Annotated in this window: 58 protein-coding genes and 1 tRNA gene (1 of these 59 only partly in view); 27 read left to right on the plus strand and 32 right to left on the minus strand. The window is 51.8% G+C overall.

Annotation, left to right across the window (positions count from 1 at the left end; genetic code table 11):
* Positions 1-694, minus strand: a 694-nt coding sequence (locus tag ACTG3X_RS12020; protein ID WP_439111518.1) for a cytochrome c biogenesis CcdA family protein, incomplete at its 3' end; no start/stop codon positions are given.
* Between the two features lie 93 nt (positions 695-787).
* Here ACTG3X_RS12020 and ACTG3X_RS12025 point away from each other — a divergent pair.
* On the plus strand, positions 788-1,012 hold the full coding sequence (locus ACTG3X_RS12025) for a sulfurtransferase TusA family protein (RefSeq protein ID WP_439111519.1): 225 nt from the start codon (positions 788-790) through the stop codon (positions 1,010-1,012).
* Between the two features lie 36 nt (positions 1,013-1,048).
* Here the strand turns inward: ACTG3X_RS12025 and ACTG3X_RS12030 are convergent, their stop codons facing one another.
* From ACTG3X_RS12030 to purC, 7 genes are all read right to left on the minus strand, one after another.
* On the minus strand, positions 1,049-3,760 hold the full coding sequence (locus tag ACTG3X_RS12030; protein ID WP_439111520.1) for an Rne/Rng family ribonuclease: 2,712 nt from the start codon (positions 3,758-3,760) through the stop codon (positions 1,049-1,051).
* A gap of 463 nt (positions 3,761-4,223) precedes the next feature.
* Positions 4,224-5,561 (minus strand): sigma-54-dependent transcriptional regulator, encoded by a 1,338-nt coding sequence (locus ACTG3X_RS12035; protein ID WP_439111521.1) that lies wholly within the window; start codon positions 5,559-5,561, stop codon positions 4,224-4,226.
* Positions 5,562-5,579: 18 nt separating this feature from the next.
* The gene (locus tag ACTG3X_RS12040; RefSeq protein WP_439111522.1) at positions 5,580-7,343 is read right to left on the minus strand and encodes a sensor histidine kinase; all 1,764 of its coding nucleotides are present in this window, start codon (positions 7,341-7,343) and stop codon (positions 5,580-5,582) included.
* 46 nt (positions 7,344-7,389) lie between these two features.
* Positions 7,390-8,058, minus strand: a complete 669-nt coding sequence (gene purQ, locus ACTG3X_RS12045; RefSeq protein WP_439111523.1) for a phosphoribosylformylglycinamidine synthase subunit PurQ — start codon at positions 8,056-8,058, stop codon at positions 7,390-7,392.
* Between the two features lie 18 nt (positions 8,059-8,076).
* Complete coding sequence (locus ACTG3X_RS12050) at positions 8,077-9,120, minus strand: zinc-dependent alcohol dehydrogenase family protein (RefSeq protein ID WP_439111524.1); 1,044 nt, start codon at positions 9,118-9,120, stop codon at positions 8,077-8,079.
* A complete protein-coding gene (purS, locus tag ACTG3X_RS12055) occupies positions 9,120-9,350 on the minus strand; it encodes a phosphoribosylformylglycinamidine synthase subunit PurS (RefSeq protein WP_439111525.1) in 231 nt (76 codons plus the stop codon). Before purS ends, ACTG3X_RS12050 begins: the two co-directional genes overlap by 1 nt.
* A gap of 61 nt (positions 9,351-9,411) precedes the next feature.
* The gene (gene purC, locus ACTG3X_RS12060) at positions 9,412-10,170 is read right to left on the minus strand and encodes a phosphoribosylaminoimidazolesuccinocarboxamide synthase (RefSeq protein ID WP_439111526.1); all 759 of its coding nucleotides are present in this window, start codon (positions 10,168-10,170) and stop codon (positions 9,412-9,414) included.
* Between the two features lie 156 nt (positions 10,171-10,326).
* On the opposite strand from purC, the gene ACTG3X_RS12065 reads away from it, so the two are divergent.
* From ACTG3X_RS12065 to ACTG3X_RS12080, 4 genes are all read left to right on the plus strand, one after another.
* Complete coding sequence (locus ACTG3X_RS12065; protein WP_439111527.1) at positions 10,327-10,644, plus strand: DUF1476 domain-containing protein; 318 nt, start codon at positions 10,327-10,329, stop codon at positions 10,642-10,644.
* Positions 10,645-10,894: 250 nt separating this feature from the next.
* A complete protein-coding gene (gene bmt / locus ACTG3X_RS12070) occupies positions 10,895-11,908 on the plus strand; it encodes a betaine--homocysteine S-methyltransferase (RefSeq protein WP_439111528.1) in 1,014 nt (337 codons plus the stop codon).
* 173 nt (positions 11,909-12,081) lie between these two features.
* Positions 12,082-12,786 carry a corrinoid protein gene (locus ACTG3X_RS12075; protein ID WP_439111529.1) on the plus strand — a complete coding sequence of 235 codons (705 nt, stop codon included), beginning with the start codon at positions 12,082-12,084 and terminating at the stop codon, positions 12,784-12,786.
* A 72-nt stretch (positions 12,787-12,858) separates the two neighbouring features.
* Complete coding sequence (locus ACTG3X_RS12080) at positions 12,859-13,497, plus strand: DUF1638 domain-containing protein (RefSeq protein ID WP_439111530.1); 639 nt, start codon at positions 12,859-12,861, stop codon at positions 13,495-13,497.
* A 13-nt stretch (positions 13,498-13,510) separates the two neighbouring features.
* Here ACTG3X_RS12080 and ACTG3X_RS12085 read toward each other — a convergent pair whose 3' ends face one another.
* On the minus strand, positions 13,511-13,927 hold the full coding sequence (locus ACTG3X_RS12085) for a SufE family protein (protein WP_439111531.1): 417 nt from the start codon (positions 13,925-13,927) through the stop codon (positions 13,511-13,513).
* 123 nt (positions 13,928-14,050) lie between these two features.
* On the opposite strand from ACTG3X_RS12085, the gene ACTG3X_RS12090 reads away from it, so the two are divergent.
* Entirely contained in the window at positions 14,051-14,563 is a 513-nt protein-coding gene (locus ACTG3X_RS12090; RefSeq protein ID WP_439111532.1) for a hypothetical protein, read from the plus strand.
* 9 nt (positions 14,564-14,572) lie between these two features.
* Here the strand turns inward: ACTG3X_RS12090 and rnd are convergent, their stop codons facing one another.
* The 3 genes from rnd to purM all read right to left on the minus strand — a co-directional run bounded on the left by rnd (position 14,573) and on the right by purM (position 17,428).
* Positions 14,573-15,730 (minus strand): ribonuclease D, encoded by a 1,158-nt coding sequence (rnd, locus tag ACTG3X_RS12095; RefSeq protein WP_439111533.1) that lies wholly within the window; start codon positions 15,728-15,730, stop codon positions 14,573-14,575.
* Positions 15,731-15,794: 64 nt separating this feature from the next.
* A complete protein-coding gene (gene purN / locus ACTG3X_RS12100) occupies positions 15,795-16,385 on the minus strand; it encodes a phosphoribosylglycinamide formyltransferase (RefSeq protein WP_439111534.1) in 591 nt (196 codons plus the stop codon).
* Positions 16,382-17,428, minus strand: coding sequence for a phosphoribosylformylglycinamidine cyclo-ligase (gene purM / locus ACTG3X_RS12105; protein ID WP_439111572.1), 1,047 nt, complete (start codon positions 17,426-17,428; stop codon positions 16,382-16,384). Before purM ends, purN begins: the two co-directional genes overlap by 4 nt.
* Positions 17,429-17,534: 106 nt before the next feature.
* Here purM and ACTG3X_RS12110 point away from each other — a divergent pair.
* A tRNA-Ile gene (locus ACTG3X_RS12110) sits at positions 17,535-17,611 on the plus strand.
* Positions 17,612-18,072: 461 nt separating this feature from the next.
* On the opposite strand, the gene ACTG3X_RS12115 is transcribed toward ACTG3X_RS12110, so the two are convergent.
* Positions 18,073-18,786: an RlmE family RNA methyltransferase gene (locus ACTG3X_RS12115; protein ID WP_439111535.1), complete on the minus strand. Its 714-nt coding sequence runs from the start codon at positions 18,784-18,786 to the stop codon at positions 18,073-18,075.
* A gap of 14 nt (positions 18,787-18,800) precedes the next feature.
* A complete protein-coding gene (locus ACTG3X_RS12120) occupies positions 18,801-19,913 on the minus strand; it encodes a Ppx/GppA phosphatase family protein (RefSeq protein WP_439111536.1) in 1,113 nt (370 codons plus the stop codon).
* Between the two features lie 1,195 nt (positions 19,914-21,108).
* On the opposite strand from ACTG3X_RS12120, the gene ACTG3X_RS12125 reads away from it, so the two are divergent.
* Genes ACTG3X_RS12125 through ACTG3X_RS12135 form a run of 3 tightly spaced genes read left to right on the plus strand, consistent with a single transcriptional unit; the run spans position 21,109 to position 23,472 of the window.
* On the plus strand, positions 21,109-21,405 hold the full coding sequence (locus tag ACTG3X_RS12125; protein ID WP_439111537.1) for a virulence factor: 297 nt from the start codon (positions 21,109-21,111) through the stop codon (positions 21,403-21,405).
* Between the two features lie 27 nt (positions 21,406-21,432).
* Complete coding sequence (locus ACTG3X_RS12130) at positions 21,433-22,380, plus strand: methylenetetrahydrofolate reductase (protein WP_439111573.1); 948 nt, start codon at positions 21,433-21,435, stop codon at positions 22,378-22,380.
* Positions 22,381-22,392: 12 nt separating this feature from the next.
* Positions 22,393-23,472 (plus strand): methyltetrahydrofolate cobalamin methyltransferase, encoded by a 1,080-nt coding sequence (locus tag ACTG3X_RS12135; protein WP_439111538.1) that lies wholly within the window; start codon positions 22,393-22,395, stop codon positions 23,470-23,472.
* 99 nt (positions 23,473-23,571) lie between these two features.
* Here the strand turns inward: ACTG3X_RS12135 and ACTG3X_RS12140 are convergent, their stop codons facing one another.
* From ACTG3X_RS12140 to pdxH, 3 genes are all read right to left on the minus strand, one after another.
* Positions 23,572-24,027 (minus strand): DUF192 domain-containing protein, encoded by a 456-nt coding sequence (locus tag ACTG3X_RS12140; RefSeq protein WP_439111539.1) that lies wholly within the window; start codon positions 24,025-24,027, stop codon positions 23,572-23,574.
* Positions 24,028-24,035: 8 nt separating this feature from the next.
* Positions 24,036-24,539 carry a cold-shock protein gene (locus ACTG3X_RS12145; protein WP_439111574.1) on the minus strand — a complete coding sequence of 168 codons (504 nt, stop codon included), beginning with the start codon at positions 24,537-24,539 and terminating at the stop codon, positions 24,036-24,038.
* 172 nt (positions 24,540-24,711) lie between these two features.
* On the minus strand, positions 24,712-25,317 hold the full coding sequence (gene pdxH, locus ACTG3X_RS12150; RefSeq protein WP_439111540.1) for a pyridoxamine 5'-phosphate oxidase: 606 nt from the start codon (positions 25,315-25,317) through the stop codon (positions 24,712-24,714).
* A 103-nt stretch (positions 25,318-25,420) separates the two neighbouring features.
* Here pdxH and fabI point away from each other — a divergent pair, with 103 nt between their 5' ends.
* From fabI to ACTG3X_RS12185, 7 genes are all read left to right on the plus strand, one after another.
* Positions 25,421-26,242, plus strand: a complete 822-nt coding sequence (gene fabI / locus ACTG3X_RS12155) for an enoyl-ACP reductase FabI (RefSeq protein WP_439111541.1) — start codon at positions 25,421-25,423, stop codon at positions 26,240-26,242.
* A gap of 4 nt (positions 26,243-26,246) precedes the next feature.
* Complete coding sequence (locus tag ACTG3X_RS12160) at positions 26,247-26,858, plus strand: LysE family translocator (protein ID WP_439111542.1); 612 nt, start codon at positions 26,247-26,249, stop codon at positions 26,856-26,858.
* Positions 26,859-26,877: 19 nt separating this feature from the next.
* Positions 26,878-27,396 carry a xanthine phosphoribosyltransferase gene (gene gpt, locus ACTG3X_RS12165; RefSeq protein ID WP_439111543.1) on the plus strand — a complete coding sequence of 173 codons (519 nt, stop codon included), beginning with the start codon at positions 26,878-26,880 and terminating at the stop codon, positions 27,394-27,396.
* A gap of 35 nt (positions 27,397-27,431) precedes the next feature.
* Positions 27,432-28,607, plus strand: a complete 1,176-nt coding sequence (locus tag ACTG3X_RS12170) for an aminotransferase (RefSeq protein ID WP_439111544.1) — start codon at positions 27,432-27,434, stop codon at positions 28,605-28,607.
* 75 nt (positions 28,608-28,682) lie between these two features.
* Positions 28,683-30,527 carry a SurA N-terminal domain-containing protein gene (locus ACTG3X_RS12175; protein WP_439111545.1) on the plus strand — a complete coding sequence of 615 codons (1,845 nt, stop codon included), beginning with the start codon at positions 28,683-28,685 and terminating at the stop codon, positions 30,525-30,527.
* Between the two features lie 16 nt (positions 30,528-30,543).
* Positions 30,544-32,055: an anthranilate synthase component I gene (trpE, locus tag ACTG3X_RS12180; protein ID WP_439111546.1), complete on the plus strand. Its 1,512-nt coding sequence runs from the start codon at positions 30,544-30,546 to the stop codon at positions 32,053-32,055.
* A 48-nt stretch (positions 32,056-32,103) separates the two neighbouring features.
* A complete protein-coding gene (locus ACTG3X_RS12185) occupies positions 32,104-32,658 on the plus strand; it encodes a pseudouridine synthase (protein WP_439111547.1) in 555 nt (184 codons plus the stop codon).
* 2 nt (positions 32,659-32,660) lie between these two features.
* Here ACTG3X_RS12185 and ACTG3X_RS12190 read toward each other — a convergent pair whose 3' ends face one another.
* Positions 32,661-33,965: a divergent polysaccharide deacetylase family protein gene (locus ACTG3X_RS12190; RefSeq protein ID WP_439111548.1), complete on the minus strand. Its 1,305-nt coding sequence runs from the start codon at positions 33,963-33,965 to the stop codon at positions 32,661-32,663.
* A gap of 124 nt (positions 33,966-34,089) precedes the next feature.
* Here ACTG3X_RS12190 and ACTG3X_RS12195 point away from each other — a divergent pair, with 124 nt between their 5' ends.
* The 5 genes from ACTG3X_RS12195 to ACTG3X_RS12215 are packed head-to-tail and all read left to right on the plus strand — an operon-like array spanning position 34,090 to position 38,148.
* Positions 34,090-34,671: an anthranilate synthase component II gene (locus ACTG3X_RS12195; RefSeq protein ID WP_439111549.1), complete on the plus strand. Its 582-nt coding sequence runs from the start codon at positions 34,090-34,092 to the stop codon at positions 34,669-34,671.
* Positions 34,668-35,690 (plus strand): anthranilate phosphoribosyltransferase, encoded by a 1,023-nt coding sequence (gene trpD / locus ACTG3X_RS12200; RefSeq protein ID WP_439111550.1) that lies wholly within the window; start codon positions 34,668-34,670, stop codon positions 35,688-35,690. The genes ACTG3X_RS12195 and trpD overlap by 4 nt, the downstream gene beginning before the upstream one ends.
* Positions 35,687-36,499 carry an indole-3-glycerol phosphate synthase TrpC gene (gene trpC / locus ACTG3X_RS12205; RefSeq protein ID WP_439111551.1) on the plus strand — a complete coding sequence of 271 codons (813 nt, stop codon included), beginning with the start codon at positions 35,687-35,689 and terminating at the stop codon, positions 36,497-36,499. Before trpD ends, trpC begins: the two co-directional genes overlap by 4 nt.
* Positions 36,500-36,976, plus strand: coding sequence for a cyclic pyranopterin monophosphate synthase MoaC (gene moaC, locus ACTG3X_RS12210; RefSeq protein ID WP_439111552.1), 477 nt, complete (start codon positions 36,500-36,502; stop codon positions 36,974-36,976).
* A complete protein-coding gene (locus tag ACTG3X_RS12215) occupies positions 36,973-38,148 on the plus strand; it encodes a molybdopterin molybdotransferase MoeA (RefSeq protein ID WP_439111553.1) in 1,176 nt (391 codons plus the stop codon). The genes moaC and ACTG3X_RS12215 overlap by 4 nt, the downstream gene beginning before the upstream one ends.
* On the opposite strand, the gene lpxB is transcribed toward ACTG3X_RS12215, so the two are convergent.
* The 14 genes from lpxB to ACTG3X_RS12285 all read right to left on the minus strand — a co-directional run bounded on the left by lpxB (position 38,137) and on the right by ACTG3X_RS12285 (position 51,155).
* Positions 38,137-39,282 (minus strand): lipid-A-disaccharide synthase, encoded by a 1,146-nt coding sequence (gene lpxB / locus ACTG3X_RS12220; RefSeq protein ID WP_439111554.1) that lies wholly within the window; start codon positions 39,280-39,282, stop codon positions 38,137-38,139. The genes ACTG3X_RS12215 and lpxB overlap by 12 nt on opposite strands.
* Positions 39,270-40,157 carry an LpxI family protein gene (locus ACTG3X_RS12225; protein ID WP_439111555.1) on the minus strand — a complete coding sequence of 296 codons (888 nt, stop codon included), beginning with the start codon at positions 40,155-40,157 and terminating at the stop codon, positions 39,270-39,272. The genes lpxB and ACTG3X_RS12225 overlap by 13 nt, the downstream gene beginning before the upstream one ends.
* Positions 40,158-40,159: 2 nt before the next feature.
* Entirely contained in the window at positions 40,160-40,948 is a 789-nt protein-coding gene (lpxA, locus tag ACTG3X_RS12230; RefSeq protein ID WP_439111556.1) for an acyl-ACP--UDP-N-acetylglucosamine O-acyltransferase, read from the minus strand.
* Entirely contained in the window at positions 40,945-41,418 is a 474-nt protein-coding gene (gene fabZ / locus ACTG3X_RS12235; protein ID WP_439111557.1) for a 3-hydroxyacyl-ACP dehydratase FabZ, read from the minus strand. Before fabZ ends, lpxA begins: the two co-directional genes overlap by 4 nt.
* 68 nt (positions 41,419-41,486) lie before the next feature.
* Positions 41,487-42,044 carry an OmpH family outer membrane protein gene (locus ACTG3X_RS12240; RefSeq protein WP_439111558.1) on the minus strand — a complete coding sequence of 186 codons (558 nt, stop codon included), beginning with the start codon at positions 42,042-42,044 and terminating at the stop codon, positions 41,487-41,489.
* A gap of 16 nt (positions 42,045-42,060) precedes the next feature.
* Complete coding sequence (gene bamA / locus ACTG3X_RS12245; protein ID WP_439111559.1) at positions 42,061-44,415, minus strand: outer membrane protein assembly factor BamA; 2,355 nt, start codon at positions 44,413-44,415, stop codon at positions 42,061-42,063.
* Positions 44,416-44,562: 147 nt separating this feature from the next.
* On the minus strand, positions 44,563-44,694 hold the full coding sequence (locus tag ACTG3X_RS12250) for a hypothetical protein (protein WP_439111560.1): 132 nt from the start codon (positions 44,692-44,694) through the stop codon (positions 44,563-44,565).
* A 90-nt stretch (positions 44,695-44,784) separates the two neighbouring features.
* Complete coding sequence (gene rseP, locus ACTG3X_RS12255; RefSeq protein ID WP_439111561.1) at positions 44,785-46,107, minus strand: RIP metalloprotease RseP; 1,323 nt, start codon at positions 46,105-46,107, stop codon at positions 44,785-44,787.
* Between the two features lie 31 nt (positions 46,108-46,138).
* Positions 46,139-47,320: a 1-deoxy-D-xylulose-5-phosphate reductoisomerase gene (dxr, locus tag ACTG3X_RS12260; protein ID WP_439111562.1), complete on the minus strand. Its 1,182-nt coding sequence runs from the start codon at positions 47,318-47,320 to the stop codon at positions 46,139-46,141.
* On the minus strand, positions 47,317-48,123 hold the full coding sequence (locus ACTG3X_RS12265; RefSeq protein WP_439111563.1) for a phosphatidate cytidylyltransferase: 807 nt from the start codon (positions 48,121-48,123) through the stop codon (positions 47,317-47,319). Before ACTG3X_RS12265 ends, dxr begins: the two co-directional genes overlap by 4 nt.
* Positions 48,120-48,845: an isoprenyl transferase gene (locus ACTG3X_RS12270; protein ID WP_439111564.1), complete on the minus strand. Its 726-nt coding sequence runs from the start codon at positions 48,843-48,845 to the stop codon at positions 48,120-48,122. The genes ACTG3X_RS12265 and ACTG3X_RS12270 overlap by 4 nt, the downstream gene beginning before the upstream one ends.
* A 27-nt stretch (positions 48,846-48,872) precedes the next feature.
* Complete coding sequence (gene frr / locus ACTG3X_RS12275; protein ID WP_439111565.1) at positions 48,873-49,436, minus strand: ribosome recycling factor; 564 nt, start codon at positions 49,434-49,436, stop codon at positions 48,873-48,875.
* 107 nt (positions 49,437-49,543) lie between these two features.
* The gene (gene pyrH / locus ACTG3X_RS12280; protein ID WP_439111566.1) at positions 49,544-50,275 is read right to left on the minus strand and encodes a UMP kinase; all 732 of its coding nucleotides are present in this window, start codon (positions 50,273-50,275) and stop codon (positions 49,544-49,546) included.
* A 232-nt stretch (positions 50,276-50,507) separates the two neighbouring features.
* Positions 50,508-51,155, minus strand: a complete 648-nt coding sequence (locus ACTG3X_RS12285; protein ID WP_439111575.1) for a GntR family transcriptional regulator — start codon at positions 51,153-51,155, stop codon at positions 50,508-50,510.
* Between the two features lie 140 nt (positions 51,156-51,295).
* Between ACTG3X_RS12285 and dctP the strand changes: the two genes are divergently transcribed.
* From dctP to ACTG3X_RS12310, 5 genes are all read left to right on the plus strand, one after another.
* Positions 51,296-52,282, plus strand: a complete 987-nt coding sequence (gene dctP, locus ACTG3X_RS12290) for a TRAP transporter substrate-binding protein DctP (RefSeq protein ID WP_439111567.1) — start codon at positions 51,296-51,298, stop codon at positions 52,280-52,282.
* Positions 52,283-52,367: 85 nt separating this feature from the next.
* A complete protein-coding gene (locus tag ACTG3X_RS12295) occupies positions 52,368-52,916 on the plus strand; it encodes a TRAP transporter small permease (protein WP_439111568.1) in 549 nt (182 codons plus the stop codon).
* On the plus strand, positions 52,916-54,232 hold the full coding sequence (locus ACTG3X_RS12300) for a TRAP transporter large permease (RefSeq protein ID WP_439111569.1): 1,317 nt from the start codon (positions 52,916-52,918) through the stop codon (positions 54,230-54,232). The genes ACTG3X_RS12295 and ACTG3X_RS12300 overlap by 1 nt, the downstream gene beginning before the upstream one ends.
* Positions 54,229-55,482 (plus strand): malonyl-CoA decarboxylase, encoded by a 1,254-nt coding sequence (locus ACTG3X_RS12305; RefSeq protein WP_439111570.1) that lies wholly within the window; start codon positions 54,229-54,231, stop codon positions 55,480-55,482. Before ACTG3X_RS12300 ends, ACTG3X_RS12305 begins: the two co-directional genes overlap by 4 nt.
* Positions 55,479-56,577 carry the 5' portion of a malonate--CoA ligase gene (locus ACTG3X_RS12310; protein WP_439111571.1) on the plus strand. The gene runs 419 nt beyond the window's last position, so the window shows 1,099 of its 1,518 coding nt (coding positions 1-1,099); it begins with the start codon at positions 55,479-55,481; its stop codon lies off the right edge, out of view. The genes ACTG3X_RS12305 and ACTG3X_RS12310 overlap by 4 nt, the downstream gene beginning before the upstream one ends.

Genomic DNA, 56,577 nt, shown 5'->3' on the forward strand with positions numbered 1-56,577 from the left:
AAAAACCTCCAGTGAGCATAAGTAAGCCAACAGTCCAAAGCAAAAGCCCCATAATACGCTCAATCTGGCTCATATGGGCCTTCATCCAGCCCATTACACCACCGAGTTTTGGAAGGTAGAGAGCGACAAGAATAAACGGAATCCCTAAGCCAATGGCGTAGGTTCCTAGTAGCACCAACCCCTTGGCGACACTCGCTTCGCTTGCAGCGATCGATAGAATTGCGCCGAGTTGTGGTCCGATACACGGTGTCCATCCAAATGCGAAAGCCACTCCAAGGACATACGCCCCCACAGAGCTACCGCCTTGATCTCCAACATCCAATCGTGCTTCACGATCCAAGATCCCTATTCTGTAAACTCCAACAAAGTGAGCTCCAAAGATCATCACGACAATGCCGGATACCGTTGAAAAAACATCACTGTAACTCAAGAGAACCTTACCAAGTGCTGAAGCGGCAAAACCCAGCAGTAAAAATACAGTAGAAAGCCCCATCACAAAGAACACCGAGGGCATGAAGGCGCTGCGAGGTCCTGTGTCGCGGTTAAGTTCACTCACGGTGACGCCTGACATGTAAGCCAAATAGGGTGGCACAATAGGTAAAACACAGGGGCTCAGAAAGGAGATAACTCCAGCAGCCAGAGCAACGAATAAGGCAGGCAACAGGCCTGCATCTATGATCTCGATTCCAAACATCTGATACCCTTATCTTATCCTAACCTCACAGTCATCGGCACATTCTGTCACAAGGTTGTGGACAGTTTGAAATATAAGCCATAGATGCAGTTTATGAACGAAACTATCGACGCTAAAGGACTTCTCTGTCCCCTCCCGGTATTGCGATTGCGCAAAAGAATTCGCCTGCTTGCCACAGGCGACGTTATAGTTCTCATTTCTGATGATCCCGCAGCGGTCATAGATGTGCCACACTTCTGCTCCGAAGCCGGGCACACTCTCATAAGTATTTGCGAAGAAAGCGGGGCAAAGCACTTTCTTGTTCGTAAAGGTGCTTGAGGAAAAAGCCGCGCCCTTAAGCGCGGCTTTTCTATTTTAGCCTCCGAGCGACCACCAGCCTTTTTTCTTAGGCTTCGAAGCTTTGTCCTCTTGCTGCTCAGGCGCTGGCTCAGACACTGTCTCTGCTTGCTCTACCGGATCAGCCACCTTTACTGCCACAGGCACTTCAACAACAATTTCGGAAGTATCTGTAACTTCAGCATTTGACGCTTCCGCCTCTACAGGCTTCTTTCTTGCGCGAGACCGTCTAGCCTTTGGCTTTGGCTCCTCTACAGCATCAACTGCTTCTGTAGTTTCATCCACCTTTGCCTTTTTAACACGCGTAGAAGGTTTACGAGTTACCTTTTTTGGCTTTTCTTCTGCCTCAGCCTCAGCAGGAACTGCGGCTACTGAGTCATCACCCGATGAGGTTGAATCATCTTTTTTCTTACGAGAACGTGTCACAGTTTTCTTTTTGGGTTTTTCTTCTTCTACGACGGCAACACCGGCTTCCGCCCCCTCACTGTCGCTAAGCTCCGCAGCTTCATCTAATACGACAACGGCTCCATCAGAACCGCCCATATCCGCATTGCCCTCGTCACCTTCAACTGCAATATCTGCAGCACTATCAGCACCGTTGCCTTTGCCGCGACGACGACGACGACGACGACGTTTCTTAGGTTTGTCTTCCCCAGCTTCCTCGACAGCATCTGATTGCGCAGTATCATCCGTAATCACTTCAGAAACGAGCACGTCGGTATCTTCACCGTCTATGTCATCCATTAAAGCAGCGGAAGCGGAGATAACCGTTGGCTCGACTTCTTTCACTGCCCGTGTGGCTGTCTTAAACTTTTCCAGCGTGAAGTCTGGGCTAATGAGCGCCGGATCACCTTCAATACGCACTGACATACCATAGCGCGCCTCAATATGAGCGATATGTTCACGCTTCTGGTTCATCAGGAAATTTGCTATTCCAACGGGGCAGGTAACCAAAACCTCGCGAGACCGCCTGCGCGTACCCTCTTCCTCGATCTGACGAAGAACACTCAGTGCGAGGTTATCATCCGATCTGATCAACCCAGTTCCATGGCAACTCGGGCACGGCTGTGTTGTTGCTTCGAGCATACCTGGGCGCAAGCGTTGGCGAGACATCTCCATAAGGCCGAAGCCCGAAATTCGACCCACTTGGATGCGAGCGCGATCAGACTTCAACTTGTCTTTCATTCGCTTTTCGACGGCGGCATTATTGCGGCGTTCATCCATATCGATGAAGTCAATAACAATCAAACCAGCCAAATCACGCAAACGAAGCTGACGGGCAACCTCTTCTGCGGCTTCCAAATTGGTCTTCAAGGCAGTTTCTTCAATACTGCTTTCTTTTGTAGCACGTCCAGAGTTGACGTCGACAGCCACCAAAGCTTCGGTCACACCAAATACGATGTAGCCTCCCGATTTAAGCTGGACTGTCGGGTTAAACATCCCCGAGAGGTAGCTTTCGACTTGGTAGCGCGCAAACAATGGCAAACTATCTTCATAGCGTTGCACATTTTTCGAATGCGACGGCATGATCATCTTCATAAAGTCTTTGGCAATACGATACCCGCGCTCGCCCTCAACCAACACCTCATCAATCTCACGGCTGTAAAGGTCGCGGATGGATCGTTTGATAAGGTCACCCTCTTCATAAATCTTCGAGGGTGCCGTCGACTTCAGGGTCAGCTCACGAATTTGCTCCCACAGCCGCTGTAGGTACTCATAGTCCCGCTTGATCTCGGTTTTTGTGCGCTTGGCACCAGCTGTTCTGACAATGAGACCCGCACCTTTGGGCACCTCAATCTCGTGCGCAATTTCTTTAAGCTTCTTACGATCAACTGGGTTTGTAATTTTACGTGAAATCCCACCGCCTCGAGCAGTATTCGGCATCAACACGCAGTAACGCCCCGCTAGGCTAAGGTATGTCGTAAGAGCCGCACCTTTGTTCCCGCGCTCTTCCTTAACAACCTGAACCAGCATAATCTGGCGAACTTTTACAACTTCCTGGATTTTGTAACGTCGGGGACGGGGCTTGCGCGGAGGTCGTATGTCCTCCTCCTCATCATCATCCGCAACGCTTTCAATACTTTCGTCTTTTGCGCTGGCATCTTTCTTCGAACGCCGGTCATTCTCTTTTTTAGTAGCGCCGTCATCTTCTGCAATATCTGTACCTGCAGGTTGATCTTGCTGAGGTACATCAGAAGCATTGGCCTCGTCTACGGGCTCCTCCACAGGCGTTTCAGCCACCAACTCCATTGGCGACTGCCCCTCTGGGATGATTTCGCCTCCAGCGTTCAGATCGATTGTCTCCATACCGGAAACATCATCTTCAATCTCGCGGGTTTCAATCACATCGTCGGAATTGCTGCGTGAAGCTTTTGAACGAGATGAACGGCGACGCTTTGGCTTTTCGTCCTCGTCTTCGTCGCGCGCGCGCTGAGCTTCTACAAAAGCCCGCTCCTCTTCCATGAGAGCCTCTCGATCCGCGATCGGAATTTGATAATAATCCGGATGAATCTCGTTAAACGCCAAAAATCCATGACGGTTGCCGCCATAGTCAACGAAAGCCGCCTGTAGAGATGGCTCAACCCGAGTAATTTTCGCTAGATAGATGTTACCAGCAAGCTGGCGCCGGTTTTCGGTTTCGAAATCAAATTCCTCAACCTTATTTCCATCAACCACAACAACGCGAGTTTCCTCAGCGTGGGTGGCGTCGATAAGCATTTTCTTAGCCATGATATCCATTTGCACACACACACACCACTAAGCCTTAGCAGCCAATCGGTACCTGTTGTGTGACTATTTATGGCGATGGGAGACACGCGTTTGGAGGGGGCGCGGCGGCCCTCTGCTCTCAAACTCAAATATTTTGCGCGCTTCATCGCGTTTCTTCTCCGACACTCTACCGCAAATCGCCGTATAAGTGCCCATTCATTGACAAGCTGTTAGTCTTGCCGGTCCGTTCGGCCACATTTCTGGGCCAATTCATCCTGCTGGGGATTGCATACAACGCGAAATCCGAAGCAGATAAATTCCTTAAGATGCAAACATACACCTATAATCTCTACTTAAGAGCAGACCATCTCAAAATACAATGCCTAATTGAACACAACAGGCAATACACACTGCCCTTTCATCCACCTATTCACAGGAAAGGACCGTGAAAATCATCAGAGAACCTACCCTAAATGGGTTGCTCCTAGTTCAAATAGTCTGATCTCTGCAGAGCATATTTAGCCATCTTTTCGTTCAAAGTTCGGCGCGGCAAACAAAGCTCATCCATGACTGCAGCAATCGAACCTTTGTGACGGCGCATTGTATTATCGATCAGCATTCTTTCAAACGCCTCCACATACTCTTTCAGCGGCTTACCCTCTGTGGTCATAACTGGCTGCATTTCATCATGATCACTCATCAAGAGCGACGTAATTGACCCTGCGCCCCTCCGGGACTGAAGCACAGCGCGCTCTGCTGTATTGATCAGCTGTCTGACATTGCCTGGCCAAGGCGCCTGCAAAAGTTGAGCGGCCTCTTGTGCACTGACTTTCGGAGCCTCACAGCCATATTCTCCAGCAAACTCGCCAGAAAGCCTCGTAAAGAGAGTGAGAATATCTTCGCCTCGCTGACGTAATGGAGGCACCGTAATCCGCAAAGCAGCCAAACGGTAAAATAGGTCAGACCGAAGCGCATTCTCCACAGTTCGATTCTGCTCCTGAAGATTAGAAATTCCAACTATCCGCGTTTCAGGCGGATTGCCCTCATCATTCATGAAACTTAGCAGACGTGCTTGAACAGAATCAGGTAACGTCTCGATATCTTCCAATACCAGCGTACCACCCCGCGCCTCCTCTACAGCAGGCAAGCGCGTATCTTCTGGCAACATCGGACCAAAAAGGCGTTTGGTCAGGGCATCCTCTTCAAGCGCTGAGCAACTCACTAAGACAAATTTCTTGCCCGCACGGGCACCAACGGCATGAAGCGCATGCGCAACAAGTGTTTTACCAGTGCCTGTTTCACCGTCGATGAGCACATGTCCATCAGCTTGACCAAGATCAAGAATATCTTCTTTCAACCGCTCCATAATTGGGCTTGCGCCAATCAATTTCTTCATCAACTGACCGCCCTCAGACAGCTCTTTGCGTAACGCTCGATTATCAAGTGTGAGCCGACGAGCATTTGCAGCCTTCTTCGCGAGCTCTGTCATACGATCTGGGTTGAATGGCTTCTCGAGAAAATCATAGGCACCAACCCGCATCGCTTCCACAGCCATAGGTACATCGCCATGACCTGTAATCATGATAACAGGCAGAGCACTGTCCGCCCCCATCAGCTTCTTAAGAAACTGCATCCCGTCCATGCCAGGCATCTTGATGTCTGAAATCACAATACCCGGATAGTCCGCGCCAAGTTCTTTGAGTGCTTCCTCAGCGCTTGGAAACGTTTGGGTATCATAGCCAGAAAGAGCGAGCCATTGACTGATCGACTGGCGCATGTCCTGCTCATCATCCACAATCGCGATTTTCATTGCTTTAGCCATTGGTTCATTTCTCTCAATTCATTCCGCAGCCTCTGAGCTGCCGCCTTCCAAGATAGGCAATTGCATTTCAAATACAGCACCACCAGAAATCGAGTTCCGCGCGGTTAGACGACCGCCTAGGTCGTTCACGATACCAGAAGAAATGGCAAGCCCAAGCCCTACCCCCTCCCCCGGCTGCTTCGTTGTATAAAAAGGCTCAAACAAAGCATCGAGATTTTCGATACCGGGACCGTTGTCACGCACGGTTAATGTGGCCGTTTCACCAGCGGCAAGGATAAGCTCAATCTCTGGATCACTCTGTAATTTGGTTGCATCAAGTGCATTGCGGATTAGGTTAACCATAACCTGTTCAATACGCACACGATCCCCCATTACAATAACAGCCCACTTAGGCAGAACACGGTCGATTTTCACATGTCTTAACTTGAGTTGTGGTTCCATCATCGAGAGAGCAGATGTGAGCGCATCGCCCATATTTACAGGGCTCAATACGTCTTGGCCTTTGCGCGCATAACTCTTGAGTTGTTTCGTTATCGCGCCCATTCTCTCGATGAGATCATCAATCCTATGGAACGATGATAGCGCCTCTTCTGGCCGGTTACGTTGAAGCAACAACCGCGACCCAGCAAGATATGTTTTCATGGCAGCCAATGGTTGGTTCAGCTCATGACTAACCGCAGCCGACATTTCACCAAGAGCCGCGAGTTTTGAACTTTGAGCCAGACTCTGTTCTGCCGTTTTCAAGGCACCCTGCACCTTCTCACGCTCGGCAACTTCCCGCTGCAGCCGCGCGTTTAACTGGCGAAGCTCCGCCGACTCTCTTTGAAACAGGGCCATCCTAAGCGCTGACTTTCGGCTTAACAGGTAGAAAACAAACGATAGCATCATGGCAAAGACCATGATCTCCAAAGCGAGGACCCCATTTACCCGCTCTCGAACGCTTGAATAGGTTGTAAAGGATGTCATCTTCCAGCCGCGGAAGGGAACACGCGCCTCTTTACGCATGACCGCTTCACCCTGAACATAGGCATCTGGCGGTAAGTTAGTCCAATTTTGCGTTGCTCGAATTGCACGCTCTATCGCACTATCAGCAGGATCTTGGTTGAGGGCGACCTCTTCTTGTTGCCCGCGCCACCGCGGTTCTGTAGCCAAGATGATTGTACCCTCGCTGTCGGTCACCAACACAGCATCAGATATGCCTGCCCAGGCGCGCTCAAACTTTGCAAGATCAACCTCGACAAGTACTACGCCAATCGTCTCACTTTGGCTTGTAACCCTTCTTGCATATACAAAACGATACCCTCCACTTTCACGTGGGACTGTCGCAAAAATCGTATTGGGAGACCTCAGCGTATCAACAAAATAGCTTTGCTGCCTATGCTGCTCACCTAAACGTGCCCGATCCGTTGCAGCCACCGTGCGACCGCTTGCATCCAACAATATCAGAGAGGCCGCCCCTATTTCCTCGACGAACGAAATTAATCTTTGCGTCGACTGACTAAAGTCACCCGAATTCAATGCCCCGATCAAAGCAGGGTCTCTACTCAGCAACTGCGGAACAATCGAGTTACGCTTCAATTCAGACATCAAGTTGCCCGAATAGAGTGTGAGCCGCAACTCAGCACGGTTGCGTGTATTCTCGGTAAAACGTTCAGTCAGCAATCGGTTTGTAACTGCAATCGTTACGACCGCTAAAATCAAAAGCCCAACAAAAAGAAACCTTACGCGCCAACTCGTTGTGCGTGGACGTGTACCAGATGATAGGCTAAAAATTAAACTCATGCTGTGAACTTAGCCAGCAATAGGCTACCTCACAAGCACACGAATTTCACACAAGCGCCATCTGGCTCATGAGGCTTGTGAACATCGCCTTTCCATCAGTTCCGCCATGACTAGGTTCCGACATTCTTTCTGGGTGCGGCATCATTCCAAGCACTCTACGGTTACGGCTCACGACACCAGCTATATCCGCCACAGAGCCATTTGGATTATCTACGTAACGAAACGCAATGCGTCCCTCTCCAGAGATTTCTGCTAGTTTTGTCTCATCCACATAATAATTCCCGTCATGGTGAGCGATCGGTACAGTTATGACCTGCCCTTCACTATAATCCGCTGTGTAAGCCGTATCTGTGGTTTCGACTCGAAGGTCTATTGGCTTACAAATGTACTTAAGACCAGCATTCCTCCGCAGAGCTCCGGGCAACAGGCCAGTCTCGGTAAGAACCTGAAATCCGTTGCATATGCCGAGTGCATACCCCCCCCGCTCGACATGGGCTTTCAGCTCACCACAAATCGGTGAATTGGCCGCAATTGCCCCGCAGCGCAGATAGTCACCAAATGAAAAGCCACCAGGAACAGCCACAAGATCGATCCCTTTTGGCAATGCCGTATCTTTGTGCCAAACCATCTCCACATCAGCCCCCGTTTTCTCCAGCGCAACGGCGAGATCACGGTCACAGTTTGACCCAGGGAAAACAATCACAGCAGCTTTCATAGCACTTTCCTTCGTGTTTCAATTCTTGAAATTTGTTATAACAGCGACACCTGCGGGCGCCACACCATCAAACGCCGCGAGTTCGAGTGAAGCTTCAGACAAGTTAATGCAGCGCGTTACAAGAGGCGAGAGATCAACCTGACCAGAAGCCATCAGGTTCAAAAGGCTCGGATATCTGTGTGCCGGCATTCCTCGTGTACCGAAGATCGCAAGTTGCCCTGAATAGACTGCATCCATAGGTATCGGCATCGTCGAATGATCACCTGTGGGCATACCCACTTGCACCATTCGTCCCATTTTTCTCAGAGACTTCAGTGCCCCAATCGTTGTTGTGGCCGTACCAAGTGCTTCAATCGCGACATCAGCGCCACCACTTGTAACCTCACGGACTGCCTCAGAGGCATTGCAAGTTTCAGCATTGATCACGACGTCAGCGCCTAGCCTCTTCGCGTATTCAAGCTTATCGGGGACAATATCGACAACCGCGACACGAGCCCCGAGGGCGCGCCCCAGCATGAGTGCAGACAGCCCGACTCCACCCGCACCGAAAACAGCAAGCCACTCCCCCGCGCGCAATGCAACTCTGCCAGTGAGCGCGTGCCAAGCGGTCGTTACCCGGCATCCTAGACCTGCGGCCAATTCAGGAGAGATGGTTTCTGGCAAAGCGCTTAAGTTCGCATCAGCAAAGGGAACATCGATGTATTCAGCAAACGCTCCGGCCTGAGTAAAGCCTGGTAAAGCCTGAGAAGAGCAGATCGTCTGGTTTCCAGAAGCGCAATCGCCGCAGCGACCGCAAGCCAGTATAAACGGCGCTATGACCCTGTCCCCAACCGCCCACCGGGTTACATTTGCCCCCACAGCTACAACCTCGCCGCAGTACTCATGTCCAGGAACATGGGGCAGTGCAACATCTGGATCAGATCCAGTCCAAGCATGCCAGTCAGAGCGGCAAACGCCGCAAGCCAGAACTTTAAGAACGACGCCGCCTTCACAAGGTGTTGGATCCGCTAGATTCACAATTTCAAGTGGCGCTCGCCAACTTGTAATTTGTGCCGCAATCATCAGCCGAGCTCGATCGTGTAGCTCTCGATCACTGTGTTTGCGAGAAGTTTTTCACACATTTGGATGATTGTCGCTTCAGTGGTTTCGGCTGCCAAATCGAGCTCAATCACTTTTCCTTGGCGCACACCTGAAACACCATCAAAACCAAGCGCTCCAAGCGCGTGGCGTACAGCTTCGCCCTGCGGGTCCAAAACCCCATTCTTTAGCATTACATGAACACGCGCTTTCATAACCATCTCCGTATTTTTTGGGTATCCACCGGCATAAGCCAGATAAGAGTTTGTCGAACGTTTAATTAATCAGTGTAGGCTTCATCGGCGTCGCCCCCTTTGGCATCACACCGAGCCTTCTCGCCACTTCACTGTACGCGTCCGTCAGGCTGCCAAGATCACGCCGAAAGACGTCTTTGTCCAGCTTTTGACCTGTCTCCATATCCCATAACCGGCAGCTATCAGGACTGATCTCGTCAGCAACGATCAAGCGCTGATAGTCTCCCTCAAAAACGCGTCCAATTTCTATCTTGAAATCGACAAGCTTAATGCCAACGCCAAACATTACTCCAGACAAGAAGTCATTCACCCTCAGGGCAAGGCTAAGAATATCCTCCATATCCTGCTGGCTAGCCCAACCAAAAGCAGCAATGTGCTCTTCCGACACAAGCGGGTCACCAAGACTATCGTCTTTATAGCAATATTCGACAATCGGGCGTGGCAGTGCGGTGCCCTCTTCTATCCCAAGACGCTTCGCCATTGAACCCGCTGCAAAGTTCCTCACAATCACTTCCAGAGGGACAATCTCACACGCCCGAACCAATTGTTCACGCATGTTAAGACGTCGAATGAAGTGATTAGGGACACCAATCTGTGTGAGCCCGTTCATGAAATATTCGGAGAGCATATTGTTTAGGACGCCTTTGCCCTCAATCACATCGCGCTTCTCTGCATTGAAAGCCGTGGCGTCGTCTTTGAAATACTGGACAATGGTGCCAGGCTCCGGGCCTTCAAACAAATCTTTGGCTTTGCCCTCATATATTTTCTTACGACGTGCCATCTGGGCTCCAATCTCGTCACGGCAGGTGAGTCTGCACGGGTAATGCTGTCTTATGTCAAAGGGCTCATTCTCGCAAGATGCACCATCAGGGCTTGTGCTTCGTCACAGCGAATTGCATAACTTGGACTGAGTAAAATATGATTGGGAGCGTTGCACATGTCCTCTTTTGACGACCGCGAGAAAGCGTTTGAAAACAAGTACGCACACGATGAAGAAATGAAATTCAAGGCCGAAGCTCGGACGAACAAACTTCTTGGTCTTTGGGCAGCCGAGCTTCTTGGAAAATCAGGCGAAGACGCAAATATGTACGCCGCCGAGGTTGTGAAAGCTGATTTTGAAGAAGCAGGGCATGAAGACGTTGTTCGCAAAGTTGCAGCGGACCTCGGTCAAATCGCTGATGCTAGCACAATTCGCAGTAAGCGCGCCGAGCTTTCAGCCATCGCAAAAGATCAGATCATGACAGAAATCAAATAAACTAGATTTTTAATCAATGCATTACGCCGCCCCTGCCTAGGGCGGCGTATTTTTTTCGTGGGCTCCTATCCCAAAAGTTACCCACAAGCTTAATAGCTCTCCGGCCACCTCGCAGATACCGCACCAAAAGATAATCAAGGCGCAGCTGCTAGAAAGCCAAAGCCAAGCTCATAAACTTAATGACTTTTATGAGTTTGCTTCACGGCAGCTTCAGTGTAAAATCAAAGCAACTTCAAAAGGATAGTAGACAATGACCTCTCCGCTTCAAACGCTCCTGGAAACACGAGATTGGCTGCTAGCCGACGGGGCGACAGGAACAAACCTGTTTAATATGGGGTTGAGCTCAGGTGATGCTCCAGAACTATGGAACGTTTCTGAACCGGCAAAAATCACTGCACTATACCAGTCGGCAGTTGATGCGGGGTCCGATATCTTTCTGACAAACTCATTTGGTGGAAATGCTGCGCGCCTTAAGCTCCATTCTGCTGCAAATCGTGCCCGTGAACTCTCTCGCATTTCTGCGGAGATAGGACGCAATGTTGCCGACAAGGCAGATCACCAAGTCATAGTTGCAGGATCTGTTGGCCCTACAGGTGAGATAATGGCGCCTTTGGGCCAGCTAACGCATGCACTGGCAGTGGAAATTTTCCACGAGCAAGCCGAAGGCCTGAAAGAAGGTGGCGCAGACGTACTTTGGCTTGAAACGATATCTGCACCAGAGGAGTATATCGCAGCAGCTGAAGCCTTCGCTCTCGCAGATATGCCATGGTGCGGCACAATGAGCTTTGATACCGCAGGACGTACAATGATGGGCGTTACCAGCGCAGCCATGGTGGCAATGGTCGAAAAACTTTCCCACCCCCCACTCGCATATGGGGCAAACTGTGGCGTAGGCTCCTCAGATCTTTTGCGAACGGTCCAGGGCTTCGCTGCACAAGGAGTCGAGCGTCCGATTATTGCCAAAGGAAATGCCGGCATACCAAAGTACGTAGACGGCCACATTCACTATGATGGTACTCCCGACTTAATGGCAGACTATGCTGTGCTCGCCCGAGACAGTGGGGCTCGCATTATCGGCGGTTGCTGTGGGACAATGCCCGAGCATCTTAGAGAGATGCGGAATGCGTTAGAAACAAGGCCAAAAGCCGATAAGCCAACACTTGAAGAGATAGCGAAGCGCCTCGGCGCATTTTCCTCACCAAGCGATGGGCTAGGTGATGCTGAGCCGACGGCGACTAGAACAAACCGGCGCCGCCGCAACTAGTGTTGAGTAAGCTCTACACCTAGATAAACGTAACGTAGATGCTCTTTTCAGACCTTCAACTGCCACAATCGGGCACATAGTCGGCAACAGTACCGCGTGTGTCGCAATCGAGCCAGTCTGAATCATAGATTTTAGCAAAAGCTGAAGCAACGAATACAGCAAAGGAATCCGCCATGTCGGACGAAGAACAAGACATCATCCTTGCCGAACTAGACGACGACGAACTTGTTCAGCAGATGTTCGACGACCTCTACGATGGCCTGAAAGAGGAAATCATAGAGGGCGTGAACATCCTCCTAGGTCGCGACTGGCCTCCATACCGTGTTCTTACGGAAGCACTGGTCGGAGGCATGACGATCGTTGGTCAAGACTTCCGTGATGGCATCCTGTTCGTGCCCGAAGTGCTGCTGGCTGCGAACGCTATGAAAGGCGGCATGAGCATTCTTAAGCCTCTGCTCGCAGAGACGGGGGCACCACGTGTCGGCGGAATGGTTATTGGCACTGTAAAGGGCGATATCCACGACATTGGAAAGAACCTTGTCGCCATGATGATGGAAGGCGCAGGATTTGAAGTTGAGGACATCGGAATTAACAACCCAGTCGAAAACTATCTTGCAGCGCTAGAGGAACATAAACCAGAAATTCTCGGAATGTCTGCCCTTCTCACAACCACGATGCCTTACATGAAAGTCGTCATTGATACGATGGTTGAGCAAGGCATTCGCGATGACTACATCGTTTTGGTCGGTGGCGCGCCCCTAAACGAAGAATTCGGTAAAGCAATCGGAGCCGATGCATACTGTCGTGACGCAGCTGTGGCTGTTGAAACCGCTAAAGAGTTTGTTCTACGTAAGCACAACCAAGCAGCCGCGGGCTGAACCTTTAAGCTTTTTCTCAAGGGGTCCGCCGGTGCATGCCGTTCGGACCCTTTTTGATATTGGAGAGAAAGAATGCTACCTGATGACACGGCCTTAGCAAAACATGGCTTTGAGGCACTAGAGCAAGGTAGAGTTCTACTGATTGCTTGTGGGGCTCTTGCGCGAGAGATTTTGGCGTTAAAGAAGCAAAATAGTTGGGCCCACATGGATCTAACATGCCTGCCAGCCAACCTACACCTATACCCCGAACAAATCACCGAAGCGGTAGAGGCAGCCGTTATAAAACACAGAACGGCTTATGAGAGTATTTTCATCGTTTATGCCGACTGCGGCACCGGTGGACTGCTAAAGGCCAAGTGCGACGAACTTGGCGTAGAAATGGTTTCCGGCCCGCACTGCTATTCTTTTTTCGAAGGAAACGAACGCTTTCAGGCACATAGCGAAGAGATAACAGCCTTCTACCTTACGGACTTTCTCGTAAAACAATTCGACGCTTTCGTCTGGCGGCCTATGGGGCTGGATAGACATCCCGAGCTGCGGGATATGATATTCGGAAACTACACAACGCTCGTTTATCAGGCTCAAACACTAGATAAAGCTCTGCAGATTAAAGCTCAAGACTGTGCGAAAAAGCTGGGGCTAGCTTATGAATACAGGTTCACTGGCTATGGTGATTTGGAAACAGCTCTGAGAACTCAAGCAAAGCGTTGATCAGTCAACAATCTCAGCCTCTTGAAGCCCCGTCGGCAACAGAGTTTATTTTCTCAATCATAGAGCGGACGCCGTTTGAACGTTGTGCGGAAAGATGCTCTTGAAGCCCCAGGCGACCAAGTTCCTGTTGTGCGTCAACGAGCGCGACCGCATCAACGTTCAACCCATTGTACAAGCGCTGCAATACTGCGACCAAGCCTCTCACGATCACCGCATCACTCTCACCTTCAAAGGAAAAGGTCCCATCGGTAACTGATGCGTGCAACCAAACTTGGCTGGCACACCCCTCAACCTTAGTCGCAGGCACTTTAAATGCTTCATCAAGAGGCGGCATATCCTTACCAAGTTCGATCACAAGGGCGTATCTGTCTTCCCAGTCATCTAAAAATTCAAAGTCCTCAACAAGCTCTTCAAATGCGGATGTAGCCATAGATATTATCCTCTTCTTTCAGAAGAAATAGGCTTGCATAGCCTAAAGGTCCATATGCTTTCCCATCTTTTCAAATCTTCGCTGTTGAGGTACGAACGGATAGAGCAATTTTTGGAATGAATTATGCGCATCGCACTCACAATCGCCTTTGTTTCCTCACTTACTTTGGCTGGGTGTGGAGGGAGTGTTGGTGGCTCGTCTTACAATCCCCTGAATTGGTTTGGAAAAAGTACTGGCGAAACCGCAGAACAAACCGCGGCAAACCCACTTATTCCACAACGTTCAGCACTCAAACGTGCGCCTGACGAATATCAGGGGCAAACAGTTGAGAGACTTCTCGACTTAAGCATTGAGCAAACTGCAGGCGGAGCAATTCTCAATGTAAAGGGCCTTAGCAAAACGCTTGGTGCTTACAACGTTCGCCTTGTGCCAGCTTTTGAAAGCGATGTGACTTCTGCCCCACTACCCACCTTAGAGTATACGCTTAAAGCGTTATATTCTGATCGTTCACGACCAAATGCACCAAATACATCGCGAGAGCTAAATGCGGCTGTATTTATATCAGATGATGCACTTCTTGGTGTCAGTGAAATTCGCGTAAATGGCGCACAAAACACCCTCTCCGTCCGACGTTGATGTAGCCGGCTAGAGTGAAATTACTTTAACGCTTCTTCCCTTTACAGCGAGACCAATTTCCCCGTTGCAAAGCCTTATTGCATCTTCGCCGAAAGCCTCGTTTCGCCAGCCACTCAGTGCCGGTACATCCCTTTCACCCGCAGCAATAAGGTCAAGATCACTCGCAGATGCGATCAACTTGGAAGCTACGCCCATCTCTTCGGTTTTAGCCTTGAGTAAGACACGAAGAAGGTCCGCCAAAGCAGGGTTAACATTGAGCTTTTCCCGGATTTTATCACCTTGCGGCATACTTTCCGTTGGGCATGCAATCCCATCGGCAACCGCTTTTAGAATACCTTCAGCAATCTCTCCTTTGCGCGCTTCTCTTAGTAGCAAGCGAGAACGTGACAAATCATTCATGTCTTTCGGTTTCGTAGACGCAATCTCGGTCAGTGCATCATCTTTGTAAACGCGGCTACGGGGCACGTTGCGTTCCTGAGCATAAGCTTCTCGAAATTTCGCCAGCTCGCGTACGATGGCCAAGAACTTTCCTGAACTGGTTCTGACTTTTACACGCTCCCAAGCGTTTTCAGGATCCATCAAGTATGTGGCAGGAGATGTTAGGACAGAAAGCTCTTCGCTCACCCACTTAGCACGATGGTTTTTTGCAAGCTGATCTCGCAGATACTCATAAACCTGCCGCAAATGCGTCACGTCCGCGAGCGCGTAACTTCTTTGAGCGTCAGATAAAGGACGACGAGACCAATCCGTAAAACGACTTGTTTTATCAACGCTTTCCTTGGCGATTTTGCGGACCAGTGTTTCGTAACCCACCTGCTCGCCAAAACCACACACCATCGCAGCCACTTGCGTGTCAAATAATGGCGACGGGATAACATTCCCATCATGAAAGAATATCTCAAGATCTTGCCGCGCCGCATGAAAAACTTTGATGGTCGTTTCATCCGCCATTAAGTCATATAAAGGCTGAAGCGAAATGCCATGAGCCAGTGGGTCCACAAGGACAGCATTTTCATCAGTCTTACCTGGCATTGCAAGTTGCACTAAGCAAAGCTTCGAATAATACGTTCTCTCTCGTAGAAATTCTGTATCTACCGTGACGTAGTCATGTGTTGAAGCTTCTTGACAGTACTCTGCCAGCTCTGAGGTCGTTGTGATGGTTCTCATTAAGGCGTCTGCTTTTTCTAGATATGGGCTTGCCTATACGCGAGCCGATGAGAAATTAAAAGTATCAGGCCAGATACAGCGGCCGGTTATCACCAAGTGCGAAGCGCTTCAAAACAGCAGGATAAAGAGAATGTTCTTGAACGAGCACTCGTGAAGCCAATGTCTCAGCTGTGTCTTCAGGTTCTACTGCAATGCGCGCTTGCCCAAGAATTGGACCATCGTCAAGTTTTGCAGTGACTTCATGCACTGTACAGCCGGCCTCTTTATCGCCAGCATCCAGGGCACGTTGGTGTGTTTTTAAGCCTTTATACTTTGGCAAGAGCGACGGATGAATATTCAGCATGCGTCCCTCCCATTGGCTGGTAAAGCCCTCTGTTAAAACGCGCATAAATCCCGCTAGGCAAATTATATCTGGTGAGTAACGTGTGACAACGTCTTGCAGTTCCGTTTCGAACGCCGAACGGTCATCCCCATAGGGACGGTGGTCTACCACTTCTGTCGAGATCCCCAATTTTGACGCCTTTTGTAGTCCGCCAGCATCAGCTCGGTTGCTTAAAACGAGGCACGGACGAGCTGGATGGCTCCCTGTCATACTTCGCACCAGAGAAAGCATATTGGAACCGCCACCAGATATAAATATTGCAACACGCTTCAAACGAGACAGCCCTCATAGTGCACTCCCTCTCCCTCGCGAACATGGCCCAAAACAAAGACTTTCTCACCGTGGGCACTCAAAACTGATTGCACACGATCTGCCTCTGCAGCGCCCACAACAAGAATCATACCTATGCCGGAGTTGAACGTCTTGAGCATTTCCGCATCAGCCATGTCGCCAGTAGTTGCCAGCCACTTAAATACATCGGGAAGCTCCCAAGCGTTGAGGTCAATGTCAACGCCGAGACCGTCCGGGAGCACGCGTGGTAGATTCTCAGTGAGACCTCCACCTGTGATGTGTGCAAGCGCGTGCACGCCACCACTTCTAACAGCAGACAAAGCTTGCTTTACGTAAAGTCTAGTTGGGGTCAGCAAAGCAGCACCAAGCGTACCCTCCCCCCATGGGCAAGGAGAATCCCAGCCTAGGCCCGATATATCAACTAGCTTTCGAACAAGAGAGTAGCCATTAGAGTGTACGCCATCCGAGGCTAGACCAAGTAAAACGTCTCCCGCCGCAACACCGCTCGGCAGATCACACCCTCGTTCGATCGCACCAACCGCAAAGCCTGCAAGATCAAAGTCGCCATCAGGATACATACCTGGCATCTCGGCAGTCTCTCCGCCAATCAAAGCACACCCCGATAGCTCACAGCCCTTCGCAATTCCCTCAATGATCCGCGCCGCTTTCTCTGTTTCCAAGCGGCCTGTTGCGAAGTAGTCGAGGAAGAACAGAGGTTCAGCGCCTTGGCAAACAAGGTCGTTCACACACATGGCAACCAGATCCACCCCGACGCCATCAACTTCTCCAGTATCAATTGCGATGCGAAGTTTCGTACCAACACCATCTGTCGCCGCAACCAAAACAGGGTCTGAGTAACCTGCGGCTTTCAAATCGAACAAAGCCCCAAAGCCGCCAAGCCCCGACATAACCCCGGGGCGTACAGTGCGCTTGGCAGCAGGCTTTATCCGTTCAACGAGCGCATTGCCTGCGTCGATATCCACACCCGCATCAGCGTAGGTTATTCCATTCTTGCCAGCCACAATCGAGCCCCCATTATCTAACTTGGTACTTCTCCTAAATCATCATATGTCTCATAGCAACGGTAAGACTTGACGCGCGCGCGCGGTCTGGTAACCAAGCACCCATGGCGGGCCTGTAGCTCAGTTGGTTAGAGCAGAGCGCTCATAACGCTTTGGTCGTAGGTTCGAGTCCTACCGGGCCTACCAATCGCCAAAAGACTGATCTAACCGCGCTGAGAGAACCGAGCTACCTGCTCTGCAACAGCTACCAAAGATTACTTGAGTTAACCGAACCTGCTTTGTGTGTGAGTTTAGTACAGAAAACACATCGACTGTAGGATCAAGTGGCAGATCCGTATTAACTGTCGAGCGTTTTGGCGCGCCAGTTAACCAAAGCAGCCTCCAACTGACATACGCTTTAAAGGGCACTGTTACCCTAAAGATATTGCAATCTCGGGCAACACCGGCCGAAATAAGAGGCTGTGGTCAGACCCCTAAACGCCGCAAGCACAAGACCTGATGATCACCAAAGGTAAAAGTTACATTCGACACTTTTTAACAAAGTCTGAACCTGTGAATCTAGATGCGCATGGAAGCATTAACGCGGCATTAAGTCGTTGAAAATCGCAACATCCGGCATACGCAAAAGCGTTTTACAAAAATGGCTATTAGCCCCTAAACCCTGTTGCAATCACAAACTTCTCGGAACTGTCACTACGAGAGCTAGGAGGCTTTACGTTGACCACTTTGGTAAACTTCTGTTTCAGTAGTTTTTGTAATTCACCTTCCGCGCCACCAGCGAGCACCTTAGCCACAAAAGTGCCGCCCTCTTCCAGAACATCAAACGCAAAATACGCGGCCGCTTCGCACAGCGAGATGATGCGTAAGTGATCCGTCTGCTTATGGCCAGAACTGGACGCGGCCATATCCGACATCACTACGTCAGCCTTACGCCCCAGCCAGTCTTTAACCTTTTCATCCGCGCCTTCGTCCATAAAATCGAGCTGATGTATTTCGCAGCCGGTCACGGGCTCAACCACTTGTAAGTCGATGCCTAAAATAGTTCCTTTTGGCCCTGGTTTATCACCGAGCGCATTTACGCGTGGCACTGCCACTTGCAGCCAACCTCCCGGTGCGCACCCAAGGTCAACAATGCAAGCGCCTTGTGAAAGGAAGCCAAATTTATCATCCAACTCCATGATCTTAAACGCGGCGCGCCCGCGATATCCTTCTGCTTGAGCGCGTTTTACGTAAGGATCATTTAGCTGACGCTGAAGCCAGCGCGTCGACGAACTACGCCTCCCCCTGGCTGTCTTAACTTTGACCTTTAGCTCGCGCTGTCCGCGACCCGATGTGTTTTTGCCGTCTGGTTTTTTTGCCATGGTTTTGCTCTAACCTAAAAAGGTCCATCCTCCAACACACCATCCGCACTCATCTGCGCATAAAGAAGCCCCTCACGAAGCCCTCTATCGGCTACACTCAATCGGTCTGTTGGCCAAGATCTCAATAGCGCCTGTAAAATAGCACTTCCAGACATAATCAGTGCTTGCCTGTCTTGCCCGATACGGGGGTCGCGTCTTCGCCCCTCAGGGCCAAGCGTAAGATAGTCACGGATAACGGCATCAATCTCTTCTGAGCTCATACGAAGCCCATCCACCTTAGTCCGGTCATAGCGTTTAAGGCCCAAATGGCTCGCAGCGACTGTGGTTACAGTCCCAGATGTACCAACGATCTGGAAATGCTCTCGCATTTGTACATTTTGATAAGGCTTAAAATCAGCCAAGTTTTCCTCAAAATACCAACTCATCAAAGCAAAACGCGCTGCATCGTCTTCTACATCAGCAAACTGATCTTTAAGAGTGGCGACACCAAGCGGTACGGATATCCAGTCAACAACTTTTGCCGTTGGTTCACCTTGATGCACATACCCAAACCCACGGTGCATCCTCATGATTGCTCGAGCGCGTTGTTTCTTGGGAACATCTGACAGGTCAATCCAGACTAGTTCTGTCGATCCGCCCCCTATATCGACGACAAGTAGTTGCTCCGTCTTTGCACTCACCAACGGAGCACAAGAGATAACCGCTAGGCGCGCCTCCTCTTCGGCAGGAATAATTTCAAGAACTAGCCCTGTTTCACGCTTAATCTTGGCCATGAATTCACCTGCGTTCGTCGCACGACGACAGGCTTCTGTAGCGACAAGGCGCATATTTCGAACTTTGTGCCGTTTGAGCTTCTGCTGACAGGTCTTCAGGGCCTGAACTGTGCGCTGCATCGAACTGCGCGACAGCTTACCGGATCCCTCTAACCCAAGGCCGAGTTGTACCGACTTTGAATAGCTATCAACCACATGAAACTGACTGCCCTTTGGTTGGGCAATCAGCATGCGGCAACTGTTAGTGCCCAAGTCCAGCGCCGCATAAAGCGCGCCAGTCTCAAGCGGTTTCGGCGCGGAGCTCTCAACCGATTTCGGGATAGCGCCCGCACCTTTGGGACGCATGGGCGTCATACTCACGCCCTCCATTCTGAGTTGCTTTCAAACTATGCTGCGCACCCGCACTCTGCAAGGGCTTTCACCTTTCATGCGAGCGTAGCAGAGACTTCGTTTTTGGCCACGATACCACCCGAAGATAACTACACCTAAATTTCGGCGCGAACCGTGGCGAAATCTGCAGGAGCCAACACACCAATGCAAAACGAAGTTTCATTCGACGCGTTTAATGCATTCTTGAATCTGCACCCTCCCTACATGAGTTCGGCCAGTGAATTAGACGTGTAGTTTTTCGCCGGTGCGTTGGTGACATTCTAGAAATCGTATCAGTTACAGCTCTTTTAGGATCCACTTTTCCCGCAACGGCCAGACGCCACTGACCCTCATCTTGCCTGCGAAAAAATTTACAACGTCTACTTCTTTTGGCCTAAGAAGCGCAAAAATCACATCAGAGATTACCCGACACGGCAAATCATCCAAGAACTGAGGTTGTAAGTAGACCAAGGTCTACTCTCGCTTTGACGTAAGCTTGCTCACAAAGACGCCTAACCGCGAAGGCTATGTTGTCAAACATCGCCCCAAATAATCCACGCACTAAAATCAAAAAAGCGCAGCGCACTGATGCGGATGAAGCACGAAAACGTTTGTTACGCGATGACAAGCGCACCGAGTTCCTCCACCGCCTTCTTTCCGCCTATGCCTAAATCCCCAAACTTATTACCGATGATTTGATTGATAGAGGCACTGTCTATACTGCCAAGCTCCGCGACCCAGATGCAGATGTATAGCTCAAATTGTCTGAAACAGCCGCAGGCATGGGCAGGGCCACAATCGGCATTCACACACGTCTGGCGCTGTCCGAAATTGGCGCAATCACAATGCCCCTCCGAATTGATCCGAGTTAACCCAAACGCGCCTGAACTTTGCAACACTCCGACCAACACCGAAAGGCGTGCCTTAGAGCCTAACCGCAAGCGATGATCGCACCAATGTGTATAGTCCAAGCCCGCGTGAAGACGTCGGTATCATCGGCGAAAGTACCGCCTCATCAAAGTGATGAGAATTTTTCAGGGAAGTCCTAGCGGTGCTCCTGTTCAATTTTGCTTTCATTTCTGCGCAAGGTCGCTCAAACGCGCCGCGAAGTCGAAAATGGGCGCTGAAGCGCAGGCCGCGTCCTCTAGACGTATCTATAACAAGTATAAAGGAATCAACCATGCCCGACGTCACAATCGTTTACTGGCGCGACATTCCAGCTCAGATCATCGTTGGCAAAGGCCGTCGTGGATCTAAAGCCCCCCTACCCGAGCGCTTTGAACAAGCTATTGACCGGGCAGCTATGAAAATCGGGGCCGAAGATAGTGACGCCTACATGGCCGAGTGGCGTAAAGCCGAGCCTTTTCTTGTTGAAGGTGATGCCGACGAGATCGCCGCTGAACAAGCCGCGCGCATTGACGCAGAGTATGACAAGGAGCGCATTAAAGCGCTGATCGCCAACGAAGGTTGGGCCTGAAGGCTCATGAACATTAGGGAGGCAATGATGGCACTGCTTAATTTCCGCAAAAAATCAACTAGCACGGAAACAATAACGGCCAACCCCGCTCAAATGGAGGCTTTTCTGCAAAGCTATTCCATCGAGGTGATGCCTCGTACCGCGTCCAAGGTCGAAGACTTCCGGGAGATCCTTCCAGCCGGTACGAGAGTCTACATCGCCCACATCGAGGGCACACCAATCAAGGAAATGGTTGAAACCGCAAAACGCATCAATTCAGAGGGCTTTGATGTCATGCCGCACTTCCCTGCGCGCATCATCAAAGACGAAGCCACGCTCGCCAATTGGATCGCAATGTATCAAGGTGAAGCCAACGTTAAACAAGCGCTCCTGCTCGCAGGTGGCGTCGACAAGCCACACGGCGACTTTCACTCTTCCATGCAGCTCCTAGAAACGAGCCTTTTTGATAAAGCAGGCTTTACGCGCCTGCACGTTGCAGGACACCCTGAGGGCAACAGAGACATCGACACAGACGGCAGCACCAAAAACGTCGACGAAGCTCTTCAATGGAAACAAAAATTCTCCAACCGCACCGACGCGAGAATGGCGCTGGCCACGCAATTTGCTTTTGAGGCAGGTCCCATTATCGAATGGGCCAACAGCTTAAAAGCAGCAGGCGTAGATATTCCTGTTCACATCGGCATTGCCGGGCCTGCCAAGCTACAAACGCTGATCAAATTCGCAATTGCATGCGGAGTTGGCCCTTCTCTCAAAGTGCTTCAAAAGCGCGCAATGGATGTCACCAAGCTGCTATTGCCCTACGAACCGACAGACGTTCTTACAGAGCTGGCCGCCCATAAAGCCGCCAACCCTGATTTCAACATTGAGCAGGTCCATTTTTTTCCGCTCGGTGGAATCAAAACAAACGCCACATGGGCCACAGAAAACGGCGGCGCTGCAGGCATTCCTGCCAGTGCCCAAGCAAAGCAAGCATAAGAAAGCACTGACATGACAAGAACGATTGTTGAATCAAAAACAAAGACTGCCATCATAGGCTTTGACCAGCCTTTCACAGTGATCGGCGAGCGCATCAATCCGACAGGGCGCAAAGTCCTCAATGAAGAGCTTGAGCGTGGCGATTTTTCCCGCGTGCAGGCCGATGCACTCGCGCAAGTTGCCGCTGGCGCGACGATCCTCGATATCAACTCCGGCGCTGTCTTCTCAAACAAAATGGCCGAAGACCCCCGTTATGCAGACAATAATTTCGTCGAACCAACTTTGATGAAGCAACTTATCGAGCATGTGCAGGCCGTAACAGATTCTCCTCTCTGCATAGACAGCTCAGTTCCAGGCGCACTTGAGAACGGCCTGGCGACCGCAGAAGGCCGCCCGCTACTAAATTCTGTCACTGGAGAAGAGGAGCGCCTCGAGCAGGTCCTGCCGTTGGTTAAAAAATATAACGTGCCAGTCGTGGCGATCTCCAACGACGACACGGGCATCTCGGAAGACCCCGACGTGCGCTTTGCCGTTGCAAAAAAGATCGTCGAGCGCGCCGCCGACTTTGGCATTCCGGCCCATGACATCGTGGTTGATCCGCTCGTCATGCCAATCGGAGCAATGGGCACAGCAGGCCTACAGGTGTTCACACTTGTGCGCCGTTTGCGCGAAGAACTTGGCGTCAACACAACATGTGGAGCCTCAAATATTAGCTTCGGGCTGCCCAACCGCCACGGCATCAACAACGCATTCCTACCAATGGCCATCACTGCTGGCATGACATCAGCTATCATGAACCCAGTTGCTCTTGCGACAGGTCCTATAAAGATTGCAGAAAAGCGTGCTGAAGCAGAGGCCGCAGGCATCATCTTGCCCGCAGATATGGACGATGAAGCCTTCTGTCAGCTCTTCGGCATCGGATCCACAAAAGCTCGCGCAGGTAAGGAGATGGAGGCTATCCGCGCAGCCAACTTCCTCACCAACAATGACGACGGCGGTGCGGCGTGGATCAATTTCAACCGTGTCGCACCTAAGGCTGGCCAAGAACATCGTGGGCGCGCAGGCCGCACCGGTGGCCGTCGTAGAGGCTAACTTACTTTACTCTTGGGGTGGTACTTTATTTGACTGGGGCGCCACCCTTTTCGTCAGTCTGGCCAGCACATCCAAGTGCTTTCGGTTTAGCACCGATCATCAATCACAAGGCCAAGTGGCCTCGGCAGGATCAAAGAGTGCGTGTCGCACTTCACTCCCTAACGAAATGCCATACCGCTGAGAAAGCCCGCCATTGATTTCAAGCACAGCAAGGACTTTCCCGTTGCTGGGAATTTGTGTTTCATCAAGAGGCTGTGCATTGTGGTGAATTCTTGTCACACGCCCAGATTTGTCAATGAAAATCAAATCTAGTGGAATCAGAGTATTCCGCATCCAAAAGCTTAACTGTGTGGGAGTTTTATAAGCGAAAAGCATACCAGAGCCCTTTGCAAGGCTTTGTCTGTGCATCAGGCCAATAGCACGTTCGCGCTCGTCATCAGCAATCTCAACAGAGAATTTCGCTTGGCCCCAAGGCCCCCGCAGATCAATTTCGTTAACTCTACAGTTCGCCAGAAGCGCCGTGCCAGCGGCGACACTAAAAAGTGCCGCCAGCATAACCGTTCTTAGTGCTTTACAGCGCTCTCCCAAGAGCGAACCTCCGTGGCCATACGACCTCGTTTTCCATCAATTACCCTAATAGCAACTGCTTCACCCGGCTGTAAATCAGCAAAACCTGACCGTCTCAACACTTCAATGTGAACAAAAACATCATCTGAACTGCCGTATACGTTAGCAAATCCGAAGCCTTTTGCCTTGTCGAACCACTTTACCCGTGCTGCCTCTACAGGTGCTGCCGCAATGATTTCCGGATCGATATCCTCAAAATCTGCCAACGCCACCTGATCAAAACTCTGGGGAGGCTCTATTTCAAGGACCTCAAGGGCCTGAACACCACGCTCGGTTGACTGAACTTTGATGCGCAAGCGCGCACCATCTGCCACCGAGTTCTGACCATAATTTCGCAATACATTTGAGTGAAGCAGAATATCTGCACCACCTTCGTCGGCAACGACAAACCCAAATCCCTTTACGGGATCGAACCATTTTACGCTGCCGTAGACTAACATTTCGTTATCCACGTTGACCTCTAAATCTGTTTGTTGCTGCACCAAGTGCACTACAGCTTTCTGACGGGAAATAGCCCACGAACTCAAGGCGACTTAAAGCTCAAGAGGTGTATCTTAAGAGATCATTAACTATCGTTTGGGGTCACGAGATCGCAACACGCAGATACGATTACTAAGGGTTGAGACGCACCACCTTCCAGGGCTCACTTACGCTTGTACGCGACCACCTAAAACGGTCGTGCAGTCGAAACGCGCCATCGGCCCAAAACTCGATTTCAACAGGTACAATCCGAAAGCCGCCCCAAAACGGAGGTCGATCAGGATTTGTTCCTTTCTCTGCTGTAATCTTAGCAACTTTCGCCATCAAACTGGTTCTGGAAGAGAGAGGCTGAGATTGTTCAGAAGCCCACGCCCCCAAGCGGCTCTTCAATGAACGCGATTTGTAATAGGCGTCAGCTTGCGGGCCCTCTTCGCGGCTTACGACGCCACGAACACGAACCTGCCGGCGCAATGACTTCCAGTGCATCACAAAAGCCGCCTTCCCTGCGGAATCTAGCTCCTTAGCCTTGGTAGACCCATAATTTGTATAAAACACAAAGGCGTCTGCTTCTATTTCTTTCAGCAAGACCATGCGTGCATTCGGCAGGCCATCGCTATCAACGGTGCTTAAAGCGATAGCATTCGGATCGTTGGCCTCGCTTTCTTCAGCAGCTGCAAGCCAGCTTCGCGCTATCGCAAAAGGGTCGTCGCCTGCGAAAATGCCCGTACGGTCAACCATGGTTTTTCCTTTTCTGCTTTTATCCTCAGACTTGAAGCACCCTATGCAATCGCCTAAAGACGTCAACAACCCTTTAATTCCTTAACACAGGCGGAGATCAGAAATGTCCAATCAACTATTGGCAGGCAAACGTGGCCTCATAATGGGCCTTGCCAACGATAAATCTATCGCCTGGGGCATCGCAAAAGCTTGCGCAGACGCTGGTGCCGACCTAGCCTTTTCTTATCAGGGCGATGCCCTGCTTAAACGGGTAACGCCCCTTGCTGATCAGCTTGGCTCGAAACTTGTTGTTCCATGCGACGTTTCCGATGAAGCATCAATGGATGCTCTTTTTGAAGCACTGAAGGCAGAATGGGGCCAGCTTGATTTTGTTGTTCACGCTATTGGCTTCTCAGACAAGAACGAGTTGCGCGGACGCTATGTCGAAACGAGCCGTGACAACTTCACAATGACCATGGATATTTCGGTTTATTCCTTCACCGCAATCATGCAACGCGCTGAAAAAATGATGCCTGAAGGTGGATCGGCCCTTACGCTGACATATTATGGTGCCGAACAAGTTATGCCTCACTACAACGTTATGGGCGTCGCCAAAGCTGCATTGGAGGCCTCGGTAAAGTATCTCGCCGAAGACCTCGGTAAAGATGGAATACGCGTCAACGCAATCTCAGCGGGCCCTATTAAGACCCTCGCCGCATCTGGTATCGGTGATTTCCGCTACATTCTCAAATGGAACGAGCTAAACTCGCCTCTACGCCGCAATGTAACTATCGACGATGTCGGCAAGTCCGCTCTTTACCTGCTTTCAGATCTGGGTTCTGGTGTGACCGGTGAAAACCTCCACGTAGACGCAGGATACCACGTTGTCGGCATGAAAGCAGTTGATGCACCCGATATTGATGTTGTCACAGGTCGCAAGGACTAAGGCTGTGGACCTCGCGCACATCATTGCATTCAACGCGACACTTCTTGCTGCAATGGCGAGCCCGGGGCCTGCACTTCTTTTGGCTCTCAAGACAACCCTGACTTCTGGACGCATAGCAGGAATGGCAACGGGGCTGGGACTAGGTACTGCCGCCGCACTATGGACTGGGCTGGCGCTCTTGGGCCTCGAAGGCATCTTTGCTCTTTTCCCTTGGGCCTATGTTGCACTAAAATCGCTAGGCGCGGCCTACCTTGCTTTCATCGCATACAAGATGTGGAAAGAGGCCTCACAGTCGCTTGATGAGAGCTCAGAAAAGACGCCTGGCCTAAGACGCGCCTTTTTTACAGGATTTGGTGTAAATATCGGAAACCCCAAGTCCGTGGTATTCTCGGCGTCTGTTTTATTGGTAATCTTTCCACAAAACATGAGCATAGCCGACAAGATGTTCATAGCACTGAACCACCTTGCCGTGGAATGGGTTGTGTATGCTGTTTTTGCTATGGCGCTTTCAACAGGCCCAGCACGCAATGGCTACTTGCGCCTAAAACCAATCTTCGACCGGGCCGCTGCACTCTTGCTTGGCGCTCTTGGTCTTCGCCTCATTTTCTCAAAATAACTCACATAGGATTGCCGCCATGACAGAACGTCTCCCACATGAAAAAGGGTTTCACATATCTTGGGACCAAATACACCGTGACAGTCGCGCGCTAGCCTGGCGTCTTGACGGGAATGGGCCAGATGATGGCCAGTGGCGCGCAGTTGTTGCTGTAACACGCGGTGGAATGGCACCTGCCATGATCGTTGCACGCGAGCTGGATATCCGTACAGTTGATACCATCTCCGTTAAATCCTATCACTCAGGCGGCGGCAAAGCAGACCAGCGTCGCGAAGCCGAAGTGCTAAAATCTCCAGATGCTAAAATCATGGGGGACGGAACAGGAATTCTTGTTGTCGATGACCTTGTCGATAGCGGCAAGACACTCGAACTGGTGAGATCTCTTTATCCCAACGCTCATTTTGCGTGTGTCTATGCCAAGCCAGCGGGTGAAAAGCAGGCAGATACCTTCATAACAGGTGTTAGCCAAGATACTTGGATTTTCTTTCCTTGGGACATGGCGCTTCAATATGTGGAGCCTTACCGCGGTAAAGACTAAGCCTTCAAGACTTTAGCAAAAGGGACTAACCCAAGATGGCTTTATCTCGCACTCAATCAACTTTTGCGCCACCAGTTCAGGAAGCAAGGCGTTGGCTCGATGGCATTCAGTTTCCAGTAGACCGCGCGTTGATCAACGTAAGCCAAGCAGCTCCTGCAACAGCCCCGCCCCTGGCAATGCGAGAGGCTATGGCTGAAATTTTAGTATCAGAGCCAGCATCTCACCTTTACGGGCCAACCTTGGGATTGGAAGCACTTCGCACCGAAGTCGCAGCGCAGTGGAGCACGAGCTATGGTGCAGATATTGCTAAAGGAGAGGTTGCAATAACCTCGGGCTGCAATCAGGCCTTTGCCGCAGCCATTACATCGCTCTGTTCTGCAGGGGATGAAGTTATTCTCCCAACCCCATGGTATTTCAATCATAAAATGTGGCTGGACATGTCTGGCGTGCAAAGCGTTTCTCTGCCCACAGACTCCAGTCTCTTGCCAGACCCTGAAAAAGCTCGCGCATTTATCACTCCGCGCACGCGTGCAATCGTGTTGGTGACCCCGAACAATCCCGCTGGCGTTGAGTATCCCTCAGATCTGGTTGGTGCTTTTTTTGAGCTTGCTCAGGAACACGGTATCGCCCTCATTGTAGATGAAACGTATCGAGATTTCGATAGTCGACTTGGCGCCCCCCACGATCTGTTTAGCCGTTCCAACTGGCAAGATACATTGATCCAACTCTATTCATTCTCCAAAGCCTACCGCCTGACGGGACATCGCGTTGGTGCAATAGTCACATCACAAGCCCGCTTGGCTGAGGTTGAAAAGTTTCTGGACACAGTCACAATCTGTCCCAGCCAAATTGGCCAAAGGGGCGCTCTCTGGGGCATGCAAAACCTCGGACAGTGGCTGGCTAGTGAGCGCAAAGAGATCCTCATACGCCGTTCCGCAATTGAAACAGAATTTTCGCAACTTGCAGCACGCGGATGGAAGCTCTTGGGGCTTGGTGCATATTTCGCATACCTGAAACACCCTTTTCCGGATAAGTCCGACGCTCTTGCAAAACGTATGGTCGCCGAACAGAGCATCCTTTGTTTGCCTGGCACCATGTTCCGGCCAAATGGCGATCCAGCGGCCCATGGCGAACTGCGCATCGCATTTGCAAACATTGATTCCGACGGGATAAAGACACTGTTTAAGCGGCTCGAAATGATGTGCGGATAAAAGCTCTCCACTCTTGCTCCTAGGCGCGCAAAGCCGTAGACATTGCCCTCAAGAATTGGGCGTGAGGAGAGCGTGATGAACGCGAGCGGCAAGACAACCAAAACACTGGTCTGGATCCTGATGGGCATGCTTATTTTGGGCCTCGGGGGCTTTGGTGTGACCAATCTGGGTGGGTCAGTTCGCACCATTGGTTCAGTAGGTGACAAACCCATCACAACACAGAGCTACTCTCGCGCCCTTCAGCAGATGTTGCGCGGACAAGTCTCTGCATCTGGGGGGGCGATGAGCTTTGCAGAAGCACAGTCACAGCAGCTCGACCGTCTTGTACTATCCCAACTTATTGCAGCTCGCTCACTTGACAGTGAAGCAGCCCAGCTCGGTTTGTCTGTCGGGGACGAACGGTTAGCAGCTCAAATCCTGAGTACAGACGCGTTCCGCGGAGTTAACGGCGAGTTTAACCGCGACGACTATCGATTTCGCCTACAACAGATCGGCTTGACCGAGCGCGAATATGAAGAAATCGTGCGCGAAGAAATCGCCCGTGGCATTGTTCAAACAGCCATGTTCAGCAATATTGAACCGACCCCAAGCTATGCCGAAACAATTGTCCAGTTCATTGGAGAAAAGCGCGATTTCAAATGGGCAATCATTGATGAGAATGCGCTAGCCGAACCATTGTCCGATCCCTCGACCGAAGAGCTAGAAGCTTTTTATAGTCAGAACCAGTCTCGCTACATGACACCCGATTTACGCAATATAACCTATGCTATATTGACACCCGAGCAAATGATCGAACAGGTGGAGGTAGATGAAAACACTCTGCGCCAACTCTATGAAGAACGCGCCACAGAACTAAACCGACCAGAGCGCAGGCTCGTGGAAAGACTTATTATTAGCGACGAGAAAGAAGCTGAAGCGGCGGCAACTGCGCTCAACAACCGAGAGACTTCCTTTGAAAACCTTGTCAAAGAACGTGGCTTGGAACTCGGTGATATCGATATGGGCGATGTAACGCTCCAAGACCTTGGAGACGCAGGCGAAGCAGTTTTCGCCGCCCAAACGGGTGACATCGTAGGCCCACTTCAAACAAGCCTTGGCCCCGCCCTCTTTCGTGTGAACGGCGTTTTGGCCGCGGTCACCACCGAATTTGCAGACGTCCGGGACGAGCTGAGAGACGAGTTCGCTCAGGGGCGTGCTCGCCGCCTGATTGATAACGAGCGTGATGCGTTTGATGATCTGCTAGCAAGCGGTGCCACACTTGAAGAGCTCGCGTCAGAAACGATCATGGAGCTCGGTCAAATAGAATGGCACAGTCGGTCAGAGGCGGGACCCGCGGGTTATGCAGCCTTTCGTGAGGCCGCCGACCGTATAACGACAGAGGACTTCCCCGAACTCCTAGAACTAGATGATGGCGGCCTGATCGCCTTGCGTCTTGATGGCGAGGTTCCATCAGTTGCTCAACCCCTCGAAGAAGTACGTGAACGCGTGATCGCAGACGAACGCCAAAGCCGCCTTATTCAGGCCCTGTCCGCCAAGGCACGCGACCTCTCGGATCAGATCGCTGAGGGCAACGACTTTGATACACTTGGAGTTTCTGTACGCCGTGAAACAGACATGACTCGGACTGATTTTCTACCTGAGGCACCAGCTGGGTTTATGGTCGATCTTTTTGCGCTCAAGTCACCAGGTGAAACAACTGTTTCACAAGGCGGATCAACCGTTACCTTAGCTCAACTCGAAACAATCATCTCACCTAACCCTAATGATGAGAGCCTTGAGAGCACTCGCCAGCTTCTGGAAGACCAGTATCGCAACGACATCGCTCAAGACATGTACAACATGTTCATCACCGACATTCAGGCCCGCACGCCAATCATCTTGGACGAAACCGCGATCAACGCGGTTAACGCTCAGTTCTAAACAAGGTAGCCTGACAATGGAGCTAACACCGTCATTTGAGGACTTCGAACCGGGCTTTTCTGCAGGCCAAAATCAGCTCGTATATACCCGTTTGGCGGCTGATCTTGATACTCCAGTGTCTCTTATGCTCAAATTAACGGGCGCTGCAAAAAACGCGTTTATGCTAGAGTCCGTAACTGGCGGCGAGGTCAGAGGTCGCTATTCCATTATCGGAATGAAACCCGATCTGGTCTGGCAGTGCTATGGCACCAAAAGCCAAATAAATCGCCACGCACGTTTTGATGATGGTGCCTTTGAAGTCCAGTCAGGGGATCCTCTCACCAACCTACGGGCACTTCTCGCCGAGAGCAAAATTGACACGCCAGAAGGGCTTCCAGCGGCATCAGCAGGTCTGTTTGGCTACCTAGGCTATGACATGATCCGCTTGGTAGAACACCTTCCAGATATGCCAGAGGATACGCTTGGGCTCCCCGATGCTACACTGTTGCGCCCAACAGTCACGGCTGTTCTTGATGGCGTCAAAGGCGAAGTTATCGTTGTCGCGCCAGCATGGGCCTTAGAAGGTCAATCCGCTCGAGCCGCTTACGCACAAGCTGCGGAGCGCGTCATGGATGCTGTCCGCGATTTGGAGCGCGCCCTGCCCCAACAGTCGAGAGATCTGGGTACTGCCACAAATACCGATGAACCGGTTAGCAACTTCACTCGTGAAGGCTATAAAACAGCCGTCGAAAAAGCAAAAGACTACATTCGCGCGGGTGACATTTTTCAGGTTGTGCCAAGCCAGCGCTGGTCACAACCCTTCCGTCAACCTCCGTTCGCGCTTTACCGCTCTTTGCGCCGTACAAACCCCTCACCTTTTATGTTCTATTTCAACTTTGGTGATTTTCAGGTTGTGGGAGCAAGTCCCGAAATTCTGGTGCGCGTGTTTGGCAACGAAGTTACAATTCGCCCCATCGCTGGAACGCGACCACGAGGTGCAACACCTGAAGAAGATCGTGCACTCGAAGCAGACCTTTTGGCAGATGAGAAGGAACTGGCAGAGCATCTGATGTTGCTGGATTTAGGTCGAAATGACACAGCGCGTGTATCAAAGGTTGGAACAGTTCGCCCCACCGAGGAATTTATCATAGAACGCTATAGTCACGTTATGCACATTGTTTCCAATGTTGTTGGCGAACTCTCAGAGGACCATGACGCGCTGTCTGCACTGCTTTCAGGCTTACCGGCAGGCACGGTCTCCGGGGCGCCAAAGGTACGTGCAATGGAAATTATCGATGAACTAGAGCCTGAGAAGCGGGGAATATATGGCGGCGGCGTAGGTTATTTCGCTGCAAATGGCGATATGGACGTTTGCATTGCACTTCGCACGGCGCTCATAAAAGATGAAACACTCTATATTCAAGCTGGCGGCGGTGTGGTCTATGATAGTGACCCTGAAGCGGAGTATATGGAGACACTGCATAAGTCTGGCGCTATTCGTAGAGCTGCCGCAGATGCAGCCCGCTTTACGGGAAACGGCAATGGCTAGTCCCACATTCTGTTTTTCGGGTTCCACGACTTTAAACTATGTCGCCGTATGAGTCGCCTCATACTCTTTAACAAACCTTTCGGTGTGCTCAGTCAGTTTACAGACAAAGGCAGCGATGGAAGTTCACGTCCAACTTTATCAAACTTTATAGACGAAAAAGGGGTTTACCCTGCGGGCAGACTTGACCGTGACAGCGAAGGACTGCTTTTGCTAACAGACGATGGCCGTTTGCAAGCCAGACTTTCCAACCCGAAGTTTAAAGAGCCAAAAACATACCTCGTTCAAGTTGAAGGAACACCAGATGAACTCGCGCTGAGAGCTCTGGCGGAGGGTGTCACCCTGAATGACGGACCCACACAACCAGCTCGGGCGAGGTGCGTCTCAGAGCCTTTATGGCTTTGGCCACGCACACCGCCTATTCGTGTGCGCAAAGCTATTCCTGACACTTGGATCGAACTTACTTTGAAAGAAGGCAGGAACCGTCAGGTGAGACGTATGACTGCCCATGTAGGACATCCTACATTGCGCCTTATTCGGACAAGCATCGGACCTCACACCCTCCAAGGGATTTCTCAAGGCAATTGGAAGATGATTAAGCTCTAAGCTTACTCTGACTGGGTTTTCAAAAGGACACTCAGAGGCGCCAGTTCGAGGCGATCCCCTCGCTCTTGCAGTCCCCAGAGCAACAAAGCTGAGATTGTGTCAGCACGCAACCGGCCAATCATCACAACACCGCCTTCTGAACCGGCCTTCATCCCTGCGTGGTTGAGAAAGCGCTTAATTGTGCTGGCGTTTTGACCATTGCTATCAAAATCCCGAAAGACTGTTGCCGAGGGGACGCCCTCTTTCGCGGCAAGCTTCTGTGCAGTGTTCAATCCTTTGGGGAAAAGCAAAAGCCCATGACCGCTTGCACCTACATAATCAGTCACTTGTGCAATCACATCGCGACTGCTTTGCAACCCTGCATCTGGTGTCTCTATAATCGCAATAGCTTCAGGGACTTTCTCCAGAAGTAAAGGCATCGAAACTTCTACATCACTGGCGCGCGCGCCTGATGGAAGGTCAATCATCGCCAGAACTTCAAAACCAGACGCACGATAAACACTCATCGCCTCGGAGGCACCGCTCCAAGACGTATCAATTGCAAAGCTGAGTGGATAAGGAAACGTGCTCAGCGCTTCAACGCCAATGTCGCTCGTACCATCATCAATCAAGACGATTGCCATTTTGGGAGTCCCATCCTGCCCGACAAATGGCGCGGCAAAACGTTCAATGGGTGGGAGATCACTTATATCAACTGTCCCCATAACTGCGGTTTCCACTGCCTCAGATGTAGATGGGCTCGCAAGAGTAGGTAAGCGACTAGAGGAGCCCCCAACCAGCGTGCGAGCAGGAGTACCAATGCTCACACGGGTCGACGGTTCCTGCGCTTCACCGCCCAAAGCAACCGACGGCTGCACAGTGTCTTGATCGGGCAAGCGCGGCACTGTCAGTGTGATTTCTTCGCGCTCATCGTCTGGGAGGGGTTCAACAGCAGCAACTTCTGGCTGTGAAGGAGCGGCAACAACCTCGGGCTGGCTTTCGTCTCCGGGCACTGCGAGAGGTACACCAATGTCTTGTGTTTCCAATGGTGTATCGACAACACTACCGATCTTAGGCGCATCCCCTGTTTCAGGTGCCGCAAGGGCAGCGGTTATGCTGTCAGGTTCTGGGGCAGCGACACCGACGGTGTCCGCCGGCTCAGTATCTGTTGAGGAAACAACCGCTACACTGGCTGGTGCTTCTCCAACTTTAGGTGCGAGCGCTTTTCCTACAGGCCGCTCAACCTCTCCCGAGAGAGACAGGACTGTGGCCCCCACTCCTGCTATAACTGTTCCAACTAAAACACCGCTCAGAAATCCGCGTGCCACTCGATCACCTCTGATTTATCTGCCCCGAAAGGCCTCTGCCTCTTGACGGTTCCGTCGAACCCTGACCATGTATACCGCGACCTTGGGCCGAGCCTCCAGCCCTTTCCTGAGAGCGAAGAGTAAGATGCTGCTACTGATAGATAATTACGACAGTTTCACATACAATCTTGTTCACTATTGCGGTGAATTGGGTGCAGAAGTTGTCGTAAAGCGCAATGACGCCCTCACTGTTACGGAAGCGCTGGCCATGGGTCCCTCTGCAATCCTTGTGTCACCTGGCCCCAAAGCGCCCTCAGATGCGGGCATCTGTCTGGAACTCACGTTAGCGGCCGCTCAAGCTCACATCCCTCTTTTAGGTGTTTGCCTGGGCCACCAGACCATCGGTCAGGCGTTTGGCGGCAAGGTGGTCCGTTGCCATGAGATTGTGCATGGGAAGATGGGCGCAATCCACCACACGGGCAAGAGTATCTTCGCTGACCTCCCCACCCCTTTTGAAGCCACGCGTTACCACTCGCTTGTTGTAGAGCGAAAAAGCCTGCCAGACTGCCTTGAAGTCACAGCAGAGCTTGAGGACGGCACAATCATGGGGCTCACACACCGCGACTTACCAGTACACGGCGTCCAGTTTCACCCCGAATCGATCCGTTCAGAGCACGGCCACAAAATGTTGAAAACATTCCTTGAGATGTCAAAGGAGCCCGCATGAGCCAGACCCTTAAACCTCTAATCGGCGCGGCCGCAGAAAGAACGCTTACACAGCTTGAAGCTGAAGAAGCCTTCACGGAATTATTCAACGGAGAGGCAACCCCAGCCCAAATCGGGGGCTTTCTTATGGCCCTCCGGACACGCGGTGAAACCGTAGAAGAGTTCACAGCAGCCGCAGCCGTAATGCGCGCCAAGTGCCATGCTGTCAAAGCGCCCATAGGAGCGATGGACATCGTCGGCACAGGCGGGGATGGCAAAGGTACACTTAATATATCAACAGCCACAGCCTTTGTCGTTGCTGGCGCAGGCGTTCCTGTAGCGAAGCATGGCAACCGTAACCTGAGTTCAAAATCAGGCGCTGCGGATGCATTAGGTGAGCTTGGGATCAACGTTATGGTTAACGCTCAGGTTGTTGAGCGCGCGCTGGAGAATTTTGGCATCTGCTTTATGATGGCCCCTATGCACCACCCAGCGATGGCACATGTAGGGCCAGCACGAGCAGAGCTTGGCACGCGGACCATCTTCAACATTCTCGGTCCGCTGACAAACCCGGCCGGCGTAAAACGCCAGCTCACAGGTGCGTTTTCACGAGAGCTTATTCACCCAATGGCCGAAACACTAGGCAAGTTAGGTTCAGAGAGGGCTTGGCTGGTACATGGGTCAGATGGGACTGATGAGTTGACAATTACTGGCGTCTCTTGGGTTGCTGCCCTGAATGAAGATGGCACTGTCACCGAGCATGAAACACACCCTGAGGATGCTGGGCTGCCTGTGCACCCGTTTGAGGCGATCATCGGCGGCTCTCCAAAGGAAAATGCTCTCGCATTTCGCGCTTTACTTGCAAGCGCACCGTCTGCCTATCGTGACGCAGTTTTGCTCAATTCTGCAGCCGCCCTTCACGTTGCTGGCAAAGCTGATACACTACAAACAGGCGTCGAAATCGCGCGTGAGAGTATCGACAGCGGTGCAGCAGCCAAAAAGGTCTCAGACCTTGCCAAATTCACATCGGAGGCACTATGAGCCCGACCATACTGGACAAGATTAAATCCTATAAACTTGAAGAAATTGCAGCAGATAAAGCGAAAAAACCTCTCGAAGCCGTTGAGGCCGAAGCGCAGGCTGCGCCCGCCGTCCGACCCTTTGCAGAAGCGCTTTTCGAAGCAAGCAAGACCGGCTATGGCCTGATTGCCGAGATCAAAAAGGCTAGCCCCTCTAAAGGCCTTATTCGCGATGATTTCCACCCTGCAAGTTTGGCGCAGGCATATCAAGCAGGTGGCGCTACCTGTCTCTCAGTATTGACAGACACACCAAGTTTTCAGGGAGACAAAAAATACCTATCCGAAGCACGTGCGGCTTGTGATCTGCCTGCACTCCGTAAAGACTTCATGTATGATACGTACCAGGTCGCAGAAGCGCGGGCTTTGGGTGCCGATTGTATCCTTATAATCATGGCCAGTGTTTCTGATACCCAAGCTCAAGAGTTGGAAGCGGCCGCGACAGAATGGGGCATGGATGCGCTACTCGAAGTTCATGATGCCAACGAACTCACTCGCGCAAGCGCACTGAGCTCACGCATGATCGGGATAAACAATCGCAATCTTAACACGTTTGAGACCTCTCTTGATGTGACCCGGACGCTGTCAAAACAAGTTCCTGTTGATCGTATGATCGTCTGTGAAAGTGGCCTATCTACGCCTGAAGATCTCGCGGACATAGCTCGCTACGGAGCACGCAGTTTTCTGATTGGTGAAAGCCTCATGCGCCAAGAGAATGTTGAACTGGCGACACGGAGCCTGTTGGCGAACCCGTTTACAGCCGGAGGCATGTAAATGTCTGACCTTACGCACTTTGACTCATCGGGTAACGCCCACATGGTCGATGTTTCTGAAAAAGCTGTAACCTCGCGCATTGCAACGGCAAAAGGCCACGTACAGATGGCGCCCGAGACACTCACGATGATCAAGGAGCAACGCGCAAAGAAAGGCGATGTCCTCGCCGTCGCACAGCTCGCAGGCATTATGGGCGCAAAAGAGACTGCGCGCTTGATCCCGCTTTGCCACCCCCTTCCAATCACTAAAGTCGCTCTGGATCTTGATGTCGATGACACTCTCCCGGGAATTCAGATAACGGCCACAGTCAAAACAACGGGCCAAACTGGAGTCGAAATGGAAGCGCTTACAGCCGTCTCAACTGCAGCACTTACGGTTTACGATATGGTGAAAGCCGTGGATAAAGCCATGGAAATTGGCTCGGTGCGTGTTGTCCTCAAGGACGGCGGCAAATCAGGGCGATATCAAGCCTCATGATCTCTGTATCCGAAGCGCTGAGCATGCTCTTTACACTCGTCAGAGTGCAAGAGACCGAAATGTGTCCCCTGTCTTTGTCCGCAGGGCGTGTTCTTGCAACGCCTATCGCCGCCAAACTTACGCAGCCGCCATTTGCAGCATCTTCAATGGATGGCTACGCGATCAACTCAATAGAGGCTGACCTGCATGCACAATTCGTCGTCGTTGGCGAGTCTGCGGCAGGTCACAGGTTTGAGGGCAAACTCGGAGCCGGCCAAGCTGTGCGTATTTTCACCGGCGCGCCTGTACCTGAGGGCGCTGATCTTGTGGTCATTCAAGAAGATGTCGAACGGCGCGGAAAGCTCATCACCCTTTTGACAGAGAAAGATGGCAACTCTAATATCCGCCCGGCTGGTCAGGATTTTTGCACTGGTGACATCATGCCAGCACCGCGCGTTCTAGCCCCCTCTGATATCGCTCTGGCGGCGTCTATGAATCACGCCAATCTACCTGTTTTCAAGAAACCTGTTGTTGCGATCATATCCACAGGTGACGAGCTTGTTCAGCCTGGCGAAAGCCCGACACCAGACCAGATTATTGCGTCAAACACCTATGGTCTGAAAGCATTGATGGAAGCCAATGGAGCGGAGACGCGCATTCTTCCCATAGCGCGCGACAACCGCGCGAGCCTTGAAACCATATTTAGTCTAGCGGACGGTGCTGACCTTATTATAACGATTGGCGGTGCGTCCGTTGGCGAGCATGACATCGTTGCAGATGTGGCCGCTTCACTTGGGCTGGAGCAAAGCTTCTACAAAGTCGCTATGCGCCCCGGTAAGCCCCTCATGGCCGGCCGAATGGGAACTTCTCTCATGGTCGGGCTTCCGGGCAACCCTGTTTCCGCCATGGTCTGTGGTCATATCTTTTTGCTGCCAGTACTTCGCGCCATGCTTGGATTGCCCAAAGAGCCAGCCAAGCGCCTCAGCGCAACATTGTCCCATTCACTTCCCTCAAATGGACCCAGAGAACACTACATGCGCGCATCTCAAAAAGACGGCTATATCAAAGCTGCGGAGCGCCAAGATTCGGCTCTGCTGACAATACTGTCTCAATCCGACGCACTTCTTATCCGACCACCAAACGATCAGGCTAGAGCCGCTGGCGAACAGGTTGAGTTTATTTCAATCAGCTAAGAGTGCTTTCGCAGCCCGTACACCCGGGGCTTCTCCGCCAGCTCCTAGCCGCTCCATGGTCACGTGCATTGCAGCGGTCTGAGCATCGGGTTCTGACAACACATCCAAGACAGCTCTGGCTAAGTTCTCTGACGTACAATTTCGACCAATATATTCAGGAACCGCCCGCGTCTCACTCACTAGGTTCACAAGCGTCACCGTGTCTATCAAAAGCATACGCCCCATGATGACGCGACTTAAACACGCCATATCATAGCCAATAACCATAGGCGTTTCCGCGGCCGCCAACTCCAGAGACACCGTCCCAGAAGCAGCCAAAGCCACTTCTGACGCAGCAAAAGCTGCTCTCTTTTCATCTTCACCAGACGGGCGCAGAAAAAGTGTGTCAGGAGGAAAAAGCTGAGTGTTGGCAGACAAGAACTCATCAGCGGCATCAGCGACAACGACAACGGCACGCATCGACGGTTGAACCTTTAGGATCGCTTGAGCCGCGGAACCAAAACGCTGTGAGAGGCGTTTTACCTCTCCCTGCCGCGAGCCGGGGAGTAAAAGAAGCAAAGCTGCGCTCCCTAGCCCATGCGCTTGGCGGAAAGTGGATATATCCGCCTCCGTCGGCCTGATCTCAGAAACAACGGGATGCCCAACAAACTCGGCCTCCATACCAGCAGATCTCATCAAATCAGGCTCAAAGGGAAGCAAAGTCAAAACTTTATCTGTGAATTTAGCTAGTTTCTCAGCTCGTTTGGGGCGCCATGCCCATACAGAAGGTGCAACATAATGAACTATGCGAGTGGCTCGGTTGGCCGAGCGTACCTGCTGTGCAACTCTTTTACAAAAATCAGGGCTGTCAATTGTTAGCAAAATGTCTGGCTGAAAGTCTAAAACAGCCGCTACAGTCTCATCTTTACGACGGACCAAGCTCCGATACTTAGGCAAGACCTCCGACAGTCCCATCACACTGAGTTCAGACATCGGAAACAGAGAGCTCAGGCCTTCTGCTTCCATCAATGGCCCACCAACACCAGCGAAGAGCACCTGCCCCCGAAGTGACTTTACCCCACGCATAACGGCTTGGCCCAGTTTGTCACCTGAGGCTTCCCCAGCAACAACAAAGATACGTGTTACCTCACCCACAAAAACATGCCCATTGAGTCAAGGATTCGAAGCACCAGCTCTTCCTGCAGAACGATCACACCCTCCGCCTCAATGATAATCCCATCAAGCCCAGCCTCAGCAGCCATCATCGCGGTTTTTGGCCCTATCGTAGGTAAATCCGCACGACGATCCTGACCTGGCTTTGGGGCTTTAAACAAAACTGCACCAGTAGACACTCTCGCCTCAGACGAGCCTTCGATCCACCCATTGATCGCGTCAGCAATCCTACTGGCCGGTTCAGAAAGCCAATCAAAAGACTCCTGACCGCTCAAATTTGGAGAATAGTGTTCAGCAAAAGCTGTCAGCATCGCGTCAGTACCTGCAAGCTGTTCACGTGCAAGCACTTCACCCTGCCGGATAACACAGGCCTGTCCCAGATCTGCCTTCCCCATTTCGGCCAAGACACTTTCTCCGACAAGAGCGTCCATCTCGTGACATGCCTCAGGTTTTACCAAAGTCGGTATGCCTTTGGGGCTGGTTAGCTCAGGCAGAAGCTCTTGCGCCGCAAGAACGGCAAAACCTTTTTCCTCAAATATCTTCATCACAGCACGCAATGCGCCATCATCGCCTTTTTGAAGAGCTTCCATAAATTTTGGAACCAACGGAAGCGTTTCGATATCAAGCTTGTTCGGGTCCACCTCAGGTCGAGTGATCACCCCACACAAGCAAACCTCTGTGATACCTTGCTCCGTTAATTTAACGAGCAGTGTACCAAGCGTTTCCAATCGAAAGGTCAAATCAGGTCTGAGGCCATCAGGCTCAAAACCTTCCATTGCACAGATCAAAGGGGGTACCTTCTGCGCGGCAGCGACTGCGCTTGGCAAAGCACCCCGCCCAGAAATCAGCGCCAGCACCTTCAGCTGCCCGGCGTCAAAAAAGAGCGATCGCTTGCGCCAGTCACGAAGCTAACGATCTGCTGCACGTAGTCGCTCTCACTTTCGTCCCCCAGACGACGCGCGCGCTCCTGAAACGTCCCTTCTCCTTGTGCCAGCATCTGAAACGCGGCACGGAGTGCGGTAATATCTCCTCGAGCAACGCCACGCCGCTTCAAGCCGACAAGGTTAAGCCCATCAAGCTCTCCACGTGGCCCTTGGACAAGACCATGCGGAATAACATCGTTTGTCACCATGCTCAGAGCGCCAATAATGGCTCCTTGCCCAATGCGAACAAACTGATGAATGCCGCACAGCCCGCCAATGATAACATCATCATCAATCACACAATGCCCAGCCACTGCAGAACTGTTGACAACGATCACTCTGTTTCCAATGCGAGCGTCATGAGCAATATGACACCCCGCCATAAACAACCCGTCATCACCGATGACTGTGATCCCTCCGCCACCTTCGGTTCCACAATTTATTGTCACATGTTCACGAATACGGTTTCTGGCGCCAATCTTCAGCGCAGTCTTCTCACCTTTGAATTTGAGATCTTGTGGTACTTCACCAATCACCGAGAATGGAAATATAACCGTACCATCTCCAATTTCAGTCTGCCCCGACACGACGACATGGCTCTTGATTTGGACGTTGTCTCTCAAAACAACACCAGAACCAATAATACAGAAAGGCCCTATCTTACAGCCAGCGCCAATCTGCGCGCCATCTTCAATAATTGCGCTTGGGTGAATATCGCTGCTCACGCTACAGCATCCTTCGGAAGATCCATCATCGCTGTAAATTCTACTTCACAGGCCATTTCACCATCCACAGTAGCCACTCCCCCAAAACGCCAGACCTTGGCACCAGGCTTGCCTCTCAAGGTCGTCAGGTTCATTTCCAAAACATCCCCGGGAACGACCATACGACGGAACTTGCACTTCTCAATTGCCATAAAATAAACCAGCAGTTCTTTGTCGGCCATATCCAGCGCCACGCCAACCATAACAGCAGCTGTTTGCGCCATTGCTTCAACAATGGTTACGCCCGGCATAATCGGCTTACCAGGAAAATGCCCCTGAAAATGGGGCTCGTTCATTGACACGTTTTTGATCCCACGGGCTGATTGCGTGCCAACAATGTCTTCCACCCGATCCACCAACAAAAATGGGTAGCGATGCGGGATAATCCGCTGAATAAGCCCTATATCGGCGCGAAGAACATCAGATGTCATTGTATTTCCTTTTGGTCTATCAGCCACCTCAGTAGCAATGCCCCCAGCTCAAGACAAGATGGGCGCCCTTAGTCCTTAATATCAGGCGCATCCGTCGGATAGCCCCGCCCGATCGCTTCATCGATTTTACGCACTGCGGCATTTGTGATGTCCACGGCATTATCGCGCAAAATAATTGAACGCATATCCAACAAGATATTTGCACCACGCTCGTTCATCAACTCAACTAACACCCCCTGCGCTGTCGCAAGAAAACGAGCCTCAGCACTCGCGCGCTTGTCTTCAAGCTCTCTGGCAAGCTCAGTGCGCTCACGCCGAATGGCTTGAACTTTCTGATCAAACGCTTCCGCAGTATCCCGAAAGTTTTCTGGGCTCATATTAGATCGTTGCTCAGTGAGCTGACGCTCTTCTGCCCGAAGGCTTTCTTCAATTTCTCTGTTTTTGGATGCGAGTATCTCGGCCTCGGCCTCAAGCTGCTGCGATATTGTCTGGCCAAACAAAGTCTCAGCAAACAACCTATTTGGATCGACCACAACGACTTCTGCCGCTGGCGTGCTCGCATCCTGTGCCAATGCTAAACTCGCCCAGAGTAAAAAGCTGAGGGCGAGTGTAACTGTATGCTTCATCTGCCCAAATGGCATCTTAGAACTCGGTTGAGATCGTGAACTCGAAGGTCTGCTCTTCGTCAAACTCTTCCTTTTCAAGCGCTTTGCTCCAGTTCAAGCGCATCGGCCCGACAGGAGTGGTCCAAAAAATTGAAACGCCAGCTGTATGTCTGAAGGAGCCACTTTCGTAAAGAGTGTTGGCACCTATGTTATCAAGTCCCCAGACGTTCCCTATATCGTAGAACAAACCGCCCGTTACGCCATATTCCTCGGGCAAGCCGAGTGGGAAAAGTGCTTCAAATTTAGCCGTAGCAAACATGTTGCCGCCAAGCGCATCATTGATCCCGTTGGCGGTATCATAGTCTCGCGGGCCAATGCCATCCGCGGCGAAACCACGAACGATATCATCTTCAAAGAGCCAACGGTCGGTCGCGCGGCTCCCTGGCCCTGAGTTTGAGAAGTTTACTGCGCCGCCTGCAAGTGTCGCACGCAGTGTAATTTCTTCGTTGAAGACACGCGTTTGTGCAACAAGTTTGGCTTTCGTCTTCACAAAGGTATCGTCTCCACCGATACCGCCAAAGTCTTGGCTGAAAAGAAAGCGCAGCCCTTCGTCGTTGTCCAACGAAATGCGGCGCGAATCCCACTCATAGGAATAGCCAACCGAGCTGTGTGACCGGCGCTCTAGGCCAATCTCAGTCGTCAAAACCGTTCCCAAAGTTGTTCCTGAATCCACGGACATTTCTGTTGCATCAAACTTATAGTTCAAGCCAAGGCGCGCGCGCTCACCGAGTGGAAACTCCAACCCGGTCGCGAAAAGGCCGCGGCTTGTGTTGTAATTTGCGTTATCGCTCTCGGTCTCACGCAAACTCACATCAAAAAAGAACTTAACATCGCGCCCCAAGAAAGCGGGCTCCTCAAAATAGAGCCCATAATCTGTGTTGTCCGTCGCACCAGACGCACGGAAGCGAACTGTCTGACCACGCCCGAGAAAGTTTGTTTCCGTGTACTGTGCCACGATTCCGAAGCCGTTATCTGTCGAGAATGTGCCGCCAAAATTCAGAGAGCCCGTTGGCTTTTCTTCGACATCCACATCGACAATGACGGTATTCGGCGATGAACCTTCACGTGCATTAACTTGAGCATCCGTGAAAAAGCCCAGAGCACGAATACGCTCGGCACTCTCTCGGATTTCACGAGGATTGAACGGGTCGCCCTCTGCTACCCGAAATTGGCCACGCACAACACGATCAAGCGTTGTCGCGTTACCTTCAATATCAATCCGCTCGACAAAAATGCGCTCCCCTCTTGCCAGAACAAACTCGACATCGAGCGTCAGATCACGGTCATTTCGGGTGATACGGGGCTCAACACGCAGAAAAGGCTGGCCCTCGCGTATGGCCAGGCGCTCCATACGTGCGATCGCATTTTCCACAACGGATGGGGAGTATACATCGCCTTCACGTATCTTAAGAATATCTTGGAAGACCTCAGCGTCAACTTCAGCAATCTCGCTCACTGTTGTTACAGCACCAAAAGAAAACTGTTGGCCCTCTTCAACATTAAAGGTCACAAAATAACCATCCCGCTCACGTGCAATCTCCGCGTTCACAGATGTGGTACGGAAGTCAACGTAACCGCGTGACAGGTAAAAATCACGAAGAACTTGCTGGTCAAACTGCAAGCGGTCTTCCACAAAAGTATCTTTGCGCACAAATGCCCTCAAAATACCTGCTTGCTTACTTTCAAGAACACGGCGCAAACGACGGTCCGAGTAAACCTGGTTTCCAACAAACCCAATCCGTGAGACTTCCGTCATGCCACCTTCGAAGACCTCGAATACGAGATCAACACGGTTGTCACTTCGGCGAATGATACGCGGTGTAATCTTAGCCGTCAGCCGGCCGTTCTCGGCATAAGCTGCTGTCAAAGTTGCAGTGTCACGTTCAGCTTGTGTTGGGCTAAAAACAAGACGCGGCTTTAGCTTTATAAAGCTCGCAAGCTCCTCATCTTTCAGGCGCTGGTTACCTTCAAAGCTGATGCGGTTGATCGTTGGAAACTCGGCTACCTTAATGACGAGTGTTCCGCCTTGCGGGACTATTTCGACAGTTTCAAACAGCCCAGACGCCAGAATTCGCTGATAAGCCTCGTTAAGTTCACCAGCCGATACGCTCTCACCACGGGCGATTCCCGCATATGTCAGGATCGTGCCGGACTCGATGCGCTTATTGCCCTCGATAGAGACCGAACCGAACTGATAGTTTTGAGCTTCGGCAAAACTTGGCGCCAGCAGAAAAGCCGCTGAAAACGCTGCAAAAAGAAGCGTCTTTGGTGGGTTGCAGATGCTGTGCTTACGGCCTGTTGAAGCTTTCGCCCCTGCGACAGTACTTGTCATGTTATCTATTCCAGTCAGAAACGCGTTACAGACTGAGTAAAGGCAATAGGGAATGATGTCAAAACGAGAAGCGCGCCCAATAGGACGCGCTGGTTTAAATGACAGTTTGTTGGCAGAAATCGTGAGCGCCATGCCAGTTGGGCGACATCACATCATCCAACTACCAAACCAACCACCCACAAAGAGAGCCGCCGTGATGGTTGCCAAATAGAGCATACGATCCCAGTTAAGATCCCAAAGAAGATGCAGACCTCTATACCCGCTTTCAATCGTACTCATCTACTACACTCCCTCTTACTCCGTTTAAGCCTAAAATAGCTTTGTGAAGGAAGCTGGGCGCAAATATGGCATTTTCTTGGCACGCAAGACTTAGCAGAAAATATCGTTCCAGAGGGCAAATAACATAACGCTCAAAACGAGCGCCATGCCTAAGCTCATAAGCACATTCATGACCTTGTCACTCGGTTTGCGGCGCATGATCGCTTCATAACCATAGAATACCAAATGCCCTCCATCCAACATAGGAATTGGCAACAGGTTCAAGAAGCCTACGGCCGTCGACAACAATGCCAAAAAGCCGATAAATTCAACAAATCCGGCTTCTGCCTGATCTTTTGATGCACGCGCAATCCCGATGGCACCTGACATATTGCAAGAGCTGATCTTACCAGCTGCCAAGTGATAAAGACCCGAAATAGAGCGCGTGACCACCGAATAAGTCTGCTCAATGCCAAGCCCGAGGGCTTCAAAAGCACTAGGTCTCTCAGTTACAGGCTCAAAGAAACTGGAGCTTGAAATGCCAATAAGAAAGCGCTTCTCAAATCCGTTATCCGCTGTCGGCACATCTCGCAACTCAGGTTGAATGACGAACTCTTTTTCTTCTCCAAGCCGCCAGACGACAAGCCTCACTGGTCCTCCCTGCGCAGCCTTAACAATTCCAATTAGCTCTCTAAAGCTTTCTAGCGCTTCACCATCCGCGCTCAGAATAATGTCGCCTTCGAGCAATCCAGCCGCTTCGCCGGCCGAGCGTGGCTGAACGAAGCCAATTCGTGCAGGACTATACTGTGGCCCTTTAACAGAGATCTCCTGCCCTTCGCGTTGCACCGTATAGGTCAGAAGCAGCGTTTCAGGCAAAGCATCAAAGTACTCTCGATCTGGCTCACTCGGAAAAGTCACGCCCTCGATAGCAACGATCTGATCCCCCTCCTCAATTGTGATCCCCTCGTAGGGCAAAGGATAAATTGACGCAATTTTGGGTGGGTTGGCCATCACGCCAACAGCGAGCAGCAGCCCGGCAAAGACGAAGATGGAAAAAATAAAGTTAAATACCGGCCCCGCCAAAACCGTTGCAGAGCGCGCCCACAAAGGTGCACCATGCATTGTATGCCGCAGCTCAGTCACTGGCATGGCCTCCATAGCGTCACCATCTTTGCCACTCGCCGCATTGGCATCCCCAAGAAATTTAACATAGCCGCCAAAGGGAATGGCCGCGATTTGCCACCTCGTGCCATGCTTGTCATGGCGCGCAAACAAGATCGGGCCAAATCCAATAGAGAAAACTTCCGCTTTGATCCCTGACCAGCGCCCCACAATATAGTGCCCATATTCATGCACGCCCACGATAATAGAGAGGGCTACAACAAAAGAAATAAGGGTCAGGATAACGTTGCCAAACTCTGGCAGTAGGGTCATTAGGTTCACAAGCTCTACCTGTTTTATCGTTTTAGATTGCTTTAGTCGCGCGCATTACCTGCGCCGTGGTGCTTTGGCCTAGTTGGGTAGCATGACGTAAATTATCAAGGTTCATTGGGGCATCGATAAGACCATTGTCTGGCAAGAGCAGGTCCAAAACCTCTTCAACAACCTCCGACATTTGTGTGAAGCCTATTTGACCTGCAATGAAAGCATCAAGCGCTGCGTCTTTCGCAACGTTAAACACCGCACCACTAAGCCCTCCCCGCTCCATGACTGTATTGGCCAGCGCCAAAGCAGGATAGCGCTCAATATCTGGTGCAGCAAAATCAAGCTGGCCTATTTCGGCTAGATTCAGCCGCGCAACCGGCAGCTTTTCGCGCTTGGGGTAGTGCAGCGCATAGCCAATCGCGTGCCGCATATCAGGCGCACCAAGGTGAGCCATCAGGCCGCCATCTTGGAACCCGACGAGCGCATGTACCAACGATTGAGGGTGTATGAGCACTTCAATTTGGTCAGGAAGGAAACCAAAATACTCATGTGTTTCAATCACTTCAAGAGCCTTGTTGAACATAGAAGCACTATCAATCGTAATCCTTTGCCCCATATCCCAATTAGGATGGCTACTGGCCTGAGCGACCGTGGCCTGCTTGAGCCGCTCAACGGGCCAATCCCGAAAGGCACCGCCTGAAGCTGTGATAATCACCCGCTCGACAGCCGAAATGTCCTCCCCCACCAAAGCTTGAAAAACAGCAGAGTGCTCACTGTCGACAGGCAATACGCGGGCCCCGTTCTCAGCAGCCGTCTTCAGCAAGAGCTTTCCCGCTGTCACAAGCGACTCTTTGTTGGCCAGCGCGAGTGTCGCGCCCTGCTCCAGCGCCTTGAGGCCCGGCTCAAGCCCTGCCGCTCCAACTATCGCGCTCATCACCCAATCTACAGGGCGGGACGCCGCTTCATTAAGTGCCAACACTCCTGCCGCTGCTTCCGTGCTGCACCCCTGGAGTGCCAAGCGCAACTCAGGCAACAAGGATTCGTCAGATATGACAGCAACCTCGGCCTTAAAGCGGCGCGCATCTTCGGCAAGCTGAGCCACATTGCGTCCCGCCGTCAGCGCAACAACATTATAGTGATCAGGCGCTCGGCCGATCAAATCGAGAGTGGACTGCCCAATCGACCCAGTCGCCCCAAAAACAGAAACGCGTCGAAGGCTCACGCGAATACCTCTGCCACGAAAACCACAGGAAGGAACAGAAGGGCCGCACCGATCATACCGTCAAAGCGGTCAAGCACACCGCCATGCCCGGGGATAAGACTAGAGCTATCTTTAATCCCTGCCTGACGTTTCAAAGCGCTCTCCACGATATCACCCATCTGCGCGGCAAAGGCCAAGAGCACCGAAAATACCGGAATAGACAGTGGTAAACCGCCCTTTGAAGCGGCGATCAGAATATCGCTCAACAACCAACCAACAATAGCAGCACCGGCCCAACCTGCGATGGTACCTGACCATGTTTTCTTTGGACTGACCGAAGGCCAAAACTTCGGGCCTCCAAAGACCCGCCCAGCAAAATATCCCATCACATCGGAGGCAATCACGATACCAATCAGCCATAACAGGACGGCTAGGCCATATACCTCACGGATGAAAAACAAGCAGAGTGCTGCGACCATCGCAAAAAAGGCGTAAAAAGCGAGCCGTTGGCGCAACTGAGCTGCCAAGAGAAAAACGCCAGCCGCCACAATAGCAATCACACCAAATCCAAGTGGTACACCAACCCATTGCGCCACAACGACAGATAGTCCACCTGCAAAAGGCAGCACCCAATCCCGCAGCAGACCACTCGGAGCGTTGCCCAGACGCGCAGCCTCCCAAACCATCGCAGCAGAGATCAGCGCGAGCATGACGAGAAACCACCGCCCTCCCAGCCAGATATCAAACCCAGCCACGACAACCATAACGGCCGCAGAAATTATTCGGAGGCGCAAGTCACTCCATTTTCCGGCTTGCACACTCATGCAATAACTCCGCCAAAACGCCGCTCGCGGCTGCCATAATTGTTGACCAGACCAGCAAATATCTCTGGCGAAAAGTCAGGCCAAAGCGTGTCAATAAACTCGTATTCCGCATAAGCTGATTGCCAGAGCAGAAAATTGGAAATACGCGCTTCACCGCTTGTCCTGATCACAAGATCAGGATCCGGTAAAACACACGTATCCAAGTACTTAGGAAGTGTTTCCTCATCAACTTTTTCGGGATCAAGCTTACCGGCGGCAACATCTTGAGCCAATCTTTTGGTCGCGCGCGACACTTCATCCCGCCCACCGTAATTCAGGGCAATAGTCAGATGGACCCGCTCGTTTGTGCTCGTGAGCTGCTCCAACTCATCCATCAAGCTAACCAGCTTGTCATCAAGCCGAACACGATCCCCAATAAAGCGCACACGGACACCTTCGTCCTTGAGGGCGCGAGCCTCTTTCGAAATATATCGACGAAACAGGCCCATCAAACCAGCAACTTCAACCTGTGTTCGCTTCCAGTTTTCTGTCGAAAAGGCAAATATCGTCAGGTACTTTACACCCAAGTCAGGGCAAGCCTCTACAATCTGGCGAACGCGCTTGGCCCCGGCATGGTGGCCAAAAAGCCTTGGCCGCCCACGCTTTTGCGCCCAGCGGCCATTGCCGTCCATAATAATTGCGATGTGGCGAGGCCCCGCCTGTTTATCCGCTTCACTGGTCACACTAAGGCCCTTTCGCCTATTGTTGGCTTAAACCTGCATAATCTCGGCCTGTTTGCTCTCGAGTGCTGCGTCAAGAGCCTTGATATGCTTGTCGGTAAGTGTTTGCACCTCCTCCTCCCAGAACTTCTGGTCGTCTTCCGAGAGACCATCCGCCTTGGCTTTTTTGACTTGGTCCATACCATCGCGGCGAATGTTGCGCACAGCCACCCGAGCATGTTCTGCATATTGTGCCGCAACACGTGTAAGATCACGGCGGCGCTCTTCATTCAGCTCAGGGATAGGTAGCATCACAATTGTCCCGTTGGTCTGAGGGTTGATCCCCAAACCCGAGTTCATGATGGCCTTCTCCACGGCTTGCACCATGGACTTATCCCAAACATTGATAGTGACCATCCGAGGCTCGGGAACGTTTACAGTCCCAAGCTGATTGATCGGTGTCTGCTGACCGTAGGCTTCAACGACAATCGGTTCCAGCATGCTAGCCGAAGCCCGCCCTGTCCTGAGTGAGGCAAACTCTGTTCGCAAGCTCGCCATAGCGCCATCCATACGGCGCTCAAGTTCGTCGGTGTCCAGCATAAAATCGTCTGACATGAGACCATCCCTTCTAATAACTTAGCCTGTCTATATCTGCTTTGGGCAGGCTCTGCCAGCACTTCACTTACGTAAAGCGCTCTACCCCTGGAGGTGTTTAAATAGCGTTAACCATGCACCCGGGTATAGGTGCCTTCACCCGCCAAAATACCCTTGAAACCCCCAGGTTCATCGAGGCTAAACACGATGATTGGCAGGTCGTTGTCCCGCGCCAAAGCGATTGCGCTGGCATCCATGACACCCAGACGTTTCTGAAGCACGTCATCATAGCTTACATCGTCATAGCGTACCGCATCAGCAAACTTTTCAGGGTCTTTGTCATAGACACCATCTACTTTTGTTCCCTTGAATATCGCCTCACAGGCCATCTCGTTTGCACGCAAGGTCGCTGCAGTATCTGTCGTGAAATAAGGGTTGCCAGTGCCCGCAGCAAAAATACAAACACGCTTCTTTTCAAGGTGGCGCACTGCGCGGCGGCGGATATAGGGCTCCGCCACTTCGTTCATCGTGATCGCAGAAATGACGCGGGTAAACACGCCAAGGTCTTCCAAAGCACTTTGCATCGCCAAAGCGTTCATAACCGTGGCAAGCATCCCCATGTAATCAGCTGTCGTGCGTTCCATCCCCTGCGCACTGCCTTGCAGCCCGCGAAAAATATTGCCGCCGCCAATGACCATACAAATCTCGACGCCCATTTCCTGAACAGACTTTACCTCCTGCGCAATCCGTTGAACGGTCGGCGGATGCAGCCCGTAGCCCTGGTCGCCCATCAGCGCCTCGCCCGATATCTTCAGCATAACGCGTTTAAAAGTTGTTTGCGGCGCGATCTGCTCTGACATCTTGTGTCTCCTGACTCTGTTTGGGCTTTATTCTAAATGTCCCAAATCTCAAGGCTACGCAACGCCCAAGCGCAAAAGACAGCCAAAAAGCGCTACTGTACAAAAACCAGCCCCGACGACACGATCTCAAAATTGAGCGTATCACCAATGAGATGACGTAGTACCCAGATGTTGCCAGAGCAACAAAACCAAAGTTACGCATCCCAGATCCAGTCTCTTGGTGACAAAGAGACTAGCTTTTCAAACCTGCCATCAGTTGCTGGAACCGCTCCCCCTGAACATTAACATGCGCGCGCAACGCACTTTCTGCACGCTCCACATCCCCAGCCTTAAGAGCCGCAATGATTGCTTCGTGCTCTGCCAGAGACTGCCCCATCCGCCCACGAAAGCGCAGCTGAACGCGGCGATAAGGCTTCAATCTGTTTTGCAACTTCAACGCTTCGCGCTGCAGGTAAGAATTGGTAGCACCAAGGTATATCTCTTGGTGAAATCGCTCATTCTCGAGATAATAAGCTGCGGCGTCCTCCTGCTCGACAGCGGCCTCACACCGCTGATGCGCCTCAATCAGGCGCTCAAGCCCCGCATCACTCATTCGAGTGGCTGCGAGCCGGCCACAGGCGGCTTCAAGCTCGGCCATGGTTTCAAACATTTCAACAAGCTCGACAGGGCCCGGCTGGCGTATAAAAACCCCACGACTGGGAATTTGCACAGCCATTCCAGACATGACCAAGCGCTGGAGCGCCTCCCGAATAGGCGTTCTCGACACACCGAATTGTTCCGCAAGCCTGACTTCATCCAGCCGGTCACCATCCTCATATTTCCCTTGAAATACAAGTTGTTCGAGTTCTTCGGCAATATGCTCTGAGCGCTTTAACTTCATTCCGCCAAGATACCTTAGGTCCGCGCTTGAGCGCAAGATCCTATTTTTTGTATACAATATCGTTGACTGAAAATGCAAAGTGGGTGATGCTTCGACGTTACTGACCCTGAGGAGAGTCAGTTCATATCTGGGAGGATAATATGAAAACGAATTTTCTAACAACAGTCGCGCTTGCCGCCACAATGGGGTTTGGCTCCATTGCCAGCGCAACCGAGCTTCGCCTGTCTCACCAATGGTCAAACAAAGACATTCGCCACAAAGTTGCGCAGATGGTGGCCGATGGTGTTGCAGAAGCAAATGTTGATCTGGACATCAAGATCTTCGGCTCGAAGTCCCTTTTCAAGCCGCGTGAGCAGTATCGCCCCTTGAGCCGCGGACTGCTCGACATGACCGTTTTGCCGCTCAGCTATGCAGGCGGTCAGCAGCCGGCTTTCAACCTGACACTGATGCCAGGCTTGGTGAAGAACCATGATCATGCTGCGCGCCTGAGCACCTCTCCCTTCATGGAAGCGCTCGAGCAGAAAATGGCCGAGGATGATGTCATGGTTCTGGTGCATGGCTACCTCGCGGGCGGCTTCGTGGGCAAAGACAAATGCATAACCAAGCCCTCAGATGTTGCCGGGATGCAAACACGGGCGGCGGGGAAAGCGTTTGAACAAATGCTTGCAGGCGCCGGTGCGTCAATTGCCTCTATGGCCTCGTCAGAGATCTATAGCGCGATGCAAACAGGCATTCTAAACGCTGCAAATACGTCGTCTTCATCTTTTGTGTCTTACCGCATTTACGAGCAGGCCGCCTGCTACACCCCTGCGGGAGATGTCGCGCTTTGGTTTATGTATCAGCCTCTCCTGATTAACAAATCCACATTTGAAGGCTTGAATGCCGATCAGCAGGCAGCGCTGCTGGCAGCCGCTGAAAAAGCGGAGGCATTCTATCTGGCTGAAGCGAAGAAGGAAGATGCCGACTCTGTAGAAGTGTTCCAAAAAGCTGGTGTTGAAATCGCAGAGATGTCGACAGCCGACTTTGATGCATGGCGCGCACTGGCGCAGGAAACCTCTTATAAAGAGTTTGTTGCAAACGTACCCGATGGGCAGGCCCTACTCGATATGGCCCTTGCTGTAGAGTAAACCACTGGGGCGGCGGCGATTGTAAACTTGCAGCCACCGCCTCAATCTACTCCAAACATTTACACTTTTCAGAAGGATAGCTGACATGGCTGGCCAAAGTTCGGCTGTGGCCTCACGCACTGGGAACAATCCCTTCCTGCGCGGTGTCTCGGCACTCTCTACTCTCGCGGGCTGGTGCTCTGCGGCTATGATCGTCGCGGCCGTGGCAATCACCTGCCAGATGATATTCATAAGGTTTGCCCTAAACGGGTCAACCACATGGCAAACCGAAGCCGTAATCTACCTCGCCATTGGCTCGACACTGATCGGCTTACCCTATGTTCAAAAACTGCGTGGCCACGTCAATGTAGACTTGGTCCCATTGGCCCTGTCTCCCTCCGCGCGCTACTACATGTGCCTGCTGACACTTTCGCTTTCGATCGCGATGGTTGCGGTGCTGTTTTGGTATGGTTTTGAGCATTGGCACCTGACGTTTGAGCGAAACTGGAAATCAGACACAGTCTGGGGTGTTCGCCTCTGGATCCCATATCTGGCGCTGCCGGTCGGCTTTGGCCTCTTCCTGCTACAACTGGTCGCCGATCTGGTCGCCGTCGTTCTCAAAATTGATAAACCCTTTGGCTTGGAGGACGTGTAATGGACCCGCTCTTGCTCGGCGGCATTGTCGCCATATCAACTATTCTCGTATTGTTCTCGGGCGTCTCGGTGGGCCTTGGCCTGCTGATTGTATCGACAGGGTTCCTGATTTTATTTGATGGGATGCGCTCACTCGAGCTGCTCCCCGAAATTCTCTTTGGCAAGCTTGATAATTTCGCGTTGCTCGCCATCCCCATGTTTATCATCATGGGCTCGTCTATCGCCTCGACGCGTGCAGGGGCTGATCTCTACGAAGCTCTTGAGCGTTGGCTGACCCGCGTCCCGGGTGGCCTGGTCATTTCAAATCTCGGCGCTTGCGCGCTCTTTGCCGCGATGTCGGGTTCAAGCCCGGCTACTTGTGCGGCAATCGGCAAAATGGGCATCCCCGAAATGCGTAAGCGCGGCTATCCTGACGGTGTTGCGGCAGGTTCCATTGCAGCGGGTGGCACACTCGGAATTCTGATCCCGCCATCGGTCACAATGATCGTTTACGGCATTGCAACCGAGACCTCTATTGGCCGCCTTTTCCTGGCCGGTGTCATCCCGGGCCTTCTGCTCGTACTTCTTTTCATGGTCTGGTCTCTTTATTCGACTTGGCAGTCTGGCAACAAAGAACTTTTGAACGCGGGCAGCTATACTTGGAAAGAAAAGTTCGAGATCCTACCACGCGTGTTGCCGTTCCTCGCCATTATCGTGGGTGTACTCTACGCCATGTACGGTGGCATCGCGACACCTTCGGAAACAGCCGCCGTGGGCGCACTGCTCTGCCTCATGATCGCAATGGTGATCTATAAACTCTGGAACCCCAAAGATCTCTGGGTTGTGCTTCGCGACAGTACAAAAGAAAGCGTGATGATCCTCTTTATCATCGCTGCTGCGGGCGTGTTCTCTTACATGTTGTCCAGCTTGTTCATCACACAAGCGATCGCCGAATGGATCGGAACGCTTGATGTAAACCGCTGGGTTCTGATGAGCTTTGTGATGCTCTTCTTGCTCGTTGCCGGCTTCTTCTTGCCACCCGTTGCCGTGATCTTGATGGCGGCACCAATCCTGCTACCAATCATCACAACAGCAGGCTTTGACCCGATATGGTTTGCCGTGGTTTTAACGATCAACATGGAAATCGGTCTTATCTCGCCCCCCGTCGGCCTGAACCTTTATGTCATCAACGGGATCGCACCAGACATATCTCTCAAGACCATCCTGAAAGGGTCTATGCCCTTCGTCGCCTGTATGGTCCTCGCAATCATCCTGCTTTGCTTCTTCCCGGGGCTTGCCACATGGTTGCCTGATGTCGTCATGGGAGAAGCCGTATGAGCTACTTCAGCGGGCTGATCTCGACAATTTTTGAGCGGGGCTATCAAAAAGCACTTTCCAAGGAAGCCGACGCACGGACAACACCTCAACTCTGTGATGCCTTGCTGAGTAGCCATGGGGAGGTTTCGGGCGCGACGCTAGCACATACACTGCTCGATCGCTATGCAGGCATGAGTGCCTCAGAAAAGGCCGCCTTTTTCCAGTATATGACTCATGAACTAGAGCTTGACCCTAAAGCAGTCATTCGCACGCTCGATGCCTATCAGACCAACCCTGGCAAAGGCACATATCGTGCCTTTGCCGCGGCGTCCGAGCCCAAGCGACAGGAGCTGGCACGCCGTATGAACCAAGTCCCCGGAGCAACAGGGCAGCTTGTACAAATGCGCAAAGATCTGCTCGGTTTGATAAAAGATCACCCTGATCTTGAGCCGCTTGATGTCGACTTTCGCCACCTCTTCGCATCTTGGTTCAACCGTGGTTTTCTCGTCTTGCGCCCGATTGACTGGACAAGTCCTGCCGGCATTCTGGAAAAAATCATCGCCTATGAGGCTGTGCACGAAATCGGCAGCTGGGAGGATTTGCGCCTCAGGTTGAAGCCCACCGACCGGCGTTGCTTTGGCTTCTTTCACCCGTCAATGGGCGATGAGCCACTCATTTTTGTTGAAGTTGCTCTGACAAAAGGAGTGCCCAGTTCCGTGCAGGACCTGCTCGCAGAGGGCCGCGAGACAATCGAGGCCGAAGATGCAGACACTGCCGTATTTTATTCCATTTCCAACTGTCAGGCGGGGCTCGCCGGGATCTCGTTCGGCAACTCCCTGATCAAACAGGTTGTTTCAGATCTCTCAAAAGATCTCCCTGGCCTGTCCACATTCGTAACCTTGTCCCCGATACCGGGGCTGAACAAATGGCTCAATGCCGCAAAGCTCGAAAATCTGGAAGCTCAAGACCAACAAGCCGTGGCGGCCCACTACCTGCTGCAGGCCAAGCGATCAGACGGAACGCCTTTCGATCCTGTTGCAAGGTTCCACCTCGGCAATGGCGCAATGGTGCATGCCGTTCACGCTGACGCAGACACATCAAAAAATGGCCGCAAGCAATCCAACGGAACTATGGTCAACTACCTGTATGACCTCTCACAAATTTCACAAAACCACGAAAAATTTGTAAGCGACAAAACAGTTGCCGCCTCGACAACGGTCAAAACACTAAGTGCGTCGGTGAGCCCAAAAAGATTAGGTGAAGCAAAATGAACAATCCTTTGTATGATACCCTGTTTGGCCAGCACCAAGGCAAGGCCACGCCCTTTTTGGAGCGAGCAGACGGCACAATCATAACTCATGCCGCGTATCTGGATTTGGCGGCACAATACGCTCACGTGTTTTCAAAGCTCGGTCTCAAACCAGATGACCGCGTCGCCGTACAAATCGGCAAGTCACCACAGGCCTTGGCCGTCTACGCAGCCTGCGCTCAGGCAGGCATCATCTTCCTACCTCTCAATACCGCCTACACGGCGGCTGAAGTCTCCTATTTTGCCGAGAACAGTGGCGCACGCCTGATCCTGTGCGACGCGGAAAAGGCAGAGGCACTTACGCCCGTCGCCGCCACCACCGGGGCAGTTCTCGAAACCCTGAACGACGACGGCAGCGGGAGCTTCACAGACCTTGCACATCCCATGCCAACAACCTTCGCAACCGTCGCGCGCACAGAGGATGATCTGGCAGCCTTTCTCTATACCTCAGGTACGACAGGCCGCTCAAAAGGAGCGATGCTCACACAAGGCAATCTTCTGTCCAACACGCAGGCCTTGCGCGCAGAATGGGCATTCACAGCGCAGGATACACTCCTCCACGCCCTACCGATCTTTCACACCCACGGGCTATTTGTCGCCACGAACATTGCCCTGCTGGCAGGTAGCAAAGTGCTTTTTCTGCCAAAGTTTGACGCTGACACAATGATCAGGCTGATGCCGAAGGCCACAACCATGATGGGTGTGCCGACCTTCTACACGCGGCTGCTTGAGGACGCGCGCTTTACAAAAGACCTGACCAAGCACATGCGCCTGTTTATATCAGGCAGTGCGCCCCTTTTGGCCGAAACACATCTCCAGTTCGAGGCCCGCACCGGCCACCGTATTCTTGAGCGCTATGGTATGACGGAAACCAATATGAACACGTCAAACCCCTACAAAGGCGAGCGCCGCGCAGGTACCGTGGGTTTCCCGCTTCCTGGTATCGAAATAAAAATCACTGACAGCCGGTCAGGGGATACTCTTCCCCAGGGCGAGATAGGCGAGATAGAAGTCCGTGGCCCGAATGTCTTCAAAGGCTATTGGCAAATGCCTGAGA

The sequence above is a fragment of the Lentibacter sp. genome (genome assembly GCF_965658795.1).
Taxonomy (GTDB): domain Bacteria; phylum Pseudomonadota; class Alphaproteobacteria; order Rhodobacterales; family Rhodobacteraceae; genus Lentibacter.

What these genes read in the sequence shown, in the direction of transcription:
- ACTG3X_RS12035 (WP_439111521.1), bottom strand. Translation starts at nt 5,561, where the DNA reads ATGGCTAAAGCAATGAAAATCGCGATTGTGGATGATGAGCAGGACATG.
- dctP (WP_439111567.1), top strand. Translation starts at nt 51,296, where the DNA reads ATGAAAACGAATTTTCTAACAACAGTCGCGCTTGCCGCCACAATGGGG.
- ACTG3X_RS12215 (WP_439111553.1), top strand. Translation starts at nt 36,973, where the DNA reads ATGATCTCTGTATCCGAAGCGCTGAGCATGCTCTTTACACTCGTCAGA.
- ACTG3X_RS12085 (WP_439111531.1), bottom strand. Translation starts at nt 13,927, where the DNA reads ATGGCTACATCCGCATTTGAAGAGCTTGTTGAGGACTTTGAATTTTTA.
- fabI (WP_439111541.1), top strand. Translation starts at nt 25,421, where the DNA reads ATGTCCAATCAACTATTGGCAGGCAAACGTGGCCTCATAATGGGCCTT.
- pdxH (WP_439111540.1), bottom strand. Translation starts at nt 25,317, where the DNA reads ATGGTTGACCGTACGGGCATTTTCGCAGGCGACGACCCTTTTGCGATA.
- ACTG3X_RS12120 (WP_439111536.1), bottom strand. Translation starts at nt 19,913, where the DNA reads ATGACGCCCATGCGTCCCAAAGGTGCGGGCGCTATCCCGAAATCGGTT.
- ACTG3X_RS12265 (WP_439111563.1), bottom strand. Translation starts at nt 48,123, where the DNA reads ATGAGTGTGCAAGCCGGAAAATGGAGTGACTTGCGCCTCCGAATAATT.
- ACTG3X_RS12250 (WP_439111560.1), bottom strand. Translation starts at nt 44,694, where the DNA reads ATGAGTACGATTGAAAGCGGGTATAGAGGTCTGCATCTTCTTTGGGAT.
- ACTG3X_RS12135 (WP_439111538.1), top strand. Translation starts at nt 22,393, where the DNA reads ATGACAAGAACGATTGTTGAATCAAAAACAAAGACTGCCATCATAGGC.
- ACTG3X_RS12115 (WP_439111535.1), bottom strand. Translation starts at nt 18,786, where the DNA reads ATGGCAAAAAAACCAGACGGCAAAAACACATCGGGTCGCGGACAGCGC.
- bamA (WP_439111559.1), bottom strand. Translation starts at nt 44,415, where the DNA reads ATGACAAGTACTGTCGCAGGGGCGAAAGCTTCAACAGGCCGTAAGCAC.
- bmt (WP_439111528.1), top strand. Translation starts at nt 10,895, where the DNA reads ATGACCTCTCCGCTTCAAACGCTCCTGGAAACACGAGATTGGCTGCTA.
- trpE (WP_439111546.1), top strand. Translation starts at nt 30,544, where the DNA reads ATGGAGCTAACACCGTCATTTGAGGACTTCGAACCGGGCTTTTCTGCA.
- fabZ (WP_439111557.1), bottom strand. Translation starts at nt 41,418, where the DNA reads ATGACATCTGATGTTCTTCGCGCCGATATAGGGCTTATTCAGCGGATT.
- ACTG3X_RS12175 (WP_439111545.1), top strand. Translation starts at nt 28,683, where the DNA reads ATGAACGCGAGCGGCAAGACAACCAAAACACTGGTCTGGATCCTGATG.
- ACTG3X_RS12195 (WP_439111549.1), top strand. Translation starts at nt 34,090, where the DNA reads ATGCTGCTACTGATAGATAATTACGACAGTTTCACATACAATCTTGTT.
- purC (WP_439111526.1), bottom strand. Translation starts at nt 10,170, where the DNA reads ATGGCACGTCGTAAGAAAATATATGAGGGCAAAGCCAAAGATTTGTTT.
- gpt (WP_439111543.1), top strand. Translation starts at nt 26,878, where the DNA reads ATGACAGAACGTCTCCCACATGAAAAAGGGTTTCACATATCTTGGGAC.
- ACTG3X_RS12050 (WP_439111524.1), bottom strand. Translation starts at nt 9,120, where the DNA reads ATGATTGCGGCACAAATTACAAGTTGGCGAGCGCCACTTGAAATTGTG.
- ACTG3X_RS12075 (WP_439111529.1), top strand. Translation starts at nt 12,082, where the DNA reads ATGTCGGACGAAGAACAAGACATCATCCTTGCCGAACTAGACGACGAC.
- ACTG3X_RS12065 (WP_439111527.1), top strand. Translation starts at nt 10,327, where the DNA reads ATGTCCTCTTTTGACGACCGCGAGAAAGCGTTTGAAAACAAGTACGCA.
- purS (WP_439111525.1), bottom strand. Translation starts at nt 9,350, where the DNA reads ATGAAAGCGCGTGTTCATGTAATGCTAAAGAATGGGGTTTTGGACCCG.
- moaC (WP_439111552.1), top strand. Translation starts at nt 36,500, where the DNA reads ATGTCTGACCTTACGCACTTTGACTCATCGGGTAACGCCCACATGGTC.
- ACTG3X_RS12130 (WP_439111573.1), top strand. Translation starts at nt 21,433, where the DNA reads ATGGCACTGCTTAATTTCCGCAAAAAATCAACTAGCACGGAAACAATA.
- ACTG3X_RS12300 (WP_439111569.1), top strand. Translation starts at nt 52,916, where the DNA reads ATGGACCCGCTCTTGCTCGGCGGCATTGTCGCCATATCAACTATTCTC.
- ACTG3X_RS12040 (WP_439111522.1), bottom strand. Translation starts at nt 7,343, where the DNA reads ATGAGTTTAATTTTTAGCCTATCATCTGGTACACGTCCACGCACAACG.
- ACTG3X_RS12125 (WP_439111537.1), top strand. Translation starts at nt 21,109, where the DNA reads ATGCCCGACGTCACAATCGTTTACTGGCGCGACATTCCAGCTCAGATC.
- ACTG3X_RS12090 (WP_439111532.1), top strand. Translation starts at nt 14,051, where the DNA reads ATGCGCATCGCACTCACAATCGCCTTTGTTTCCTCACTTACTTTGGCT.
- frr (WP_439111565.1), bottom strand. Translation starts at nt 49,436, where the DNA reads ATGTCAGACGATTTTATGCTGGACACCGACGAACTTGAGCGCCGTATG.
- trpC (WP_439111551.1), top strand. Translation starts at nt 35,687, where the DNA reads ATGAGCCCGACCATACTGGACAAGATTAAATCCTATAAACTTGAAGAA.
- ACTG3X_RS12240 (WP_439111558.1), bottom strand. Translation starts at nt 42,044, where the DNA reads ATGAAGCATACAGTTACACTCGCCCTCAGCTTTTTACTCTGGGCGAGT.
- purQ (WP_439111523.1), bottom strand. Translation starts at nt 8,058, where the DNA reads ATGAAAGCTGCTGTGATTGTTTTCCCTGGGTCAAACTGTGACCGTGAT.
- ACTG3X_RS12295 (WP_439111568.1), top strand. Translation starts at nt 52,368, where the DNA reads ATGGCTGGCCAAAGTTCGGCTGTGGCCTCACGCACTGGGAACAATCCC.
- ACTG3X_RS12185 (WP_439111547.1), top strand. Translation starts at nt 32,104, where the DNA reads ATGAGTCGCCTCATACTCTTTAACAAACCTTTCGGTGTGCTCAGTCAG.
- ACTG3X_RS12140 (WP_439111539.1), bottom strand. Translation starts at nt 24,027, where the DNA reads ATGCTGGCGGCACTTTTTAGTGTCGCCGCTGGCACGGCGCTTCTGGCG.
- ACTG3X_RS12030 (WP_439111520.1), bottom strand. Translation starts at nt 3,760, where the DNA reads ATGGCTAAGAAAATGCTTATCGACGCCACCCACGCTGAGGAAACTCGC.
- rnd (WP_439111533.1), bottom strand. Translation starts at nt 15,730, where the DNA reads ATGAGAACCATCACAACGACCTCAGAGCTGGCAGAGTACTGTCAAGAA.
- ACTG3X_RS12305 (WP_439111570.1), top strand. Translation starts at nt 54,229, where the DNA reads ATGAGCTACTTCAGCGGGCTGATCTCGACAATTTTTGAGCGGGGCTAT.
- ACTG3X_RS12145 (WP_439111574.1), bottom strand. Translation starts at nt 24,539, where the DNA reads ATGTTAGTCTACGGCAGCGTAAAATGGTTCGATCCCGTAAAGGGATTT.
- rseP (WP_439111561.1), bottom strand. Translation starts at nt 46,107, where the DNA reads ATGACCCTACTGCCAGAGTTTGGCAACGTTATCCTGACCCTTATTTCT.
- ACTG3X_RS12170 (WP_439111544.1), top strand. Translation starts at nt 27,432, where the DNA reads ATGGCTTTATCTCGCACTCAATCAACTTTTGCGCCACCAGTTCAGGAA.
- ACTG3X_RS12025 (WP_439111519.1), top strand. Translation starts at nt 788, where the DNA reads ATGAACGAAACTATCGACGCTAAAGGACTTCTCTGTCCCCTCCCGGTA.
- trpD (WP_439111550.1), top strand. Translation starts at nt 34,668, where the DNA reads ATGAGCCAGACCCTTAAACCTCTAATCGGCGCGGCCGCAGAAAGAACG.
- ACTG3X_RS12285 (WP_439111575.1), bottom strand. Translation starts at nt 51,155, where the DNA reads ATGAAGTTAAAGCGCTCAGAGCATATTGCCGAAGAACTCGAACAACTT.
- pyrH (WP_439111566.1), bottom strand. Translation starts at nt 50,275, where the DNA reads ATGTCAGAGCAGATCGCGCCGCAAACAACTTTTAAACGCGTTATGCTG.
- ACTG3X_RS12080 (WP_439111530.1), top strand. Translation starts at nt 12,859, where the DNA reads ATGCTACCTGATGACACGGCCTTAGCAAAACATGGCTTTGAGGCACTA.